Below are 57,671 nucleotides of genomic sequence, written 5' to 3' on the forward strand. Positions count from 1 at the left end.
AAAGCCTCCCTGGTGAAATTAGCGCTGTGGAACCACCCGATCCCATCCCGAACTCGGAAGTGAAACGCAGCTGCGCCGATGGTAGTGTGGCTCAAGCCATGCGAGAGTAGGTCATCGCCAGGGTTTATACCCAAAACCCCGCTGCTTGCGCAGCGGGGTTTTTCTTTGTGCGCAGAACATGCGGGTAGTGCCGGCCGCCGGCCGGCACCGCCATAGCTGCACACCGGCCGGTAGATGCACGCCATGCGTGGATATTCTCCGCGGGCAGCCCCAGCGCCAACCAAGGTTGGCGACTACCGAGGGCATGCGGGCGCACAGTAGATCCACGCCGTGTGTGGATGCGGCGCCAGCCAGGGTTGGCCGCTCCTCACGGCAGGTCCGGAAGCGGACTTTCCTGACCCATCACGCAAAAGCAGGCAAAAAAAACGGCGCCCTGCGGGCGCCGTCTTGACCGGGATGGAACTGCAGGCCCGGATCAGGCGGCCCGCGAGACCTCGTGCGGTTCCTGCTGGCGGAACACCGATACCGCCTCGGTAAGCGTACCCGCCTGCAATTGCAGCTCGCGTGCGGCCGCGGTGGCTTCCTCCACAAGCGCGGCATTCTGCTGCGTCGCCTGGTCCATCTGCACCACGGTCTGGTTGATCTGCTCGATGCCGACCGACTGCTCCTGCGAGGCCGCCGAGATCTCGTGCATCAGGTGGCTGACATTCTCAACGCCCCCGACAATGCCCTGCATCCGCTGGCCCGCATCGGCCACCAGCTGGGCGCCTTCGCCCACCTGGCGACCTGCCTCATCGATCAGCTTCTTGATTTCTTGAGCCGCAGCGGCGGAGCGCTGCGCCAGCACGCGCACCTCGCTGGCCACCACCGCGAAGCCACGGCCCTGCTCGCCGGCACGGGCGGCCTCCACTGCCGCGTTGAGCGCGAGGATATTGGTCTGGAAGGCGATGCCATCGATCACGCCAGTGATGTCGCCGATCCGCTTCGAGGCTCCCTCGATCGCCTGCATGGTGTCGACGACCCGCTGCATGGCGACGTTGCCGTCGCTGGCGGCGCTCTGGGTGGTGATCGCCAGCTGGCTCGCCTCGCGCGCATGGGCAGCGTTCTGGCGCACGGTGGCAGTCAGCTCTTCCATCGAAGCGGCGGTTTCCTGCAGGTGCGCTGCCTGGCGCTCGCTGCGCTCGGACAGCGCGCCATTGCCCGCAGCGATTTCGCTGGCAGCGGTGCTGATCGAGGACGCGCACTGCTGGATACGGCCCACCATGCGCGCCAGCTGGCCGGCGGTGGCGTTGGCATCGCGCTGGATCGCGGCAAAGGCGCCGTGATACTCGCCATGCATGCGTCGATCGAGATCGCCGCTGGCCAGCGCCGAGAGCATCTGCCGCACCTCGTCAACCGTACTGCCCAACGTATCCAGCAGCTGGTTGATGCCACCGGTGAGGCCATCGAGGAAGCTGGCACCTTCGGTTGCCTGCAGGCGCTGGTCGAGGTCGCCGGCGGCGGCGGCCGCGACGATGCCGGCGACGGCGTTCTCCAAGGCGAGCTCATGGGTACGGTCATGCCACTCCACGGCAAAGCCCAGGCGCACGCCCTGTGCGTCGAAGACCGGAGTAACCACCTGTGCGAAGTGCACCGGGCCGATCTGTACCTTGCCGTTGTGGCTGACCTGCAGGCCATTGAGGATGGCGCGGATCCGGTCCGGGTTGGCGTGGAAGCGATGAATGCTGCTACCGACCAGGCGCTCGGCATCGAAATCGGGGAAGGCCTGGCGCAACGTTGCCTGCTGGTTGCGCAGCAGGGCCACCACCGAGCGGTTCACGTAGCGGATCACGTGATCGTTGTCGGCAATCATCATCGCGGTGCGCGAGGCATCGAGGGCCTGGCGGATCTGCGCGTTCTCGGCGTGTGCCTCCGCTTCGCGTCCACGCTGGGCCTGCACATGGCGTGCGGTGTCGGCCAGCGCATGGGCCAGCGAACCCGGTGCGTAGGCGGTGGTGTCAGCATGTGCACCAAGATCGGCGCCGGTGGCGATGTCGCGCGCCAGCGCGGCCAGCCGGCGGGGACCGTGGCCGAGTGCTTCGGTCTGCTGGCGGAGCCGCAGTGCGACCTGGCCAAGGAACAGGGTCAGGCCGGCCAGCATCGCGGCCTGCAGCAGCGCCGGCCCCACCGCAGCACCGGCCGGCAGCGGGGCCAGCAGTGCAAGCGTGCCGATGCTACCGGCCAGCCACACCGGCAGACGATCGCGATGGTCCAGCAGCACGCCCAGCAGCAGGGCGATCGGCAACGCCGGCGACAGGCCGGTGATCGCGGACAACAGGGCCAGCTGCAGCGCCACCAGGATTGCCAGGGCGTTGCGGGCGATGCCGCGGCCTGCCAGCGGACCGGCCAGCCACAAGGCGGGCAGCACAGCGCCCGCGGCCAACGCGGCGGCCACACCGTGCGGACCGCGCAGGGCCAGCACCAGCCCGGTCACGGCCAGTGCCGCGCTGCCGGTCAGCAGGCGGCGGTCAGCACCGCGGGCGAGCTGTTGCAGGTGCGACAGGCGGGCGGTATCGGGGGGACGGGCGGATGCAATGGACATCGGAGGCTCCTGGGTCAGCAGACGACAACGAGCACGCCGCAACGCACGCAGCAGGGCGTGACGAGGGCGGGTGCCGGGAATTCGAGGGATGCGGCGCGATCAGCGACGCGGAGACGGGACACCGCGGCCACATCCTGTGGGTGACGGTGCAGCAGAGCGGGCATGCGGACTTCCTTGCAGAACCAGACACATGCCGCAGGACCGACCGGGCCCGCGTGCAGCGGGCGCAGGGGCCCACAACTGATGTATCGGCCGCAAACGCGCGGAGTGAAGCGCGCGGACGCCTGCGCTCAGCCGGCGTTGTCGTTGCTGAAGAAGTGCAGGATCACGCCTGCGATCTGTTCCGGATCTTCCATGTGCAGGTGATGGTTGCCGGGAAACACTGCCAGCCGGCCATCCCGCAGGTGCTGCAGGCGATCGCTGCGCATCGGCTCGGGATAATACGACTGCGCCGGCGTGGCATAGATCACCTGTGTCGGGCAGGCGATGGCCTGCAGCAGGTTGTCGATCTGGCCCTCGCTGAGGCGGATCGCGGTGGGCAGCATCAGGCGCGGATCGCTGCACCAGCGATACCCGCCTTCGACCGGTTCCACGCCGCGCTCGACCAGCAGTCGTGCGCACGGTTCGCTGAGCTGGTTGGTCATCATCCGTGCGCGGATCGGCGCGGCCAGGTCGGGGAACACGCGCAGCTGCTTGCGCGCCAACGCACGGGTTGCGTTCACGTGCTCGCGCAGGCGATGGGCGGTCTCTTCTTCGGGGCCGCGCAGGCCGCCGAGAGCTTCGATCGCCACCAGGCGCTCGACGCGGTCGCTGACCGAGGCGGTGAGGCTGGCGATGCCGGCGCCCATCGAATGGCCGAGCAGGCTGAAGCGGTCCCAGCCCAGGGCGTCGGCCACATCAAGCACGTGGCAGATCGCGGCCGCCGTGGTGTAGCTGGCACCGGCCGGCAGGTGCGCGCTGTGGCCATGGCCGGGCAGGTCGATCGCCACCAGCTGCAGCGACGCCAGGTGCGGCGCCAGCGGCACGAAGCTGGCGGCATTGTCGAGCCAGCCATGCAGGGCCAGCACGCGCGGGCCGTCGCCGCTGTTGCGCAGGCCGGCGACGCGGGTGCCGCCCACCTCGAGTTCAAAGGGTTGCAGACTCATGCCAGCGAGGCCACGGCCAGTCGTGCCAGGGCGCGCGCGTGTTCCGGTTCGGCATTGAGGCAGGGGATGTAGCGCATCGTCGCGCCACGTTCGGCCAGCGTTTCGGTGAAGCCCATCGCGACTTCTTCCAGCGTTTCCAGGCAATCGGTGGCGAAGCCGGGGCAGACCACGTCGATCTGCTTCACACCGGATTCGGCCAACGCCCACAGGCTCGGCTCAGCGTAAGGCTGCAGCCAGCGCTCGCGGCCGAAGCGCGACTGGTAACCCATCTGCCAGTCGTCCTTGCCCAGGCCCAGCGCGTTGGCGATGGCCTGCGCGCTGGCCTCGCAGCGCTGCGGATACGGATCACCCGCGTCGGCCAGGCGCTGCGGGATGCCGTGGAAGGAGAACATCAGTTTCTGGCTGCGGCCGTGCTGTTCCCAGTAGCGGCGGATCGAGCCGGCAACGGCCTCGACCCAGCCCGGGTCGACCGAGTAGTCGCGTACCAGACTGACGGTCACGCCCGGGTTGCGCCGCTGCCAGGCGTCGACGCGGTCCTCGACCGAGGCGGTGGTGGTGGTGGAGTACTGCGGGTACAGCGGCAGCACCACGATGCGGCGTGCGCCTTCGGCGGCGAGGCGGTCGAGCTCGTGGGCCAGGGCCGGTTCGCCATAGCGCATTGCGTGGCGCACTTTCAGGGTTGGCAGCAGGGCCTGCATCGCCTGCGCCAGCTGCCGGGTATGGACCATCAGCGGTGAGCCATCCGGCAGCCAGACCTGGGCGTACTTGGCCGCCGAACGACTGCTGCGCAGCGGCAGGATCAGTCCGCGCAGCAGCGGCTGCCACAGCAGTGGCGGGATCGCGACCACGCGGCGGTCGGACAGGAATTCGGCCAGGTAACGGCGTACGGCGGGGGCCGTCGGCGTATCGGGCGTGCCTAGGTTGACCGCCAGCACGGCGGTATCGGGTGCGTCGAGCATGGGGTGCATTGTCGCCGATCCGGTGCCGCGCCGGGATGCAGGGTTCGGATTGCTGGCATAGCGCGCATCTATGTGAGCAGGGAACGCTCATTGGGGATTCATGACAACACTACTAATTTCAGTCACTTGCTATATCTTCCTATGGACTGACTTCTGGAGCCTGCCATGCGTCGCCCGATCCAAGCCCTGCTGATCGCCGCCAGCCTGCTGTCCAGCCAGGCCATGGCCGGACCGCAGGAAGACCAGCGCGCCCGCAATGCCGTGCGGGTGCTGGCGGAGATCCAGGAAATCCCTGAACAGGGAATTCCGGACAAGTTGCTCGACGAAGGCCGCGCGGTCATCGTCATTCCCGACACGATCAAGGCCGGCCTGGTCATTGGCGGTCGTCGCGGCCACGGGCTGATGTCGGTGCGCATGCCCAATGGCGCCTGGTCCAGCCCGGTATTCGTCAAGCTGACCGGTGGCAGCATCGGCTTCCAGGCCGGCGTCCAGTCTTCCGACGTAGTGCTGGTGTTCCGCAACGACCGCAGCCTGGACAACCTGGTCAATGGCAAGTTCACGCTTGGCGCCGATGCCGGCGTTGCCGCCGGTCCGGTCGGCCGCAATGCCGCCGCCGCCACCGACGGCCAGCTGAAGGCCGAGATCTGGTCGTGGTCGCGCGCGCGCGGCCTGTTCGCCGGTGTTGCGCTGGATGGCGCGGTGCTGCAGATCGACGATGCCGCCAACCTTGACGCCTACGGCAGCAACACCACGCCGCGCATGATCTTCGAAGGTCGCGCCGTCGGTTCGCCGTCGATGGACGTGGTCGCCTTCCGTGATCGTCTGGAAGAGGCCACCTACGCCGCCCGCAACAACCGCAACGGCAACGGTGGCAATGCGCCGCGCCCGGCGCCGGCCCCGGCTGCCGCCCCTGTGCCTGCGCCTGTTCAGGCAGCACCGGCGGCCCCGGCCGAAGCCACCACCGCGCCGCTGCAGAACGTTCCGCAGAACCCGCCGCCGCAGCAGCAGGGCTTCCAGCCGGTCAACGACGGCGAAATCCGCACGGAAACGCTGGGCGGAAACTGACTTTCGTCACGCGCGCCGGCTAACAGCCGGTGCGCTATGCTCGACAGCCTGATCACTAACGTAACGAGCGTCTTTATGGGCAGTTTCAGCATCTGGCATTGGTTGGTCGTGCTGGCCATCGTCCTGCTGGTGTTCGGCACCAAGCGCCTGACCAGTGGCGCCAAGGACCTCGGTTCGGCGGTCAAGGAATTCAAGAAGGGCATGCGCGACGACGACAAGCCGAACGCGCAGCTGGGCGACGAGTCGCGCAGCCAGGACGCCTCGCGCACCGCGCAGGACGAGCACGACCGCACCCCTCGCTGATCCGGAGCGGTCGCGGTGTTTGATATCGGCTTCAGCGAACTGCTGGTGATCGCCGTGGTCGCCCTGGTGGTGCTCGGTCCCGAGCGCCTGCCCAAGGCGGCCCGCTTTGCCGGCCTGTGGGTGCGTCGCGCCCGCAATCAATGGGATTCGGTGAAACAGGAACTGGAGCGCGAACTGCAGGCCGAGGAGATCAAGCGGCAGATGCAGGACGTTCGCCAGGGCATGCAGGACACCGAGAACCAGCTGCGTGCCAGCGGCGAAGCGATCCGTCGCGAAGCGCAGGAGGCGCAGCAGCAGGGCGATACGCTGGCGCAGGAGGTACGCGCACCGGCGCCTGCGGATCTGCCGCCGCATATGAGCGGCCTGACCCGTGCCGATGCACCGGTACAGGAGGGCGTCGCTCCCGAGCCGACGCCGGCGACACCCCCTGAAGCCGGTGCGCCGCCGCCGCCGCGCACGGAGCGCCAGCCATGAGTGAACAGGATTTCGGCGAGAGCTCGCTGGTCGAACATCTGGTGGAACTGCGCGGCCGCCTGGTGCGCGCATTGCTGGGCCTGGGCGTGGTGCTGCTGGCGCTGCTGCCGTTCACCCAGAAGCTGTACAACGCGTTGGCCGAGCCGCTGGTCTCGCAGCTGCCGAACGGGCAGACGATGATTGCCACCAATCCGGCCGGCGCCTTCTTCGCGCCGTTGAAGCTGACCTTCTTCGTTGCCCTGTTCGTGGCGGTGCCGTGGCTGCTGTACCAGCTGTGGGCCTTCGTCGCGCCCGGCCTGTATGCGCGCGAGAAGCGCCTGGCGGTGCCGCTGCTGGTGTCCTCGGTGCTGCTGTTCTACACCGGCTGTGCCTTTGCCTACTTCCTGGTGCTGCCGGCGGTGTTCCACTTCCTCACCACCTTCAGCCCGGACGTGATTGCGATCACCCCGGATGCAAATGCCTACCTGGATTTCGTGCTGGCGATCTTCTTCGCCTTCGGCGGCAGCTTCGAACTGCCGGTGGCGATGGTGATCCTGGTGCTGCTGGGCTGGGTGACGCCGCAGCAGTTCAAGGAAGGCCGCGGCTACGCGATCGTCGGCATCTTCGTGCTGGCGGCGGTGCTGACCCCGCCGGACGTGGTTTCGCAGCTGATGCTGGCGATCCCGATGTGCCTGCTCTATGAGCTGGGCATCCACGCCGCACGCTGGCTGGTGCCGTCGTCGGCAGTCAAGAAGCCCGCCGCCTGAAAGAAAAAAGGGGACGGAGGGGATTAAGTCGTTTATGCCCAGTGTGTGCAGCTAACGACTTAATCCCCTCCGTCCCCTTTTTTCATCAGGCGTGGAAGATGTCGCTCGAGGTCGGCGTGGTCGGGATCGGCGGTGCGGCGCGGCTGCCACGGTGCACGAACATCTGCTTCCACGCGGCGTAGACCGCGCCGACATACAGCGGCATCAGCACCGTGGTCAGCACCAGCTGGGCGATGAAGGCGGCGGCCAGCGGGCCGCCGATCAGCATCGCGATCTGGATCACGATCACGAACAGGATGTAGATGCAGAACGCGGCGATCAGGCCGAGCACGGCGAACACGATCATCGCGCCGATGTTCTCGATGCAGCCCTGCAGGCTCAGGCGCAGCGCGTGCATGCCGCTCTGCTTGTCGAACACCACCAGCGCCGGCTGGGTGAACATTGCCAGCGACAGTGCGACCGCGCTCAGGAACACCAGCAGCATCCACAGTGCGATGCGCTTGGCCGGCAGGTTGGCCACCAGCGCCGCGGCATCGTCCGGCTTGATCTGCTGGCCACTGCGGCTGATCTCTTCCATCTTGGTCATGACCTCGCTGAAGGCGGTGAAGCCTTCGCGGCCGATCATCAGGAAGAGCAGCGCGCCCAGCAGCAGCACCGCCAGCACCTGGATCGCCAGCGGCACCAGCAGGTGGCTGACGCGGTGGTCGCGGATCGGCTGCAGCAGGTGCGAGGCCAGGCCCGGGCGACCTTCGTCGATCTCACCCACGGCGTACAGCATGCCGCCGAACATGATCGGCGAGATGGCCAGGGTCATCAGCTGCACGGCCATGCCGGCAGCGCCGGGAATCAGCGTCGACAACAGGGTGACCACCCAGCTCACCAGCAGCCAGGTCAGACCGATCCGGGCCAGCTGCAGCGGCGCACGCCGATACAGCGAGAACGTATCCAGCAACCACTGGGCGCCCGCCGAGGCCGGCAGCTTGCGAATCTCTTTCATGGACATCCGGGAAGGACAGGAGGGGGCCGGGCGCTTGCCCGTGCCGCCGATTATCCCTGTTTTGCCGCCGGCTGGGCTGAAGACAGCCGCGCCTGGCGAACGAAGCGGCGCAGCAGCTGGCGCGCCAGCGGTGCGGCGCTGACCGCGCGCTCGATGCTGCGGGCACAGCCGCCATGGCGGCCGATGCAGTCGGCACGGGCACGCACGTAGCCGCGCATGTGGTGGGTGGCGAACTCGGGGTGGAACTGCACGCCCCAGGCCTGGCGCCCCCAGCGGAAGGCATGGCAGCCATCCAGCGGCGAGCGTGCCAGTACTTCGGCACCGTCAGGCGCGCGCAACACGGTCTGCAGGTGGGTGGCGTGGGCGGCGAAGTGCTGCGGCAGGCCCTGGAACAGCGGGTCCTGCGCGGCCTGCGGCTGCAGCTCCAGTTCGATCGTGCCCGACTCGCGCCCGGCCGGGTTGTAGGCCACCTCGCCACCCAGCGCGTGCGCCAGCAGCTGGTGCCCGTAGCAGATACCGAACACGGGCAAGTCGTCGTGGGCGGCCTGGCGCAGCCATGCGGCACTGCGCTCACTCCATTCGGCGTGGTCGGTGACGAAGGCGGCCGAGCCGGTCACCAGCACGCCGGCGAAGGCATGCGGGTCGGGCAGGGCATCCCCGTGTTCGACATCGACCACCACCGTCTCGTGCTCTTCCAGCCCGGCGGCCACCCGGATCCAGTGCGGGAAGCGCCCGTAGCGGCGCAGCGACGGCACCGGGCGGCCGGTTTCAAGGATCAGGAACGGGGCTGGGTTCATCCGGGGGCGGCAGGACTGACAGGACTTCCTCGATTGTAGTCAGCCCCTGCGCCACCTTTTCAAGCCCGGCCTGGCGCAGGGTTCGCAGCCCTTCAGCCCGCGCGGCACGGGTGAAACCGGCCAGATCCATGTCGGCGCGGATCTGCCCACGCAGCCGCGAGCCCAATGGCAGCAACTCATACAGGCCGATGCGGCCGAGGAATCCGGTGCGCCGGCACTCCAGGCAACCAACCGGCCGACAGGGCGTGGCGGCATCTGGATATGCAGCTTGGCTATCAGCCAGCACCGCCCAGTCGGCAGCACCAAGGGTGTGCGGCTGCTTGCAGTGCGGGCACAGGGTGCGCACCAGGCGCTGGGCGAGGATGCCGTTGAGGGTGCTGGCCAGCAGGTAGTGCGGCACGCCCAGGTCGAGCAGGCGGGTGACCGCCGACGGCGCGTCGTTGGTATGTAGCGTGGACAGCACCAGATGGCCGGTCAGCGAGGCCTGCACCGCCATCTGCGCGGTTTCCAGATCGCGGATCTCGCCGATCATGATGATGTCCGGGTCCTGCCGCAGCAGGGTGCGCACGCCGCTGGCGAAGTCCAGGTCGATGTTGGCCTGCACCTGCATCTGGTTGAACTCGGGCGCGATCATCTCGATCGGGTCCTCCACGGTGCACACGTTCACGTCCGGCGTGGCCAGCCGCTTCAGCGTGGAATACAGGGTGGTGGTCTTGCCTGAGCCGGTCGGGCCGGTGACCAGCACGATGCCGTGCGGGCGTTCGACCAGTGCATTCCAGCCGGCGGCCTCCTGCGGACTGAAACCCAGCTGGTCGATGCTCTTGAAGGCGGCATCCGGGTCGAAGATGCGCATCACGCACTTCTCGCCGAAGGCGGTGGGCATGGTCGACAGGCGCATCTCGACCTCGCGGCCGCCCGGCGAGCGGGTCTTGATGCGGCCGTCCTGCGGGCGCCGGCGTTCGGCCAGGTCCATGCGGCCGAGCACCTTGATGCGGCTGACCACGGCGGTCATCACCGCCGGTGGCACCTCGAAGACCTTGTGCAGCACGCCATCGATGCGGAAGCGCATGCGCCCCATCTCGCGGCGCGGTTCCAGGTGGATGTCCGAGGCGCGCTGTTCGTAGGCATATTGCAGCAGCCAGTCGACGATGTGCACGATGTGCTGGTCGTCGGCATTGACGTCGCCGGTACGGCCCAGCTCGACCAGCTGCTCGAAGCTGGGCAGGGTGGTGCTGGCTTCGCCGCGGACATCGCCGCGCGCGCCACGCACCGAGCGGGTCACCCCGTAGAACTCCATGGTGTAGCGGTGCAGGTCGAGCGGATTGACCACCGCCAGCTCGATGCTGCGGCGGGTCAGGTGCTGCAGGTCGCGGCGCCACTCCTGCACCAGCGGCTCGCTGGTGGCCACCAGCACCCGTTCGGCATCCACCGCCAGCGGCAGGAAGCGGTGGCGGCGGGCGTAGGCATGGGAGACCAGCGCGGTAACCGCAGCGACGTCGACCCGGGTCGGATCGATGCGCAGGTAGCGGCTGCCGGTGCGCCGGGCCAGCCATTCGGTCAGGCGTTCCAGGGTCAGTTCGCCACCGTCGCGGGCGGCCAGCTTGAGGTTGGACAGCAACACCAGCGGGTGCACTTCACTGGCGTTGCGCGCGCCCTGTGCGGAAAACCGCATGCGCTCGACGTCGTGCTCGGCCACCAGGCCATCGGCCAGCAGCGCTGCGCAGACCTGTTCGAAATGCAGGCGGCCCCACGGCAGCGGGATGTCGCCTGGCTCGCCGGGCGTGCCCACCGGCAGCCGATGTTCCATCTGCCTGCTCCTCCCGGGTACGGAATGCCCCGCAGGTCGGCCGTTATACTAACGCACCCCCTTGCCGGCCAAGACTCGTACGCATGTCCGCGACCCCGACCGTTCCGATCACCTTCCAGGGCCTGATCCAGACCCTGAACCAGTTCTGGGCCCAGCAGGGCTGCGTGCTCATCCAGCCGCTCGACCTGGAGGTGGGCGCCGGTACCTTCCACCCGGCCACCTTCCTGCGTGCGATCGGTCCGGAACGCTGGAACGCGGCCTACGTGCAGCCGTCGCGCCGCCCGACCGACGGCCGCTACGGCGAGAACCCGAACCGCCTGCAGCGCTACTACCAGTACCAGGTGGCGATGAAGCCGGCGCCGGACAACATCCAGCAGCTGTACCTGGATTCGCTGAAGGCGCTGGGCATCGACCCGCTGGTGCACGACCTGCGTTTCGTCGAGGACAACTGGGAATCGCCGACGCTGGGCGCCTGGGGCCTGGGCTGGGAAGTCTGGCTCAACGGCATGGAAGTGACCCAGTTCACCTACTTCCAGCAGGCCGGTGGCCTGGAGTGCCGCCCGGTGCTGGGCGAGATCACCTACGGTCTCGAACGCCTGTGCATGTACCTGCAGAACTGCGACAACGTCTACGACCTGGTCTGGACCTACGGCCCGGACGGGCAACCGGTGACCTATGGCGACGTCTACCACCAGAACGAAGTCGAGCAGAGCACCTACAACTTCGAATACGCCGACGTGGACGAAATGTTCCACCGCTTCGATGCCTGCGAGCGTGAAGCGCAGAAGCTGGTCGAGGTGGGCCTGCCGCTGCCGGCCTACGAGCAGGTGATGAAGGCCAGCCACACCTTCAACCTGCTCGATGCACGCCGCGCGATCAGCGTGACCGAGCGCCAGCGCTACATCCTGCGCGTGCGCGCGCTGGCCCAGGCGGTGGCCAAGGCGTACTACGAGCAGCGCGAGAAGCTGGGCTTCCCGGGCGCGAAGAAGGCCTGACGGGCCGTCCGCACCCACCCGCTTTTCATCAACTACCCGGGGCGCCGGACGCGTCGCGCGCTGCGCCCCCACCACAGGATCGAACCGATGAGCCAACTGTCCCCCCTGCTGATCGAACTGGGCACCGAGGAGCTGCCGGTCAAGGCGCTGCCGGGCCTGGCCCAGGCGTTCTTCGACGGTGTTGTCGAAGGCCTGCGCACGCGCGGCATCGCGCTGGAACTGGGTGATGCACGCCCGCTGTCGACCCCGCGCCGCCTGGCCGTGCTGCTGCCGGGTGTGGGCCTGGAACAGCCGGAACAGCACAGCGAAGTGCTGGGCCCGTACCTGAACATCGCACTGGACGCCGAAGGGCAGCCGACCAAGGCGTTGCAGGGCTTCGCCGCCAAGGCCGGGATCGACTGGACCGCGCTGGAGAAGACCACCGACAACAAGGGTGAGCGCTTCGTGCACCGCGCGGTGACCCCGGGCGCGAGCACTGCCAGCCTGCTGCCGGAGATTCTGCGCGAGGCAATCGTGGCAATGCCGATTCCCAAGCCGATGCGCTGGGGCGACCACGCCTGGGGCTTCGCGCGCCCGGCGCACTGGCTGGTGCTGTTGCACGGCGCCAACGTGGTCGAGGCCGAACTGTTCGGCCTGCAGGCCGGCCGCGTCAGCCGTGGCCACCGCTTCCACCACGACCAGACCGTGTCGCTGGCGCAGCCGCAGGACTACGTTGAAGCCCTGCGCGCTGCGTTCGTGCTGGTCGACCCGCGCGAGCGCCGTGCGCGCATCGTCGCCGAGGTCGAGGCCGCCGCGGCCAGGGCCGGTGGCAGCGCCCGCATCACCGACGACAACCTGGAGCAGGTGGTGAACCTGGTCGAGTGGCCGTCGGCGGTGCTGTGCAGCTTCGAACGCGCGTTCCTGGCAGTGCCGCAGGAAGCGCTGATCGAAACGATGGAGATCAACCAGAAGTTCTTCCCGGTGCTGGATGCCGCAGGCACGCTGACCGAGAAGTTCATCGGCATCGCCAACATCGAATCGAAGGACGTGGCCGAAGTGGCCAAGGGCTACGAGCGGGTGATCCGCCCGCGCTTTGCCGACGCCAAGTTCTTCTTCGACGAGGACCTGAAGCAGGGCCTGGCGTCGATGGGCGACGGCCTGAAGACGGTGACCTACCAGGCCAAGCTGGGCAGCGTGGCCGACAAGGTGGCGCGCGTGGCCGCCCTGGCCGAAGTGATCGCACCCCAGGTGGGTGCCGATGCCGTGCAGGCCAGGCGGGCTGCCGAATTGGCCAAGAACGACCTGCAGTCGCGCATGGTCAACGAGTTCCCGGAGCTGCAGGGCATCGCCGGCCGCCACTACGCCGTGGCCGGTGGCGAATCGACCGAGGTGGCGCTGGCCATCGACGAGGCCTACCAGCCGCGCTTCGGCGGTGATGACATCGCGCTGTCGCCGCTGGGCAAGGTGCTGGCCATCGCCGAACGCGTCGACACGCTGGCCGGTGGTTTCGCCGCGGGCCTGAAGCCGACCGGCAACAAGGACCCGTTCGCGCTGCGCCGCAATGCGCTGGGCCTGGCCCGCACGATCATCGAAAGCGGCTTCGAGCTGGACCTGCGCGCGCTGCTGGCCAGCGCCAACGCCGGCCTGGCCGCGCGCAACGTGCAGGCCGATGTCGGCGAGCTGTACGACTTCATTCTCGACCGCCTGAAGGGCTATTACGGCGACAAGGGCGTGCCGGCCACGCACTTCAACGCGGTGGCCGAACTGAAGCCGGCCTCGCTGTACGACTTCGACCGCCGCCTGGATGCGATCGGCACCTTCGCCGCACTGCCGGAAGCCGAAGCACTGGCTGCGGCCAACAAGCGCATCCGCAACATCCTGCGCAAGGCCGAGGGCGACATTCCGGCGCAGATCGACCCGGCGCTGCTGCAGGAAGACGCCGAGCGCGCGCTGGCCGAAGCGGTCACCGCCGCCATCGACGACACCGGCGCCAGCCTGCACCAGAAGGACTACGTGGCCGTGCTGGCACGCCTGGCGCGCCTGCGCCCGCAGGTCGACGCGTTCTTCGACGGGGTGATGGTCAATGCGGACGATCTGGCGCTGCGAGGCAACCGCCTGGCGCTGCTGACGATGCTGGGCGAGCGCCTGGGCAAGGTCGCGGCGATCGAGCATCTGTCGAGCTGATGCCCGTATCGGTAGTGCCGGCCGCTGGCCGGCATTACCCCGCGCACCGCATCGCCGGTGGATGTCCATCGGGGTCATTGCCGGCATCGCGCACGATGCCGGCATCCTCGCCTGCATTCACGATGATCGCCACAAAGGTGCGTATTTTGACCGCCACTTAACAACCGATCCCGAATGACGTGATGCATTTCGCATCGTCACCTTCGGTCGGTATGCTGTCCCGCATGCAGCCAAAGAAATACGCCCTGCCGCTGATGGTCCTGTCGTTGGCCGCCACTTCCGTGGTCCACGCGCGCGGCACCATCGACAAGGTGGACATCAAGGGATTGGACAAGGGCGACGACGCCGCAATCATCGAGAACATCCAGGAATCGCTGTCGCTGTACGACACGATCGGCAAGGAACAGGGCGAATCGCGCCTGGAATACCTGCTGTCACAGGCCGAGCGGCAGACCCGCCAGGCACTGGAACCGTTCGGGTACTACAACCCGGTGATCAAGGTCGAGGCACCGCGCGAGGACGAACACGTGCGTGTGCTGATCCATGTCGACAAGGGCACTCCGGTGACCGTGCGCCGCGAGCACATCGACATCACCGGCCCGGCGATGTACGACCAGTACCTGCAGGATGACCTGGCCGCGTTCAAGCCGCGCAAGGGCCAGCGCTTCGAGCACACCCAGTACGAAGCCAGCAAGATCACCATCACCCGGCGCCTGGCCGAGCGCGGCTACTTCGACGCCGACTACACCCAGCGCCAGGTGCAGATCACCCGCGCCGACAACGCCGCCGACATCGACCTGACCTGGGACAGCGGCCGCCGCTACAACATGGGCCCGGTGCGCTTCCAGCAGGACTACTTCGTCGACAAGCTGTTCGATCCACTGGTCTACTGGGACCAGGGCAGCTACTACCACGAGGGCAAGCTGGACCGGCTGCGCGAGTCGCTGACCAAGCTGGACTACTTCAGCGTGATCGACATCCAGCCGCGCCCGGACCAGGCCGACGAGAACGGCGAAGTGCCGGTGGACGTGAAGCTGACGCGCGCCAAGCGCACCATCTATACCGCCGGCCTGAGCTACGGCAGCGAGAGCGGCCCGGGTGTACGCGGTGGCATCGAGCGGCGCTTCCTGAACAACCGCGGCCACAAGATGAACACGCAGCTGGACTATGCGCAGAAGCGCAAGAGTCTGGTGACCAGTTACCGCATCCCCGCCTTCAACTGGCTTGACGGCTGGTACACCTTCGCCGCCAGTGCGTATGACGAGCAGACCGATTACATCGACCTGCGCAACTTCAAGCTGATCGCCAGCCGCAGCGGCGAGATCAACGAACACTGGACCGCGATCGCCTCGATCAACGCACTGCGCGAGCGTTGGCGCTATGCCTCCGGCACTGAATTCACCGATGCCGTCTACAACACCTCGACGCTGGTGTACCCGCAGATGGTTGCCGACTACGTCAACGTCGACGACGAGATGTTCCCGCGCAAGGGCATCAGCGGTACTGCGACAATGCGCGCCGGCGTTGAAGGTGCCGGCTCGGACACCAGCTTCGTGCAGGCCAACGCCGTGCTGCGCTGGTACATCCCGGTGGGTGAAAGCAACCGCCTGATCCTGCGCGGTGAGGGGGGTACCACCTGGACCAGCGATCTGGTGGCGATGCCGCCGAGCCTGCGCTACTTCGCGGGCGGTGACCGCAGCATCCGCGGTTACGCCTACCGCGAAGTCGGCCCGCGCACACCCAAACCCGACAAATACGCGCTGGGCGCCAAGAACCTGGTGATCGGCTCGGCCGAGTACGAGCACTACTTCAATGGCGGCCCGTGGGGCGCGGCGGTGTTCGTCGATACCGGCAGCGCCTTCGACAACACCATTGACCTGCACACCGGCGTCGGCTTCGGCGTGCGCTGGAAATCGCCGGTGGGCCCGGTGCGCGTGGATATCGCGCATGGCCTGAACAACCCGGATTCGCAGTTCCAGCTTTACCTCAACATCGGAGCGGACCTGTGAGCACGCCCGCACCCACCCCGAACACGCCGCCGCCGCGCGTGCGCTTCTACCGACGCCGCCGCTTCTGGGCCTGGTCCGGCGTCGGCGTGATCGGCGTGGTGCTGCTGGCCCTGCTGGCGGTGTACTGGCTGCTGCAGACCGTGGCCGGCCGCGATGTGCTGCTGGCCCAGGTGGTGGCGCGGCTGCCGGTGGGCGCCAGCTTCACCTGGGACAAGGTGGAAGGCCCGGTAGCCGGTCCGCTGACCCTGTACAACGTCGACTTCCGCTACGACGACATCCACTTCCACGCCGAGCGTGCGCACCTGGAGCCGGACCTGCGCCCGCTGCTGGGCCGCAAGCTGCTGCTGGACAAGCTGGAGCTGACCAACGCGACGTTGAACCTGGCCAAGAGTGACGAGCCGTTCAAGCTGCCGTCGTGGCCCGATTCGCTGCCGCAGATCGAAATGCCGCTGGCGATCCAGGCCGATGCCATCGCCATCGACGGCTTCCGCATCAGCCAGGCCAACGAACCGGTGATCGACATCAGCCGGGTGCGCGGCGGCATCGAGATCGCCAATGGCGAGTTCCAGGCGCACAAACTGGTGGTGGACAGCGACATGGGCAATTTCACCGCCCAGGGCCGTTACATTCCGGCCGAGGACTACGACACCGATGTGACGGTGACGGCGGTGCTGCCAGCACCGCGTGGGCGCACCGCCGCTACGGTGGGCCTGGTCGCACGTGGCGACCTGTCGCACATGGAAGTGGCCGTAGCCGGGCGCGCGCCGAAGCCGCTGCACGCGATGCTGGTGTTCGATGGCCGCACCGACCCGAGCTGGAGCGCCCGCATCCGCAGCGACGAGCTGGATCTGGCGCTGTTGTCGCCAGCATTGGCGAGCTCGGCGATTGCGCCGTTGTCGCTGGACTTCACCGCCGCCGGCAAGGGCGGCAATGCCAACCTGCGCGGCAGGGTGAAGCAGGGCGACCAGGAGCTGGAACTGGCACCGTCGGTGGTGTCGCTGCAGGACCAGGTGCTGAAGGTCTCACCGCTGCTGGTGAAGGGCCTCGGTGGCGAAGCGCGGCTGGAAGGCACCGCCGACTTCAGCCAGGACGATCAGCAGAAACTCAATTTCTCGGTGGTCGCACGCGATCTGACCTACGTGCCGGCACCCGACCCGAACACGGCTGGCAGCGCACCGGTGCCGGTCACCCTGAAGGAAGCACGCTTCGGCCTGGCCGGTACCCTGAAGGCCTGGGCGGCTATCGGCCGTGCCGAGATCGAACGCGAGGCGCAGAAGGCGCAGCTGCAGTTCGACGTACGCGGCAATGACCAGGCCGCGTCGATCCACCAGCTGCAGGCGCAGACGCCGGGTGGGCAGCTGCAGGTGGAAGGCCAGGTGGCCTGGGCGCCGCAGCTGGACTGGGACGCCAAGGCCACGCTGAAGGACTTCGACCCCGGCTATTTCGTGCCGGGCTGGAACGGCCGCCTGTCCGGCAACCTGGCCTCCAAGGGCCGTCAGCTGCCGCCGCCGGCCAATGCCGCACCGGGCACGGCCGGCACGCTGGAAGCCACCGTCGACCTGCCGTCGCTGAAGGGCATCCTGCGCCAGCGCAACCTTGATGCACAGGGCAAGTTCGCGCTGCAGGGCGCGCAGGGCCAGGGTGACCTGAAGCTGTCGCTGGGCAGCAGCCGGGTGACCGCGTCGGGCAAGGTCGGCGACCGCCTCGACATCGATGCACGTTTCGAACCGCTGCAGCTGAGTGACCTGCTGCCGGGCGCCGACGGCGGCCTGCGCGGCCAGGTGCAGGTGAAGGGGCCGCGCGATGCGCCGGACATCACCGCCGACCTGGTCGGCAACAATCTCAACTGGGAGGGCTACGGCGCCGAGAGCGTGAGCATCAAGGGCCACCTGCCGTGGCGCGGCGACAGCGGCACGCTGGCGGTGCAGGGCCAGCAGGTCAACGCCGGCATGCTGCTGGAGCGCTTGAACGTGGATGCGCAGGGCAGTGTGTCCAACCTGCGCCTGGCTGCGCAGACCCGCAATGAGATGGGCGCGATCGAGCTGCAGGGCAGCGTGCGCCAGCAGGGGGCGCAGTGGCGTGGCGAGCTGGCCTCGCTGCGCATCGCACCGGTGAAGGGTGATGCGTGGTCGCTGCGTGCACCGGCGGCGTTCGCGATCAACGGCAGCACCTACACCCTGTCCGAAGCCTGCCTGGCCGCCGCCAGCAGCGGCGCGCTGTGCGCACAGGCCAACTGGCCGCGAGAAGGCCTGGTGGTGCGCAGTGACGCGCTGCCGCTGGCGCTGGTGCAGCCGTGGCTGCCGCCGCAGTCCGGCCGCCGCATCTACCTGCGCGGCGACGTCAGCCTGGACGCGCAGATCCGCCCGCGCGGCGCGGCCTGGGAAGGCCATGTGGAAGTGCGCTCGAAGGAAGGCGGCGTGCGCCTGGGCGAGAACCGCAACACCGTGGGCGATACCACCCGCGGCGAGCTGGTGCGCTATGACCAGTTCTCGCTGAAGCTCGACATGACCCCAGCCAGCATCAAGGGCTACCTGGGCATGGGCTTCCAGGGCAATGGCTTCGTCGACGCGAAGATGCAGACCGGCTGGGAAGCCAGTGCACCGCTGAACGGTGAGCTCTACCTCAACATGTCGCGGCTGTACTGGCTGGAGCTGTTCTCGCCGGACATCGTGCGCCCGACCGGCCTGATCGAAGGCCACGTCAGCCTGCGCGGTACGCGCGGGCAGCCGTCGCTGGGCGGCGACGCGCAGCTGAGCAACTTCAAGGGCGAATTCCCCGCGCTTGGCCTGACCTTCGACCAGGGCAAGGGCAGCTTCGTGGCCCAGCCCGACGGCTCGGCCAAGATCACCGCGCAGGCCAACTCGGGCCAGGGCACGCTGTATGTCGACGGCGGCCTGTCGTGGTTCGGTGATGCACAGCCGCTGCAGCTGAAGATCCACGGCGAGAACGTGCTGCTGTCCAACACCAGCGAGCTGCGCATCGTCGCCAACCCCAACCTCGACTTCACGTTGGCCAAGGCGGCGATGGAGCTGCGTGGCACCGTGCACGTGCCCGAGGCCGACATCGACCTGGAGCGCCTGGACCGTGGCACCTCGGTGTCCGAAGACGTGGTGGTGCTGGACCCGGCCGATCCGGAAGAGTCGCGCACCTCGCCGCTGGACATGGACCTGACGGTCAGCCTCGGCGACAAGGTGAAGATGACCGGGTTCGGCCTGAAGGGCGCGCTGACCGGCAAGATGCAGGTCTGGGCCAAGCCCGGCCGTGAAATGACCGCCAATGGCGGCCTGGAAGTGAGCGGCCGCTACAAGGCGTATGGGCAGGACCTGACCATCACCCGCGGCAACCTCACCTGGAACTACAACGCGGTGTCCGACCCGCGCATCAACATCCGCGCCGAGCGCCGGATCGGTGATGTCACCGCCGGCATCGACGTGACCGGGCGTGCGCAGCAGCCGCGCGCGGACGTGTGGTCCGATCCGGCAATGTCGCAGTCCGAGGCACTGGCCTATCTGGTGCTGGGACGCAGCCTGACCGGTGCCAGCAGCGACCAGGCGCAGCAGGTCAACGCGGCCTCGGCGGCGCTCTCGGCGGGCAGCGGCCTGCTGGCTTCGCAGCTGGGCGCCAAGCTGGGCCTGGACGACGCCGGCGTGAGCCAGTCGCGCGCGCTGGGCGGCTCGGTGATCGGTGTCGGCAAGTACATCTCGCCCAAGCTGTACGTCGGCTACGGCGTGTCGCTGGTCGGTGCCGGTTCGGTGATCACGCTGAAGTACCTGCTGCGCCGCGGGTTCGACGTGGAAGTGGAGTCGAGCACCGTGGAAAACCGCGGGTCGATCAACTGGCGGCGGGAGAAGTAACCCGCTGCCCCTCAACCACCCTCTGTGTCGGGATCGGTCTGGCTGACAACGGCGAAGCAGGGGGCTGGCCTGCGCGGACGAGGCCCGTGCGTGAGCATGCCGTGCCCATCAAGCGCCGACGGTGGCTCGACGGGCGCTGGCGCGGACGCCGTCCGCGATGGGGTGCCTCCAACGAAAGGCGTCAGCATGAGGACGCCAGACACGATGACCACCGAGGCATGGATTGCCACGTGTTTCATGCTGGACGTGCTGATCGCGATAGGGCGAGCGGCATCACCGAGCAATGCCAGCGCCGCCAGAACGGCCAGCACGACGAGAGCGCCCAGCAGGCAGCGGACAATGGCCACCTGCATCTTCATGAGATTGAAGTGCCCGGGTTGGGATACCGCCATCCAGAAGGCGACCTGATCCGTGTCCAGTGGCGCCAGCGTGTCACGGACACCATGCACTCCCAGACGCTGCATCGTTTGCCGCATGATGCCAGCACGCCCGGGCACGCTGGCCGACAGCAGCGATTGCAGCCAGTGCCACGGTCGGGTCAAGCGTTCCATGCGGGCATGGGCCTCGGTTACGGACACCCGGTCATGCGGTTGGTCCAGGGCTGCGGTGAGGGCCGTGTGGTTGCGCGGCTGCAGCTGCCAGCGGCGATGCAGCAGGTTGCGCCGTGCGCGGACCCGGTAGGGATCGATATCAGCCCGGATCTCATCCCAGCAGAAGTATCGACCCAGCAGATCGAAGTTGGACTCGCACAGCGGCTGGCCCTGGTGCAGCAGCTGCTGCAGTACCACGTCACCGATACGCGGCCTGTCGGCCAATGACCACAGCTCCGGGCGATGGGCCAGCCAGTGCTCGAAGCTGGCCGGGTCGGCGTCGCCGGCGGTGTTGATCAGCAGGCGCGCAAACCGGGGCAGGTTCAATGATGGCTCCACCACATCGTCCGGCATGTCGATGTCGGGCGTGCATGGATGATGCAGCACCGGCATGTGGTCCATCGGCGAATGGCTGTCGTACGGCGCCGGTGGGCCGGGTGGGCTGTTGTCTGCAGGTGGCGTCGACAGCGCTTCTGCACTGCTTTCCTCCTGCCATTGCGTGCGGCTGCGTGCCCACAGCAGGGCCTGCTGGTAAGCCTCGTGCAGCGCCTGGAATGCCACCGGGTCTTCGTCCGGGCGTGCCGCGCGCAGTCTCTGCGCGTAGGCGCGCTTGATCGCCTTTTCGTCGGCGCTGGCGTCGAGCCCGAGAGCGTCCAGTGCCCGGTTCACACGGTGTTTCCAGAAGCAGGTGGAGGCAGGTCGATCGACAGGCGACGGCACCTGTCACGCAGGAACCAGGTGGTCCATAGCAGCAGGACCAGGGCGCAGCCCACTTCGGGGACGAACATGCCGATGCCCGGTCCAATCAGGTTGCGCGGCCGGAATCCCCGGCCATCCTCGCGCCGGATCCAGCGTGCCGTCGCCAGAGCAAGGCCAGGGAACAGCAGCAACGTACCTTCCAGCCGCAGATCCAGGCCATGGACCAGGATCAGGCTGGCGAGGGCGATCAGCGGCGCTGGCAACGCCAGCAGCCATCCCCAGCGCGAAGGGGGCAGATCCAGCGTCAGCTGGCGCAGCGCCCAACGGACATGGACCCACAGAGCGCCGGCCAGGGCGAGCAGGACCCCGAGCAGCACGCCGCCTATGCCGAGCGCGGCGGCGGTGCGCAGGTCACGCTGGGCAAGACTCATGAGAGTCGAGCCACCGGCAATCGCGAGCGTCAGGGCAGCCAACAGGCCGCCCCGCAGCGCATTGACCTGGCAACGCCAGCGGTTGGGACGGGAAACGTCGGCAAGGCTGCGCCAGAACTGCACCTGCTGCCGATCCCAGGCGGCGGGCAATGGCTCCTGGCCGCCGCGTTCCAGCGCATCCAGCAGCGCGTTGACCTCAATGATGTGCTCGGGCAGCTGCGCCTGCCAGAGGGATCGTCGCGCGTGCCATGGCTGCGACAGGTAGCGCAGGCAACGCGCAAGGGTGACCCTCCCCAGCCGCAGGCTGCCCTCCTCCTCCAGCAGCGCCGACAGCTCCGCCGCATTGCCGGATTCGGCAGCCCAGCGCCGATGACCGCGCGACTGGATCGATGCCAGCCTGTCCGGATCCACGCCATCGTGTACATCATCCCAGCCAAAGCAGCGTGCCAGCAGACCCATGTTGGCTGCGCTGACGCTGTTGTGACTGCGTGCCAGTTCATCCAGCAGCGCGTCGCCCACCAATGGCTTGTAGCGCAGCGACCACAGCACCGGCGTGGCCTCCAGCCAGGGGCCGAAGTCTTCAGGGGAAGACAGATGGGCCATGCGCAGGATCGTGTGCGCATGGCCCGATACGTGGACCGCTCCCTCCAGTTCCGCCACTGGTGCCGTGCGCAGCAGCACAGGCGTGCCGCGAGGTGGCCATGGAGGCGAGTACGAACGCGTTTCGGGCGGCGCCCATGCCACGTCTGCGTCGGGCGGCCAGGGTGCGATGTCGGTTGCATGCTCCGCCGGTTCGTCTTCGTCCGCGATATCGGCCAGCGCTTCCTGGCGGACCCAGTCCAATGCCGCCTGATAGGCCTCATGCAGGTGCTGGAAGGCGACCGGATCCTCGTCGGGTCGCGTCACCCGCAGGCGCTTTGCATAGGCGCGCTTGACCGCGCGCTCGTCAGCCGTTTGGTCCAGCTCCAGGACGTGCAGTGCCCAGCTCATGCATCGCGCTCGAGGGCGTCGAGTGCCTCGTCCAGCTGACGGCGATGACGCTCGACGGCAACGGCATCCTGGCTCTCCAGCACATGGCGGAAGCTGCTCAGCCACGACTGCAACTGTTCACGGTGATGGATGCGTTCCTCGTACAGGCGCTCGGTGCGGGCGATCACCGCGAGGTTGGGCTGGGCGTCGCGCGGGTGGATCTTCAGCGCTTCCAGCGCGCGCAGGCGCTGCTGGATCTCTTCGGGTGACAGCAGCCCGGGATTCTGTTCCAGGATGAGCTCGTGGCGCCTGCCGGTGGCATCCTCGGTGACTTCGACCTGCAGCAGCCCGTTCACGTCGTAGGTGAAGCGGGCGGTGACGCTGCGTTCCTGCATCGGGACAGAATGGGTCAGCGGCACGGTCAGCTCACCGAGCTTGATGTTGCGATCCACCGTCGGGCTCTCGCCCTGGAACACGTCGATGCGGATGGCACTTTGCCGCTCGTGCAGCGGGTAGAAGCGATCCTCGCGGCTGACCGGCACCACGCTGTTGCGCTGGATGATCGGGTGGAAATAGCCGCTGCGCTCGCCACCGGCAGCATCCTGGCGGGACACCTGCGTGCCAAGCGTGTAGGGGCAGACATCGGTCAGCACGACTTCGCGCAGCGATTCGTCGCGCGCCTTCAATCCCGCTGCAACGGCGGCACCCAAGGCAATCGCCTGGTCCGGATGGACATGGCGCAGCGGCAGCCGGCCGAACATGCGGGTCGCAAGCCTGCTGACCATCGGCATGCGTACCGCACCGCCGACCAGGATGATGTCGTCCAGCGCCTCGGGCTTGAGCCGGGCGTCGCGGATCGCGCGCTCGATGGGCGCGCGCATGCGCAGCAGCAGTGGCTCGCAGAGCTGGGCGTAGCGGGCTTCATCCAGCTGCCACTGGCGTTCGCTGCCGGCCAGGGGCAACTGCAGGCTGGCAGTGCCGCTCTGGCTGAGTTCGCGCTTGAACAGTTCCAGCCGACGCAGCAGCTGCGCCTGCTCGGCAGCGGACAGGTCGCTGGCGGACGTGCCCTGGTCGGCGTGGAAGGCCTGCACGAGTACCTGCAGGAAATCCTCGCCGCCCAGGAAATTGTCGCCGGCGCTGGCATGCACTTCGACCACGCCATCGAACAGTTCCAGGATGGAGACGTCGAAGGTGCCGCCGCCCAGGTCCAGCACCAGCACGCGGCCTTCGCCGTCACGCTCCTGCAGACCATAGGCCAGCGCAGCGGCCGTGGGTTCATTGATCAGGCGCTCGACGCGGATGCCGGCCAGTTCGCCGGCGGCCCGGGTGGCCTTGCGCTGGGCGTCGGAGAAGTAGGCCGGCACGCTGATCACCGCTTCCTCCACCTTGTGGCCCAGGGCGGCTTCGGCGTCGGCCAGCAGCGAGCGCAGCACCATGGCCGAGAGCTCCTCGGGACGGAAACTGCGCTCACCCAGCCGGGTCTCACGGTCGCTGCCCATCCAGCGCTTGAAATGGGCCACGGTCTGCTGCGGATGGCTGACCAGGCGGTCACGGGCCGGCTGGCCGACCAGTACGGCACCATCGACGAGGCTGACCACCGAAGGGGTCAACAGCTCGCCATGGGCATTGGGGAACAGCTGCGGCCCTGCTGCCGTGTGCCTGCCGATGAGGGAATGGGTGGTGCCAAGATCGATGCCGACGATCATCTGCGAACGTCCGATGTGCAGAAAACGGCAATTCTAGGAGCGCGGCGCAGGCCTGACTATCGGGCGTTGCCCGACAGCGCCCCACGGGCTATGGTCCCGGGCTGTTCTGTCGTACCGGATTGCCTCATGTCACCACGCAAAGCCCTCCCCACCGCCCTGGCCCTGGGCCTGACCCTCGCCACCGGCGCCCACGCCGATGAAGGCATGTGGATGCCGACGCAGCTGCCGGACCTGGCCCAACCGCTGCAGGCCGCTGGCTTCAAGGGCAATCCGGCCGACCTGGCCAACGTCACCGCGCCGCCGCTGAGCGCCGTGGTGCGCGCCGGTGGTGGCACCGGTTCGTTCGTGTCCGCCGACGGCCTGCTGCTGACCAACCACCACGTGGCGATGGGCGTGATCCAGTACAACAGCTCGCCCGAGCACGACCTGATCGCTGGTGGCTTCATCGCCAGGGACCGTGCCGACGAGCGCCCGGCCAACCCGGACTTCCGCGTGCTGGTCACCGTCGGCTTCGACAAGGTGACCGACCAGGTGCTGGCGCAGGCCCGTGGCAAGACCGGCTGTGCCTACTTCGATGCCGTGGATGCAGCCAGCAAGCAGATCGTGGCCGAGTGCGAGAAGGACGGCAGCGTGCGCTGCTCGGTGGCCAACATGTACTACGGCACCGATTTCTACCGCATTGCCCAGCTGGAACTGAGCGACGTGCGCCTGGTGTATGCGCCGCCGCGTGCGATCGGCAACTACGGCGATGAGATCGACAACTTCATGTGGCCCCGCCACACCGGCGACTTCACCCTGCTGCGCGCCTACGTGGGCAAGGACGGCAAGCCGGCCGCCTACAGCAAGGACAACGTACCCTACCAGGCGCCGGCACACCTGCAGATGTCGGTGGAAGGCCCGAAGGAAGGCGATTACGCGATGCTGGCCGGTTACCCGGGCATCACCTACCGCCACCGCACCGCGGCCGAATTCGCCGGCCAGATCGATACCGTGCTGCCGCGCCGCGTATCGGTGTTCCAGCAGATGATCGACACCATCGAGGCCGCCAGCGCCAAGGACGCGCAGGCGCGTACCCGCTACGCCTCGCAGCTGCAGTCGCTGAAGAACAACCGCAAGCGCGCCGCCGGCGAACTGGAAGGCCTGCTGCGCAGCGATGCGAAGGCCCAGCGTGCCGCCGACGAGACGGCCATGCTGGCTGCCACCGACCGCAGGTACCAGGGTGACATCAAGGCGCTGCTGGCCAACCTGTCGCAGGGTGCGGCGGTGGGCGAGCGTGACCTGCTGCTGGAGCAGATGGCCGCGCAGAGCCAGCTGCTGCGCTCGGCGCTGCTGCTGGAGCGCCTGCGCATCGAATCGGCCAAGCCGGACGCGCAGCGCGAGAGCGGCTACCAGCAGCGCGACCAGGCGATGATCGAAGGGGTGCTCAAGCAGGTCCAGCGCCGTTACGCGCCGGAGGTCGAGAAGGCCCTGCTGACCACCCTGCTGACCCGCTACCAGCAGCTGCCGGACGCGCAGCGCGTGGCCGAGTTCGACGCGGCCTTTGGTCGTACCCCACAGCAGCTGGCCAAGGCGCTGGACACCCTGTATGCCGGTACCCAGCTGGGTGAGGAAGCGCAGCGCCTGTCGCGCTTTGCCGCCGCACGCGAAGGCAAGGCACTGGCCGCCGATCCGCTGATCAGCGTGGCCGGTCCGCTGGTGGCCGCGCAGCTGCGCATCGAGAACGAGAGCAAGACCCGCGAAGGCGAGCAGCTGCGCCTGCGCCCGGCGTACATGCAGGCGCTGTTCGCCTGGCGTGCCAAGCAGGGCCGCGCGGTGTATCCGGATGCCAACCGCACCCTGCGCATCAGCTACGGCAAGGTCGAGGCGCTGCACCCGCGCGATGGCGTGACCTACTCGCCGGTGACCACCGTGGCCGGCATCGTCGAGAAGAACACCAACGCCTACCCGTTCGATGCACCCAAGCCGTTGCTGGCAGCGATCGCCAAGGGTGACTTCGGCAGCACCGCCGATCCGACACTGAAGACCCAGACGGTCAACTTCCTGACCAACCTGGACACCACGGGCGGCAACTCCGGCTCGCCGGTGCTCAACGCCAGGGGCGAACTGATCGGCCTGAACTTCGACAGCAACTGGGAGTCGGTCAGCGCCAGCTGGTGGTTCGACCCGCGCTACAAGCGCGCCGTGCACGTGGACATGCGCTACCTGCGCTGGCTGCTGGCCAAGGTCTACCCGGCGCCCGAGCTGCTGAAGGAAATGGGCGTGCCGGCCCAATAACGCCGGTACCTGGCAGGCGCCCACCGCTTCCTGGTGGGTGCCCATTGATTCCCGGTAGGTGCCCACTGTTAGTGGGCACGGATGTCCCCGTCACGACCAACGGTCGTGACCCACCAGACGGATCAACGATCGTGACCTACTGCCATGCCCCACCCTTGCGGTCCTTCCTCGTGACCTACCCGCACGACCAGCGGTCGTGATCTACTGACCCCTGTCCTGACGGAAACGCACGCGTGGTCTCCAGCTGGATCCTGCTGCTGGTCTCGGTTGCCTATGCCGCGCTGCTGTTCGGCGTGGCGTGGTGGGGCGACCGTCGGCCGATGTACCCCGACCGGCCGTGGCTGCGGCCGGTGGTCTACAGCCTGGCACTGGCCGTGTACTGCTCGTCGTGGACCTTCTACGGCGCGGTCGGCACCGCCGTGCGCAACGGCGTGGGCTACCTGCCCATCTACATCGGCCCACTGCTGCTGCTGCTGTTCGGCTGGCGCATCATCGAGCGCCTGGCGCTGATCGCGCGCAGCCAGAACGTGGTCTCCATCGCCGATTTCATCTCCTCGCGCTTCGGCCGTTCCCGGCGGCTGGCGGCGCTGGTGGCGATCATCGCGCTGATCGGCATCATTCCGTACCTGGCGCTGCAGTACAAAGCGGTGGCGATGAGCCTGCAGGTGCTGACCGGCAACACCGGCCCGACCGGCTTCTTCACCGATCCCGCGCTGTACGTGGCGCTGCTGATGGCGCTGTTCGCCACCCTGTTCGGTACCCGCCAGGTCGATGCCACCGAACACCACCACGGCATGATGCTGGCCATCGCCTTCGAATCGGTGATCAAGCTGCTGGCAATGCTGGCCGTGGGCGTGTTCGCCTACCTGTGGCTGAGCAACCGCACCGACGCGGTGGTCGAGTCGGTGCATACGCTGTTCACCGGCCTGCCGCCGGTGGGCTTCATCTCGCAGACGCTGCTCAGTTTCCTGGCCATCATCTGCCTGCCGCGCCAGTTCCACGTGGCCGTGGTCGAGTGCGGCGATGTGCGCGACGTGCGCCGCGCGCGCTGGATGTTCGGCGGCTACCTGGTGCTGATCTCGGGCATGGTGCTGCCGATCGCCACCGCCGGCGTGACCCTGTTCGGCACCGGCGGCAGCGTCGCCGACGACTCGATGGTGCTGGCCCTGCCGCTGGCCGAAGGCCGCAATGCGCTGGCGCTGATCGCCTACGTGGGCGGCTTTTCGGCGGCCACCGGCATGGTCATCGTGTCGTCCATCGCACTGGCCACCATGGTCAGCAACGACCTGGTGATGCCGGTGCTGCTGCGTCGGAGCGGTGACCACCAGGAGGCCGCCGACGTCGCCTCGCGCGTGCTGTGGATCCGCCGCCTGGCGATCCTGCTGCTGGCGTTGATGGCCTACAGCTACTACCGCACCAGCAGCAACGACAGCACCCTGGCCTCGTACGGCCTGATGGCGTTCGCAGCGGTGGCGCAGTTCGCGCCCGGCCTGATCGGCGGCCTGTACTGGCGCGGTGCCAGCCGGCGTGGCGTCGAGGTGGGCATGCTGCTCGGCTTCGCCACCTGGCTGTACACCCTGCTGTTGCCGGCGATGACCATGGCCGGCTGGGTCGATGCCGCCTGGGTGCAGCACGGCCCGTTCGGCATCGAGTGGCTGCGCCCGCAGCAGCTGTTCGGCATGACCGGCTGGGATCCGCTGACCCATGGCACGTTCTGGTCGCTGCTGGTCAATGCGGCGACGATGATGCTGGTGTCCGCACGCTGGCGGCCCGGTGTGGACGAGCGGCTGCGCGCCGCGCCGTTCCTCGACCCGTATGCCGAGCGCCCGTCGGTGGCCGGTGGCTGGCCCGGTCATGTGCACGTGGGCGACCTGCTGGCACTCGCCTCGCGCGTGGTCGGCGAGCGCCATGCGCGGCGTTCGTTCTTCGAGCAGGCACAGTCGCTGGGCCGCGAGCTGCAATCCTCGGCGCCGGCCGACCGGCCGTGGGTGCAGTTCACCGAACGCCTGCTGGCCGCGTCGATTGGTGCGGCCTCGGCGCGCCTGCTGCTGACCAGCCTGCTGCGTGGCTCGGGCATGGACCTGGGCGAAGTGGTGGCGGTGCTGGACGAAGCCGGGCAGGAACTGCGCTTCAACCGCGAGATCCTGTCGACCACGCTGGAGAACATCAGCGCCGGGGTCAGCGTGGTCGATCCGGACATGCGCCTGACCGCATGGAATCGTCGTTACCAGGACATGTTCGGCTACCCCGACGGCATGCTCTACGTGGGCCGCCCGGTGGCCGACCTGATCCGCTACAACGCCGAGCGCGGCGAGCTGGGCGAGGGCGATATCGAAGTGCAGATCAACCGCCGCATCGGCTACATGCGCGCCGGCTCACCGCACGTGTTCGAGCGCACCCGCAGCGACGGCAAGGTGATCGAGATGCGCGGCCAGGCGCTGCCCGGCGGCGGTTACGTGACCAGCTACAACGACATCACCGACTACAAGCACGCGGAGAAGGCACTGCTGGAAGCCAACGAGACGCTGGAACAGCGCGTGGCCGAGCGCTCGCACGAGGCCGAGGTCGCGCAGCAGTCGAAGACCCGCTTCCTGGCGGCGATCAGCCATGACGTGCTGCAGCCGCTGAATGCCGCGCGGCTGTTTGCTTCGGCGCTGCGCGACAGCGACCATGTGAGCGACGAGCAGAAGCATCTGGCCGAACGCGTGGATGCGTCGCTGCGCGCCGCCGAAGAACTGCTCGATGGCCTGCTGGACGTGTCGCGGCTGGATGCCGGTGGCCTGCACCCGGTGATCGGCGAGTTCGACGTGAGCGCGCTGATGCGCGAACTGGCCGCGCAGTACACGCCGGTCGCCGCCGGCCGTGGCCTGCGCCTGGACCTGTTCACGCGTCCGGCCTGGGTGCGCAGTGATCGCCGCCTGCTGCGCCGCGTGCTGCAGAACTTCCTGGCCAATGCGCTGCGCTACACCCGTCAGGGCCGCATCGTGCTGGCGGTGCGCCAGCGTGGCAACGAAGTGGAGCTGCAGGTATGGGATACCGGCCCGGGCATTCCCGAGCACCACATGCGGCAGATCTTCGACGAGTTCCACCGCTACCAGCAGCCGTTCGATTGGGGCGAACAGGGGTTGGGCCTGGGCCTGTCGATCTGCCAGCGCATCTCGCGCCTGCTTGACCATCGCCTCAATGCGCGCAGCCGGGTTGGCAAGGGCTCGATGTTCTCGATCATCCTGCCGCGGGTGGCGCCGCTGCCGGGCTATACCGAACTGGCCGCGCCGGTACAGGCCGCAGCCGCGCCGCTGCGCAGCGATTCGCTGGCCGGCCTGCGCGTGCTGTGCGTGGACAACGACGAAGAGATCCTCGACGGCATGCGCGCGCTGCTCGGTCGCTGGCAGGTGCAGGTGATTACGGCATCGACGGTGGATCAGGCGCTGGAGAAAGTGGCCGAGCGGCCGCAGGTGATGCTGGTGGACTACCACCTGCACGACCGCATGGACGGCCTGGATGCGCTGGTGGCGCTGCGTGAAGCCGCCGGTTACCCGCTGCCGGGTGCGTTGTTGACCGCCGATGGCCGCGACGAACTGAAGCGGATGGCACGCGAACGCGGCTACCGCGTGCTGACCAAGCCGATCAAGCCGGCCTCGCTGCGCGCCTTCCTGGGCGCGCTGCGCGATGCGCAGTAGTGCCGGCCGCTGGCCGGCAACCACGTAATCGCGGAAGCGTTACCCCACGCCGTGCAGGTGCTCGTACAGGATCATCGCGCCGATGATCACCAGGATCACGCCACCGATGATCTCGGCACGCTTGCCGACCATGCTGCCCAGCACACGGCCGAGCATGATGCCGACGGTGACCATGGAGAGCGTGCACAGGCCAATGACCGCGGCCATCACGCCGATATGGACGTCCATGAAGGCCAGGCCGATACCCACCGCCATCGCGTCGATGCTGGTGGCGAAACCGGTCAGCGCCAGCTTCCAGAAGCCGTGGTGATGCGAGGGGTCCTCGTCGTCCTCGGTACTATCCGGGCGCAGGCCGTTGTAGATCATGTGGATGCCCAGCGCACCGAGCAGGCCGAACGCGATCCAGTGGTCGAAAGCTTCCACGTACTGCAGGGCGGCGCGACCGAGCAGCCAGCCGATGATGGGCGTGATCGCCTCGATGACGCCGAAGATGATGCCGGCACGCAGTGCATCGCGGAACACCGGCTTGCGCATGGCCGCACCCTTGCCGATCGCCGCAGCGAAGGCATCGGTGGACATGGCAAAGCCGATCAGGAGGATCGAAATGGGGGACATGGACAGTTGCTGAGGTCGGGCAAGGACGGACGCACGGCTCGCGCTCGCGCCCAACCTGACGTTGCGCGCGCGGGCCGCTGGTCTCGCCAACCATCATGGTTGTCCACGCCACGGCGCACTGGCCGAGTATGTTGACGTGGACGATTCCTGCGAAGGAATCCGGCTACTCCCCAAGGGGACGCGAAGCTTAGCACCGCGATTCGCGCGTGGCGCGTTTCCAGCGAAACGCGCAGGCAGGGCTGGTTTGTATAGCGATGGCTATATCGCGAGCGCAGCGGTGCCTGGTAGTGCCGGCCGCTGGCCGGCATGCGCAACGGCGAGAGCGTGCCAAGCAAGCTTGGCACCTACCAGAGCGGTTTAAGGCGTTTCAGCTGACTGCCGGCCAGCGGCCGGCACTACCTCAATCTTCTTCCGGCGGCAGCACGATGGCGTCGTCGTCGATGGCCAGCTTGCCGGCCATCAGCACGGCCTGGGTGCGGTTGGTCACGCCCAGCTTGCGCAGGATGGCGGTGACGTGGGCCTTGATCGTCGCTTCGGAGACGTTGAGGTCGTAGGCGATCTGCTTGTTCAAGCGCCCGGCGCCCAGCATCTGCAGCACGCGGAACTGCTGCGGGGTCAGCTCACGCAGGCGCTGGCCGACTTCGCGTTCTTCGCTGCCGGTCGGCGGCACGTTGTGCGCTTCCGGCGGCGCCCAGGTCTCGCCATCGAGGATGGTGCCCAGTGCGTGGCCGATGGTGTCCGAATCCGCAGACTTCGGAATGAAGCCCAGCGCGCCGTGGTCGAGCGCGCGGCGCATCACCGTGGCTTCTTCGCGCGCGGACACCACCACCACCGGCAGGTGCGGGTGCAGCGAGCGCATGTGCACCAGCGCGTTGAAACCCTGCGCACCGGGCATGTTGAGGTCCATCAGGACCAGGTCGGCGTCGTTGTGCTGGTCGGCCAGTGCATACAGCGCTTCCACGCTGTCGGCCTCGAACAGCTGCACGCCGGGGATGACCCGCTGCACGGCCCCACGCAGGGCTTCGCGGAACAGCGGGTGGTCATCGGCAATCAGGAGGGTGGTCATGGTCGGGGGGAACCGTGGGGGAAAGCAGATGGGGTCAGAGCCCTTTCCTTGCGGAAAGGGATCCGACCCCGGTCGTACGTCAGCGCACCTTGCGCTCGTCCACCAGCGAGGCCACCACCGATGGGTCGGCCAGGGTCGAGGTATCGCCGAGCTGGTCCGGCGCGTTCTCGGCGATCTTGCGCAGGATGCGGCGCATGATCTTGCCCGAGCGGGTCTTCGGCAGGCCCGGCGCCCACTGCAGGTGGTCCGGCGTGGCGATCGGGCCGATCTCCTTGCGCACCCAGGCGACCAGTTCCTTCTGCAGCTCGTCGCTCGGCGCCTCTTCGGCCACCAGCGTCACGTAGGCGTAGATGCCCTGGCCCTTCACGTCGTGCGGGAAGCCGACCACGGCCGCTTCGGCCACCTTGGGGTGCGAGACCAGCGCGCTTTCCACTTCAGCGGTGCCGATGCGGTGGCCGGACACGTTGATCACGTCGTCGACGCGACCAGTGATCCAGTAGTAGCCGTCCTCGTCGCGGCGGCAACCGTCGCCGGTGAAGTAGCTGCCCGGGTAGGTGCGGAAATAGGTGTCGATGAAGCGCTGGTGGTCGCCGTACACCGTGCGCATCTGGCCCGGCCAAGAATCACGGATGATCAGGTTGCCTTCGGTCGGGCCGTCCTGGATCTCGCCATCGGCATTGACCAGCGCCGGCTGCACGCCGAAGAAGGGCAGGGTGGCCGACCCCGGCTTGAGGTCCATCGCGCCGGCCAGCGGCGAGATCAGGATGCCGCCGGTCTCGGTCTGCCACCAGGTATCGACGATCGGGCAGCGGCTGTCGCCGACCACTTCGTAGTACCAGCGCCAGGCTTCCGGATTGATCGGCTCGCCGACGCTGCCGAGCAGGCGCAGCGACGCGCGCGAGGTCTTCTTCACCGGCTCCTCGCCTTCGCGCATCAGCGCACGGATCGCGGTCGGGGCGGTGTAGAAGATGGTCACCTTGTGCTTGTCGATGACGTTCCAGAAACGCGAGGTGTCCGGGTAGTTCGGCACGCCTTCGAACATCAGCGAGGTCGCGCCGTTGGCCAGCGGCCCGTACACGATGTAGCTGTGGCCGGTGACCCAGCCGACATCGGCGGTGCACCAGTAGATATCGTCTTCGCGCAGGTCGAACACCGCTTCATGGGTGTAGGCCGCGTACAGCAGGTAACCGCCGGTGGTGTGCAGCACGCCCTTGGGCTTGCCGGTGGAACCGGAGGTGTAGAGGATGAACAGCGGGTCTTCCGCGTTCATGCGTTCCGGTTCGCAGGTGGACGGCTGGCTGTCCACCACATCGTGGAACCAGCGGTCGCGCGGGGCCTGCATGTCCACCGCGCCGCCGGTGTGGCGCACCACCAGCACGGTTTCAACCGTATTCGTGCCCGGCAGCTTCAGCGCGGCATCAACGTTGGCCTTCAGCGGAATCCTGCGGCCACCGCGCAGGCCCTCGTCGGCGGTGATGATCAGCTTGCTCTGGCAGTCGCTGACGCGGTCGGCGATCGAATTCGGCGCGAAGCCACCGAACACCACCGAGTGGATCGCACCGATGCGCGCACAGGCCAGCATGGCCACCGCGGCGTCGACGATCATCGGCAGGTAGATGGTGACCCGGTCGCCCTTCTTGACGCCGAGGTTGCGCAGCGCGTTGCCGAGGCGGCAGGTGCGCTCGTACAGCTCGCGATAGGTCACGTGCTGGGCCGGTGCATCCGGGCCGTCCGGCTCGAACAGCAGGGCGGTCTTGTCGCCGCGCGTTTCCAGCTGGCGATCCAGGCAGTTCACGCTGGCATTGAGCTCGCCATCTTCGAACCACTTGATGTGGAAGTCGGACAGGTCATAGCTGACGTTCTTGATCTTCGTCGGCTTGCGCATCCATTGCAGGCGCTCGGCGGCCTTGCCCCAGAAACCATCCGGGTCGGTCACCGAGGCCTGGTACTGCTGTTCGTACGACGTCTTGTCGATGCGTGCCTTGGCGGCGAACTGCGGATCGACGGGGTAGATATCAGCCATGGCACCCTCACTTGCACGTTGACTTTGTATGTGCGGTCGCAGCATCGCAACGACCGATCCCCCTCAGTTTGCCCCATTCACCCCCGGCCGCGTCACCACCCTGGTTAGACCATGGTCGAAAGTGAGCGCCCAGCAGGGCCGGGTTCGACCAATGGCCAATAGCCGCTGTGCGCGAACGCCCCGCAGTCTCGGCTCGACCGTGCCCCACGCGCGGCATCACCTTGCCACTTGGGAGAGAGGGCAACATGAGCCACCGTACGTTGAAAGCCGTGCGCACACCTTTGGCGGCCTGCCTGTTGGTCGCCCTGGTCGCACCGGGCATGGCGTTCGCAGAGACCGCCAAAGAGAAGGCACTGGAAGCACGCGTTGCCGAACTGGAACGCCAGGTCCAGCTGCTGCTGTCTTCGCAGCAACAACAACAGACCCAGATCAGCCAGACCCAGCAGGCGGTGACCGAAGTGCGCACGGTGCAGGCCGGGCAGAAGCCGGTCGCCTCGGTGCCGGCGGGCAAGCAGCCGATCCAGGTCACCACCATCACCCCGGGCGCCGCGCCGGGTACCACGGTCAAGATCGGCGGCTTCATCAAGGCCGACTTCCTGGCCACCCAGACCAGCGATGGCCAGCTGGCCGACGACGCCACCGGCCGTTCGCTGTACCTGCCGGGCCAGACCCCGGTGGAAGGCGCCGGCGGCAGCGGCAAGCGTTCGGGCACCGACTTCAACGCCCACGCCAAGTTCTCGCGCTTCAACCTGGGCATCGACAACGTGAGCGAATCGGGCAACAAGGCCGGTGCGTTCTTCGAGATGGACTTCTTCGGCAACTCGCTGGGCAACCAGACCGCCACCAATACCTATGGCGTGACCCTGCGCCACGCCTACATGTACTGGAACAACTGGCTGGCCGGCCAGACCTGGTCCAACTTCATGGACGCGGCCGCGCTGCCGGAGGCGGTCGACTTCGTCGGCCCCACCGACGGCGTGATCTTCGTGCGCCAGGCCCAGGTGCGCTACACCCAGGGCGGCTTCAGCGTCGCACTGGAAAACCCGGAAACCACCACCCTCACCGGTACCCGCAACCCGGTCACCGGGGCCTGGACCAACGCCAGCGCCAACTCCGACCGTGGCAGCCTGCCCGACCTGACCATGCGTTATGGCTGGAAGGGCGACTGGGGAACCTTCGGTGTCGGCGGCATCGTCCGCCAGTTGAAGGTCGACAACCAGGCCACCGGCGCGAAGGCCGACAAGGTGGCCGGCGGCCTGACCCTGGGCGGCAAGTGGGTGATGGGTGACAGCGACTCGCTGCACTACCAGCTGACCGGTGGCGAAGGCATCGCCCGCTACATCGGCCTGGGCATCACCGCCGACAGTGCCTATGACGTGGCCCGCGACGAGCTCAACCCGACCGGCGTGCTGGCCGGCTACGTGGGCTGGCGGCATGCGTTCTCGCCGAAGCTGCGCACCAACCTGATCTACGCGCGCAGCGACTACGACAACGACAGCATCCTCGGCCCGCTGGTGACCAAGAGCGTGCAGAGCATCCGCGGCAACATCTTCTATTCGCCGCTGCCCAAGGTCGATATCGGCGCCGAGCTGATGTATGGCCGTCGCGAAGTGGAAAACGGCAACAAGGGTGACATCACCCGGTTGCAGTTCACCACGAAGTACAGCTTCTAAGAGCGTGCCGGCCAGCGGCCGGCACCTACCGAGATGGGGTGCCGGCCAAGGTCGGCATCTACCGAGATGGGGTGCCGACCAAGGTTGGTACCTACCGAATTGAATGCCGGCCAACGGTCGGCACCCACCCACAACGATTGCTTCGGAGGGGAAGCGTCTTATGTCCAGCACTGCACCAGGCCCGCACCATGCGGCGGGCACCCTGACCAAGGGCCACAAGAAAGTCATCTTCGCCTCGAGCCTCGGCACGGTCTTCGAGTGGTATGACTTCTTCCTGTACGGCTCGCTCGCGGCCATCATCGCCAAGCAGTTCTTCAGTGGCGTCAATGAAACCACGGGCATGATCTTCGCCCTGCTGGCGTTCGCTGCCGGCTTCTTCGTGCGTCCGTTCGGCGCGGCCTTCTTCGGCAGCCTCGGCGACCGCATCGGCCGCAAGTACACCTTCCTGGTCACCATCCTGATCATGGGCATCTCGACCTTCCTGGTCGGCGTGCTGCCCAACTACGCCTCGATCGGTTTCGCCGCACCGGTGATCCTGATCATCCTGCGCCTGGCCCAGGGCCTGGCGATGGGCGGCGAGTACGGCGGTGCCGCCACCTACGTGGCCGAGCACGCGCCGGACGACAAGCGCGGCCTGTACACCAGCTTCATCCAGTGCACCGCCACGCTCGGCCTGTTCCTGTCGCTGCTGATCATCCTGGCCTGCCGCATGACGCTGGGCAACGAGGCCTTCGAAGCCTGGGGCTGGCGCATCCCGTTCCTGGTCTCGATCCTGCTGCTGGGCATTTCGGTATGGATCCGCCTGCAGCTGAGCGAATCGCCGCTGTTCCAGCAGATGAAGGCTGAAGGCAAGGGCTCCAAGACCCCGTTCCGCGACAGCCTGAAGGGTGGCAACCTGAAGCTGATGCTGCTGGTCCTGCTCGGTGCGGCGGCTGGCCAGGCGGTGGTCTGGTACGGCGGCCAGTTCTACGCGCTGTTCTTCCTCAGCAGCATGCTGAAGGTCGATGCCACCACCTCCTACCTGCTGATCGCCGCTGCGCTGGCACTGGGCACGCCGTTCTTCATCTTCTTCGGCTGGCTGTCCGACCGCATCGGTCGCAAGAAGATCATCCTGGCCGGCTGCCTGCTGGCGGCCATCACCTACATCCCGATCTTCAAGGGCCTGACCCACTTCGCCAATCCGGCCATCGAAGAAGCCCGCAGCAGCTCGCCGGCCCTGGTCGTGGCCGATCCGGCTACCTGCTCGTTCCAGTTCGATCCGGTCGGCCTGCGCAAGTTCACCAGCTCCTGCGACGTGGCCACCGCCGCGCTGACCAAGGCCGGTGTGCCGTACGACGTGCAGCCCGCCGCCGCCGGTTCGCTGGCGATGGTGAACGTGGGCAGCGCCAGCGTCACCTCGTATGAGGCCGCCGGCCTGACCAAGGAAGAAGGCAAGGCCAAGGCCGATGCGTTCGGTGCGGAACTGAAGACCGCCCTGACCACCGCCGGCTACCCGGCCAAGGCCGATGGCGCCCGCATCAACATCGCCGGCACCATCTTCATGCTGTGGCTGCTGGTGCTGTACGTGACCATGGTCTATGGCCCGATCGCCGCCTACCTGGTCGAACTGTTCCCGACCCGCATCCGCTACACCTCGATGTCGCTGCCGTACCACATCGGCAACGGCTGGTTCGGTGGCTTCCTGCCGGCGATCTCGTTCGCGCTGGTGGCCGGTACCGGCAACCTGTACTACGGCCTGTGGTACCCGATTGCGATCGCACTGATGTCGGTGGTGATCGGCGGCCTGTTCCTGCGCGAAACCAAGAACGTGGATATCACCAAGTAACCGGTGGGTTCCATGCAGTGAAGGAAAGGCCGCGGTGCAGACCGCGGCCTTTCTGCTTGTGGGCCGTGCCCACTCGGCCCGCATCCGGTAGTGCCGGCCGCTGGCCGGCAACCTCCTGAATCGCCGCGGACATGAAGCCCTTGCCGGCCAGCGGCCGGCACTACCATTGCGTTGCGCAGCACCCCGTATAGTCGGCCCATGACCACCACCACGCCGGCAGACCTTCCCGCCCTCCTGCACACCCTGCGCAGCGCCTGGCAGGCCCAGCGCCCGACGCTCGACCAGCGCGAAGCCGACCTGCGCCGCCTGCGCGAGGCATTGAAGCCGCGCCTGGACGAAATGGCCCAGGCCATCGCCGAGGACTTCGGGCATCGCGCCCACGTTGAATCGAAACTGGCCGATGGCATGAGTGTGCTGTCGGCCATCGACCACCTGCGGCGCCACCTGCGGCGCTGGTCGAAGCCGCAGCGCGTATCGGCCGGCTGGAAGCTGTGGCCGGCGCGCGCGCAGCTGCGGCCGACACCGCTCGGCGTGGTCGGGGTGATCTCACCGTGGAACTACCCGGTCACGCTGGCATTGGTGCCTTTGGCCACCGCCATCGCTGCGGGCAACCACGTGCTGCTGAAGCCGTCTGAGCACACGCCGCGCACCAGCGCGTTCCTGGCCGATCTGCTGGCCAGCGTGTTCCCGCCCGATCGGGTGGCGGTGGTGCAGGGCGGGGCGGATGTGGCCGCAGCGGTGTCGTCGCTGCCGCTGGACCATCTGCTGTTCACCGGCTCGACGGCGGTTGGCCGCAAGGTGATGGCCGCCGCCGCTGAGCATCTGGTACCGGTCACACTGGAGCTGGGCGGCAAGTCGCCGGCGATTGTCTGTCGCGATTTCCCGCTGGACAAAGCCGCTGCGCGGCTGGCCACCGGCAAGTGGTTCAACGCGGGCCAGACCTGCATCGCGCCGGATTACGTGCTGATCGATACCGTTCGCCAGCGCGAATTCGTACAGGCGCTGCAGCAGCAGGTGCGCGAGCGCTATGGCGACTTCAGCGATGCCGACGACTACACCCGCATCATCAATGAAGGTCAGTACCGGCGCCTGCAGGGCTATCTGGCACAGGCGCGGCAACGCGGGGTGCCGGTGATTCCGTTGGCGCAGGTGGATGACGCGCGCGCCGACCGCGAGCGCCTGCTGGTGCCGACCGTGGTGCTGGACCCGCCGGACGACCTGGACCTGATGCGCGAGGAGATCTTCGGCCCGATCCTTCCGGTGCGGGCCTACCCGGATCTGGACGCCGCGCTGGGCGACGTGCTGTCCCGCGACCGGCCGCTGGCGCTGTATCCCTTCAGCCACGACACGGCGACGGTGGAGCGCATCCTTGGCCAGGTGGTGTCCGGCGGGGTGACGGTGAATGACACGCTGCTGCACTTCGCCGCCGATGGCCTGCCGTTTGGCGGTGTAGGGGCCAGCGGCATGGGCGCGTACCACGGCCGCGCCGGGTTCGATGCGATGAGCAAGCGGCTGCCGGTGCTGTGGCAGTCGCGCTGGGCGGCCAGCGACCGGCTGCGGCCGCCGTATTCGAAGATTGCGGGGTTGTTGAAGCTGCTGCTTCGGTAGTGCCGGCCGCTGGCCGGCAACTGCAGGGTCTTGCCGACGGTTCATGGGGTTGCCGGCCAGCGGCCGGCACTACCGGTGGGTGCCAACCCACGCGGCCCATTCTGGTAGCTGCCAACCTTGGTTGGCACAGGGTGATTGCCTGCGCCAACCAAGGTTGGCGTCTACCAAAGCTGGCCCGGGTAGAATGCCCGCATGAAAATCGCCTCGTGGAACGTCAATTCGCTCAATGTCCGCCTGCCGCACCTGGAGCAGTGGCTCAGGGAGTTCGGCCCGGACATCGTCGGCATCCAGGAAACCAAGCTGGAGGACCACAAGTTCCCCGATTCGGCGCTGATCGCCGCAGGCTATCGCAGCGTGTTCGCCGGCCAGAAGACCTACAACGGCGTGGCGCTGCTGTCGCGTGAGCCGGCGCAGGACGTGCAGATCGGCATTCCCGGTTTCGAGGACGAGCAGAAGCGCGTCATCGCCGGCACCTTCGGCGACCTGCGGGTGATCAACCTGTACGTGGTCAACGGCCAGGACATCGGTACCGACAAGTACGACTACAAGCTGCGCTGGCTGGAAGCGGTGCATGCCTGGATCGCCGGAGAACTGCAGCGCCACCCGAAGCTGATCGTGATGGGCGACTTCAACATCGCCCCGGACGCGCGCGACGTGCACGACCCGGCGGTGTGGAACGACAACCACATCCTGACCTCCACCGCCGAGCGCGGCGCACTCAACAAGCTGCTGCAGCTGGGCCTGCACGATGGCTTCCGCCTGCACAATGACGAGGCGGGCACCTTCAGCTGGTGGGATTACCGTGCCGCCGGCTTCCGCCGCAACCTGGGCCTGCGCATCGACCTGACCCTGGTCTCAGACGCGCTGAAGGGCAGTGCGGTGGCCTCGGGCATCGACCGCGAGCCGCGCACCTGGGAACGCCCGAGTGACCATGCGCCGGCCTGGGTGCAGATCGGTTGAACGAACGGGGCCCGACGATTGCCGGGCCCGTTCTGGAACATCTGCCGGCCAGTGGCCGGCACTACCCTCAGATCACCGTATGCTCTTGCGGGTGAACAGGTTGACGATCGCCAGCAGGATCACCGCGCCGATCAGCGAGAACAGGAAGGTGCGGAGGGTGATCGCTTCGTTGATGCCGCCGCCGAACAGCCAGCCGGAAATCAGCGCGCCGACGATGCCGACCACGATGTTGAGGATGATGCCCTGCTGGGCATCGCGCTTCATGATGATGCTGGCCAGCCAGCCTACGATGCCGCCGACGATCAGCCAGATGATGATGCCCATGATCGAACCTCCGGTGGGGAACTGTGACCAGTTGACGCGCAGGGCTGTGAACCCGTCGTGGAATTGCGTGATGGGCGTGTGCGGATGAGCCTGCCAGCCACCCTCGATGGCCCGTGGCGCTTCGGTCCGGTGACGGTCTGGCGGCGCCCGCATGTGCCGGGCCAGCGTGGTGAACCGCAGGCGCGGCAGGTGCTGGCGCAGGCATTGGGCGCCGACCCGCAGACGCTGCCGCTGGTCCGTGATGACAAGGGCCGGCCGGAACTGAGCGGCCCGTTGGCCCACTACGGCACCGGCTGGAGCCACAGCGGCGAGGTGCTGCTGGTGGCGCTGGGCGAAGGCGTGCGGCTGGGCGTGGACCTGGAGCTGCTGCGGCCGCGACCGCGCCTGCTGGAAATCGTGCGGCGCTTCTTCCACCCGCAGGAGGTGGCCTGGCTGGAACGCCTGGATGAGGCCGGGCGCGAGCACTGGTTCTTCCGCGTATGGTGCGTCAAGGAGGCCATCCTCAAGGCGCATGGGCAGGGCATCTCGTTCGGCCTGCACCGCCTGCAGCTGGCGCCCGGGCCCGATGGCGCCCTGCACCTGCGCTGGTGCGACCCGGAACTGGGCGAGGCCGCGCGCTGGCACCTGCACGAGTGGCAGGCCAGCGGCCAGTTCCGCGCCGCATTGGCCTGGTATCCACACTGAAGCGGGGAATCGGCGCGCAAAACCGGCGATAATGCCGGCATGAGCGAACACCCACTTCCCGCCAGCGTGTCTGCCACGCTGGAACAGGGCCTGGCCAGCATGGGCCTGGACGCCGCGCTGGCGCCGCCGTTGCTGCGCTACCTGGCCCTGCTGCACCGCTGGAACGGCACCTACAACCTCACCGCCATCCGCGACCCGCAGGAGATGGTCACCCGCCACCTGCTCGACTCGCTGGCGATGCAGCCGTTCGTGGCCGACGGCAGCCTGGCCGACCTTGGCACCGGCCCCGGGCTGCCCGGCATCCCGCTGGCGATCGCCTGCCCGGGCCTGCAGGTCACCCTGGTCGAGAGCAACGGCAAGAAGGCGCGCTTCATGCGCGAAGCCGTGCGCCAGCTCGGCCTGGGCAACGCCCGCGTGGCCGAGTCGCGCGCCGAGGCGCTGGACGAGGCCGGCCGCTACGACCAGTTGACCGCGCGCGCGATGGACACCCTGGCCGGCATCGTCCGCGTCGGTGGCCACCTGCTGCGCCCCGGCGGCGTGTTGCTGGCCATGAAGGGCGTCCACCCGCATGAGGAGATCGCGGACCTGCCGGCGGGCTGGCAGGTGCGTGAGGTGACCCCGTTGAGCGTGCCCGGCCTGGCCGGCGAACGCCACCTGGTCACTGTTACAGGCCCCTGATTCCCGCCGCCAGCCCCTTGTGGAACAACGGGTTGGCGATCCACGATTTCCGCAAGGGGCCGGTTGTACGCATAATGACCGGTCCCAGCACACGTCGACGAGGCACACCCGCATGGCCCGCATCATCGCCATCGCCAACCAGAAGGGTGGCGTCGGCAAGACCACGACCGCCGTCAACCTGGCCGCTTCCCTGGCCAACGCACCCAAGCGCGTGCTGTTGGTCGACCTGGATTCGCAGGGCAACGCGACCATGGGCAGTGGCGTGGACAAACGCGAGCTGGCCGCCTCCACCTGTGACCTGCTGCTCGGCGAGAACAGCGCTGCCGATGTACGCGTGCAGACTGCCGAGGGTTACGACCTGCTGCCCGGCAATATCGACCTGACCGCCGCCGAGATCCAGCTGATGGGCCAGAGCGAGCGCGAGCAGCGCCTGAAGCGCGCGCTGGCGCCGATCCGCGACGAGTACGACTACATCCTGATCGACTGCCCGCCGGCGCTGTCGCTGCTGACGCTCAACGCGCTGGCCGCTGCCGACTCGGTGATCGTGCCGATGCAGTGCGAGTACTACGCGCTGGAAGGCCTGAGCGCGCTGGTGGAAACCATCGAAGCGCTGCGCACCAGCCTGAACCCGGCGCTGGAGATCGAAGGCGTGCTGCGCACCATGTTCGACGTGCGCAACAACCTGGCCAACGCAGTGTCGGCCGAGCTCACCGAGCACTTCGGCGACCGCGTGTTCCGCACCATCGTGCCGCGCAACGTGCGCCTGGCCGAGGCACCCAGCCATGGCCAGAGCATCGTCGGCTACGACCGCGCCTCGCGCGGTGGCGTGGCCTACCTGGGCCTGGCCGGCGAGATCATCCGCCGCAACAACGAACGCAACAAGGCCGGCAAGGCCGTGGAGATCGTCTGATGACCAGCAGCAAGCCGGCAGCCAAGAAGCGAGGCCTCGGCCGTGGCCTGGATGCGCTGTTGGGCCCGAAAGGCGCGGTCAGCCAGGTGCAGGCCACCACCGCGGTGATCGAGCCGCTGCCGGGTGAAGTGCTGCGCAAGTTGCCGGTCGGCCAGCTGCAGCCGGGCAAGTACCAGCCGCGCCGCGAGATGGACGAGGGCAAGCTGTCCGAGCTGGCCGACTCGATCAAGTCGCAGGGCGTGATCCAGCCGATCCTGGTGCGCCAGCTGCCGGCAGGCAACTACGAAATCGTCGCCGGTGAACGCCGTTGGCGCGCATCGCAGCTGGCCGGCCTGGACGAAGTGCCGGTGGTGGTGCGCGAGCTGGAAGACCGCACCGTCATCGCGATGGCGCTGATCGAGAACATCCAGCGCGAAGACCTCAATCCGCTGGAAGAAGCCGAGGCGCTGCAGCGCCTGATCAGCGAGTTCACCCTGACCCATGCCGAGGCCGCCGAGGCCGTCGGCCGCTCGCGCGCGGCGGTGTCCAACCTGCTGCGCCTGCTGGAGCTGCCGGTGGCGATCCGCCTGCTGCTGGAAACCCGCCGCCTGGAAATGGGCCACGCCCGCGCGCTGCTGACCCTGGCTCCCGAGCTGGCCGGCAAGCTGGCCCAGGAAGCAGCCGATGAAGGCTGGTCGGTGCGCGAGGTCGAGCGCCGTGCGCAGGCCTTCGCCGCCGGCAAGGTGCCGAGCAACCGCCCGGCGGCCACGCCGAAGGTGCAGCAGGCCGACATCGCCTCGCTGGAAACCGAACTGTCCGAAGCATTGGGCGCCAAGGTGGCGATCAATCATGGCCGTGGCGGCAAGGGCAAGCTGATCATCCACTACACCGACCTGGATACCCTGGACGGCGTGCTGGAAAAGCTGCGCACGCGCCAGGGCTGAGCCCGGCGCAGTGACAGGGGGCGCGGCCCGTTCCTGCCGTGTCCCGCCAATGACAGGGAACGTACCGCCGCGCGCGCCGTGGGAATGCACTGCCTTCCGGTCCGTGGCCTCATCCAGGGAGCAGGATATGAGCAACGAATACGAGGACGTCAGCCCGGACGGCACCCAGATACTGGTACATCGCCGCGAAAAGGACTTCGTGCTCGCCACCGGCGAAGAACGCCACATCGAGGCGATCAGCGCCCACCTCGAACGCCATCTGGGCCCGGTGTCCGGTGTCTTCCACGAGATCATCTCCGACCTGGTGCACATCGACGTGCACGTGGTGCCGGCCAATGACCACTGCCCTTACCTGCGCCTGGTCACCTCCGGCATGAGCGACCTGCCGATGACCGTGCCCGCCGAGGTGGACGCGGACGTGCCGCGCTACATGGAACTGATGGTGACCCTGCCGGCGGACTGGCCCATCTCCCAGGACGCCTTCGAGGACGAGCGCAATTACTGGCCGGTGCGCCTGCTGAAGGGCATGGCGCGGTTGCCGCACGAGTACGACACCTGGCTGGGCTTCGGCCACACCATTCCCAACGGCCATCCCAGCGAGCCCTATGCGCCGGGCGTGGGCTTCGACGGCGCCATCGTGCTGCCGCCGGTAACCACCCCGGAGGACTTTGCCACGCTGGAACTGGACGACGGCAAGACCATCAGCTTCATGAGCCTGGTCCCGCTGTACCCCGAAGAGATGGACCTGAAGCTGAGGAAGGGCGCCGAGGCGCTGCTCGACCGCTTCGACGCGAAGAAGATCCAGGATGTAATCGAACCCGGCCGCACCAACGTGGCGAAGAAGCGTTTCGGTTTGTTCTGAGACCGGTAACATCAGGGGCCTGAACTTCGTTTCCAGGCCCCTGCCATGACCATCCTGCTCACCGGCGCTGCCGGCTTCATCGGTGCCTACACCGCCCGCGCACTGCTGGAGGCCGGCCAGGCCGTGGTCGGCCTGGACAACTTCAACAATTACTACGACCCGCAGATCAAGCGCGACCGCGTGGCCGCGCTGTGCCCGTCGCTGGACCTGCGCGCGCTGGACCTGACCGACCGCGAGGGCCTGGCTGCGCTGTTCGATGAAGTGCAGCCGACGGCGGTGATCCATCTGGCCGCCCAGGCCGGCGTGCGCTATTCGCTGGAAAACCCGCACGCCTACGTCGACAGCAACCTGGTCGGCTTCGTCAACATGCTCGAACTGTGCCGCCACCGCGGCGTGCAGCACCTGGTGTATGCCTCCAGCAGCTCGGTCTACGGCGATTCGGCCACGCCGCCGTTCTCCGAGGACCAGCGCGTGGACCAGCCGCGTTCGCTGTACGCGGCGACCAAGGCGGCCAATGAGCTGATGGCTTACACCTACGCGCAGCTGTACGGCCTGCATGCCACCGGCCTGCGCTTCTTCACCGTGTATGGCCCGTGGGGCCGGCCGGACATGGCACCGCTGCTGTTCTCCCGCGCGGTGCTGGCCGGGCGGCCGATCGACGTGTTCAACGAAGGCCGCATGCAGCGCGATTTCACACATGTCTCCGACATTGTGTCCGGTATCCTCGGCGCCCTCGCGCATCCGGCCGACGGCCCGGTGCCGCACCGGGTGTTCAACCTCGGCAACCATACGCCGGTCGAGCTGGAGCGCTTCATCAGCGTGATCGAGCAGGCCGCCGGCCGCCCCGCGCAGAAGGTGTACAAGCCCATGCAGCCCGGCGACATGGTGCGCACGATGGCCGATACCCGGCGCGCACATGACGCTTTCGGCTTCGATGCGGTGACCCCGATCGAAGAAGGCCTGCCGCCTGTGGTGCAGTGGTGCCGCGAGTATTTTGGCGATCGCGCCTGAGGATGGATCCTCACGCCGCGGGGTTCATCTTCGGATAACCTCGGCAGCGGAGAATGCGCGGTCTTTGTCCCCCCTTTGGCCGAGTGCCTTATGAGCCAACCCGAGCTTTCCGTTGTCGTCCCGGTATTCAACGAGCGCGACAATGTCGCCCCGCTGGTCGCCGAAATCACCGCCGCGCTGCGTGGCCGGCTGCCGTTCGAAATCGTCTACATCGACGATCACTCGCGCGATGACACCCTGGCGGTGCTGCAGGGACTGAAGGCGACCACCCCGGAACTGCGCGTGCTGCACCATGTGAACCAGAGCGGGCAGAGCACCGCGGTGCGCACCGGCGTCAAGCACGCGCGCGCGCCGTGGATCGCGACCCTGGATGGCGATGGCCAGAACGATCCGGCCGATATCCCCAAGCTGCTCGCCGCACGCGACGCCGCCGAGGCGCAGGTGAAGCTGTTCGCCGGCTGGCGCGTCAACCGCCAGGACAGCGGCAGCAAGCGCTGGGCCAGCAAATGGGCCAACGCCATCCGTGCACGCATGCTGCGCGACGATACGCCCGATACCGGCTGCGGCATCAAGCTGTTCGAACGCAGCGCGTTCCTCGACCTGCCGTACTTCGACCACATGCACCGCTACCTGCCGGCGCTGATGCAGCGCGCCGGCTGGAAGACCACCAGCGTGCCGGTCAACCACCGCCACCGTACCGCTGGCGTGTCCAAGTACAACAACCTCGGCCGCGCGCTGGTCGGCATCCGCGACCTGCGTGGCGTGGCCTGGCTGATCACCCGCAGCAAGCGCACCGCGGTGGAGGAGCGCTGATGGATCTGGAGCTGCATTGGCTCGACCAGCCGCTGACCTGGCTGTACTGGACCGGCCTGCACGTGACCGGCTGGAAGCTGATCGGCTATACCGGCGCGCTGATGTTCGGCGGCCGCTGGCTGGTCCAGTTCGTCGCGTCCAAGCGCGCCGGCAAGCCGGTGATCCCGCGCCTGTTCTGGTACATGAGCGTGCTCGGCAGCCTGATGACGCTGAGCTACTTCCTGTTCTCGGCCAAGCAGGACTCGGTGGGCGTGCTGCAGAACCTGTTCCCGGCGTTCACCGCGCTGTACAGCCTGCACCTGGACATCAAGCACCGCGGCTGGAAGCGAGACAAGGCCAGCCACTGAGGCCCCGGGGTCGGATCCCTTTTCATGGGAAAGGGCTCTGACCCCGTCCGGATCACCCCGTCCGGATCCGCGGCGCATCCACGCATGACGTGGGTCTACTGCGTACCTGGCTACCGGGGCCCCGGTCTGCTGCGCAGGCAGGACCTTCGTCCCATGCCACGGGCGATGGGCGGTGCCATGATCGGGGTCTGCCTTCCCGGGAACCTGTGCTCGTGAAAACCCGTCTTGCCGTTGCCCTGCTGATCGCCCTGTCCGCCCCCGCCGTGGCCCTGGCCGCGCCGCCCGCCCCCGCCGCACCGTCCGGCGTGGCTACTGAATCGCCCGCCGACGCCGCCTTCCGCGCGCTGTACGAGAAGGAATGGAAGTGGCGCCAGCAGGGCGGTGGCGAGGCCAGCGAGGACGAGGACGCCCCGGCCAACGCCACCCGCATGCCCGACGTCGGCCCGGCCGCGCAGCAGGCGCGCCTGAAGGTGTGGGATGAGACCCTGGCCGCGCTGAAGAAGATCGACCCGAAGACCCTGTCGGCCGACAACCAGGTCAACTACGCGATCTACCACGACCAGGTGTTCAACCTGGCCGAAGAGACGCGCCTGCGCGGCTACGAGATGCCGTTCAACGCCGATTCCTCGTTCTGGTCCAACCTGTCCTTCATGGCCCGGCGCGAGATGAAGACCGTGCAGGACTACCAGAACTACATCGCACGCCTGAATGATGTACCGCGCTACTTCGGCCAGCAGACCGAGAACATGCGCGCCGGCCTGAAGCGTGGTTTCAGCGTGCCGCGCGCGGTGCTCGATGGCCGCGAAGTGTCCATCGCCACCGTCGCCGAGCTGAAGGACCCGACCGAATCGCCGCTGTACGCGCCGTTCAAGAAGCTGCCCACCACCATCCCGACCGCCGAGCAGGCCAGGCTGCAGGCGCAGGCGCGCGCGGCGATCAGCGGCAAGGTGGTGCCGGCGTTCCAGCAGCTGCGCACCTTCTTCGTCAACGAGTACGTGCCACAGGCGCGCACCACCCTGGCCGCCGAAGCGATGCCCGATGGCAAGGCGTACTACCGGCAGCAGATCCACGAATACACCACGCTGGACCTGTCGCCGGACGAGATCCACCGCATCGGCCTGGGCGAGGTCGAGCGCATCCAGAAGGAAATGAACGACATCATCAAGCAGGTGAAGTTCAAGGGCAGCTTCGCCGAGTTCCTGGCCTTCCTGCGTACCGATCCGCAGTTCTATGCAAAGACGCCGGAAGAGCTGCTGTCGCGTGCCGCGTGGATCTCCAAGCGGGCGGACGGCCAGCTGGGCAAGTACATGACGTTGCCGCGCGCGCGCTTCACCATCGTGCCGGTGCCGCCGGACATCGCACCGTTCTGGACGGCCGGCCGCGGTGGCATGGGCACCTACTGGCTCAACACCTACAACCTGCCGTCGCGCCCGCTGTACAACCTGCCGGCGCTGACCCTGCATGAATCCGATCCGGGCCACTCGCTGCAGGGCGCGATCGCCGCCGAGCAGAAGAACCTGCCGGAGTTCCGCCGCAACGCCTACATCTCCGCCTATGGCGAAGGCTGGGCGCTTTACTGCGAGAAACTGGGCGTGGAGATGGGCATCTACGAAACCCCGTACGAGGATTTCGGCCGCCTGACCTACGAGATGTGGCGTGCCGCGCGCCTGGTGATCGACACCGGCGTGCACAGCAAGGGCTGGACCCGCGAGCAGGCGTTGGCCTACCTGCGTGACCACACCGCGCTGAGCGAGCATGAAGTGACCACCGAGGTGGACCGCTACATCTCCTGGCCTGGCCAGGCGCTGAGCTACAAGCTGGGCGAGATCGCCATCGTGCGCCTGCGTGCGCAGGCCGAGAAGGAGCTGGGCGACAAGTTCGACATCAAGGGCTTCCACGACACCCTGCTCAAGCAGGGCTCGGTGCCGCTGCCGGTGTTGGAACAGCAGATCCAGGCCTACATCGCCGAGCGCAAGAAGGCCTGACCGTGCAAGGGTAGTGCCGGCCGCTGGCCGGCAACCCGACCCGGTCACGGGGTCGGATCCCTTTCCTGTGGAAAGGGCTCCGACCCCCTCTCGCCTCACCCCACCGGCCGCGGCTTGGCCACCCGTGCTGCGAAGGTCGGCAGCACCAGCAGGGTCAGCACGGTGGCGGTGATCAGGCCACCGATCACCACCGTGGCCAGCGGCTTCTGCACCTCCGCACCGGAACCGCTGGCAATCGCCATCGGGATGAAGCCGACGATCGCCACCAGCGCCGTGGTCAGCACCGCGCGGATGCGGCTCGAGGCACCGTTGATCGCCGCCTGCAGCGGCAGGTCGCCGGCATCCAGGCGTTCGCGGATCGCCTGCATCAGCACCAGGCCGTTCAACGTGGCCACGCCGGAGACGGCGATGAAGCCAACTGCCGCCGATACCGAGAACGGCATGCCTCGCAGCAGCAGCGCGAGGATGCCACCGACCAGCGCCAACGGCACGCAGCTGAACACCAGAATGGCTTCCTTGCCGCTGCGCAGGGCCATGAACAGCAGGCTGCCGATCAGCAGGAACACCACCGGCACCACGGTTGCCAACCGCTTCTCCGCGCGCTGCAGGTTCTCGAACTGACCGCCCCAGGTCAGGTAGGCGCCCGGCGGCAGCGCCACGTCGGCCACCGCAGCCTGCGCCTCGCCGACGAAGCCGCCCAGATCGCGACCGCGCACGTTGGCCTGCACTACCACGCGGCGGCTGCCGTTGTTGCGGCTGATCTGGTTCGGCCCTTCGCTCACGGTAATGCGCGCCACCGACGACAACGGAATCACGAGCCCCGATGGCGTGGCGATCGGCAGCGAGGCCAGCTGGTCCGGATCGTTGCGCGAGGCATCGTCCAGGCGCACCACCACGTTGAAGCGGCGGTCGCCTTCGAAGATCTTGCCGGCCGTGGTACCGCCGATGCCGGTGGACAGCGCATCACTCACATCTGCAGCGCTCAACCCGTACTGTGCCGCCGCCACGTGGTCGATCGCCACGTTGAGCGTGGGCAGGCCGGAGATCTGTTCCACCCGCACGTCGGCCGCGCCATCCACCGCACGCAGCTTCAACGCCACCTGGTCGGCCACCTTCTGCAGCTGGCTGAAGTCATCACCGAAGATCATTACGGCCAGGTCGGTACGCACGCCGGAAATCAGTTCGTTGAAGCGCAGCTCGATCGGCTGGCTGAACTCGAAGCTGTTGCCCAGCTGCTGCCCGGCCAGTTTCTCGAAGCGCGCCACCAGTGCGTCCTTGGCCAGCGTCGGATCGGGCCAGTCCTTGCGTGGCTTCAACACGATCACGCTGTCGGAAATGTTGGTCGGCATCGGGTCGATCGCCGCCTCGGCGGTACCGGTGCGCGAGAACACGGTTTCCACTTCCGGCTGCTTGGCAATCGCCTTTTCCAGCGCCAGCTGCATTGCCAGTGACTGCTCCAGCGAGGTCGATGGCACGCGCAGGGCCTGCATCGCCACGTTGCCTTCATCCAGGGTCGGCATGAACTCGCGGCCCAGCAGCGAGAACGCGCCGATGCCCACCACCACCATCATCACCGCACCGGCCAGCACCGTGCGCGGGTGCGCCACGGCCTTGCGCACCACCGGTTCGATGCGCGCACGCAGCACGCGGATCAGCCTGGTTTCGTGCTCGCCGTCGTCCGCGTGCGCATCGCCGTCCTTCACCTTGGGCTCGCGCACCAGCAGCGCGGCCATCGCCGGCACGAAGGTGAAGGAAAACAGGAAGGCACCGACCAGGGCCAGCATGAACGTGGCCGCCATCGGGTGGAACGTCTTGCCCTCCACGCCCTCCAGCGTGAGGATCGGCGCGAACACCAGCAGGATGATCAGCTGGCCGAAGGCCGCAGGGCGCGCCATCTTAATGGCCGAATCGGCGGCTACGCGCAGGCGTTCCATCGCGGTCAGCGCACGGCCCAGTTCGGCGCGGCGCTGGCCCAGCATCAGCAGTGTCGACTCGACCACGATCACCGCACCGTCCACCAGGATGCCGAAGTCCAGCGCACCCAGGCTCATCAGGTTGCCACTGATGCCGAAGCGGTTCATGCCGATCACTGCGAACAGGAACGACAGCGGAATCACCAGCGCGGTGATCGTTGCTGCACGCAGGTTGCCCAGCAGCAGGAACAGCACCACCACCACCAGCAGCGCGCCCTCGGTGAGGTTCCTGGCGACGGTCTTGATGGTGGAATTGACCAGCACGCTGCGGTCCAGCACCGGTGCCGCCACGATGTCGGCCGGCAGTGACTTGTTTACCTGTTCCAGGCGCGCGGCCGCTGCCTGGGCCACGGTGCGGCTGTTGCCACCGGCAATCATCAGCGCGGTGCCCAGCACGGCTTCATGGCCGTTGCGGCTGGCCGCACCCAGCCGCGGCGCGCGGCTCAGTTCCACCGTGGCCACATCGGCTACGCGTACCACCACGCCATTGCGGGTCGCCACCGGGGCCTGTGCCAGGTCGTCGGTGGTCAGCGCCAGGCCGTCGGCACGTACCACCAGGCCCTCGCCGGCACGCTGTACGAAGCCGGCACCGGCCTGCACGTTGGAACGCTGCAGGGCAGTGACCAGGTCGGCCAGGCCGAGGCCATGCGCGGCCAGTCTGGCGCTGTCCGGATGCACGCCGTATTCCTTGACGTAGCCGCCAACCGTATCGACGCCGGCCAGCCCCGGGCTGGAACGCATCTGCGGCGCGATGATCCAGTCCTGCACGGTGCGCAGGTAGGTCGCACGTTCTTCGGGCGTACGCAGCAGGTTGCCTTCCGGTGTGCGGTAGACCTCGCCGGCCTGCCAGCCCGCTTCATCGGGTTTGGCCAGTTTGGCCGGATCGAACGCGGTGAAGTCCACCGTCCACATCAGCACCTCGCCAAGGCCGGTGGTGACCGGCGACAGCATCGGTGATGCACCATCGGGCAGGTCTTCCGATGCCTCGCGCATGCGTTCGGCCACCTGCTGGCGGGCGAAGTAGATGTCGGTGGCATCGGTGAAGATCGCGGTGACCTGCGAGAAACCATTGCGCGACAGCGAACGCGTGGTGGTCAGGCCGGGGATGCCGGCCAGCGCGGTTTCCAGCGGATAGGTCACCTGCCGCTCGATCTGCTCCGGTGTCAGCGCCGGTGCCACCGTGTTGATCTGTACCTGACGGTTGGTGATGTCCGGCACCGCGTCGATCGGCAGCTTGCCCAGCTGGAACAGGCCCACCGCGGCGATCAACGCGGCCATGAACACCACCAGCCAGCGGTGGCGCACCGCTGTTTCAATGATCAGCTTGAACATGGTCGCCTCCTCAGTGGCCGTGCTCGGCTTCGCCCTTGGCCAGCTCGGCCTTGAGCAGGAAGGCATTGGCACCGACGATGCGCTCGCTGCCGGTCAGCCCAGCGAGGATCTCGATGCGGTCACCGGCACGGCGCCCGGCCAGGACCGGCTGCGCCTTGAAGCCACCTTCGACGGCGACAAACACCGCGCTGCTGCCATCAACGTTCTGCACTGCATCGGCCGGGACGCTGAGCGAGCCGTCCTGGCCTTCGGTGACCACCACGGCCGAGACCGGCGAACCGGCCGGCGGCAGCGACGCATCCACCGGGGTGGCGCGGATCACCGCGACGCCGCCCTGCTGGCGCACATCGGCGGCCGAACCGGTGACGGTGGCGGTGAAGCTGCCACCCGGCACGCTCACTTCCAGCGTCATGCCGGGCGTGACCTGTGCGGCCAGCGCCGGCGGTGCGGTGAACACCAGCTCGTTCATTGTCGGGTCGGCGACATCGGCGACTGCACTGCCGGCGGCGACTACACCGCCCGGAGTGACCTGCACGTTGCCGACGATGCCGGCCACCGGGCTGGTGATGCGCACGCGGCCACTGGCATCGGGCGCACCGTTGGCAGCGGCCTGGGCCTGCGCGGCAGCGGCCTGGGCCTGTGCCGCCAGCGACCGTGCGCGCGAGGCTTCCATCTCCTGGCGGGCGACCACGCCCTGGTCGACCAGCGCCTTGTCGCGACCATAGGCCAGGCGCGCGGCCTCGGCTTCGGCCGAGGCGGCCAGCGCATTGGCGCGGAACACCGCCGCTTCGCCGCTGACCACGATGGCCAGTGCCTGGTTCTGCTTCACCGCGGTGCCCGGTGCGACCAGCACGCGTTCGACGCGGCCGGTCACGGTCGACGCCACCGAGGCGCGTGCACCGACCGACGGTTCGACCCGGCCGGACAGGCGCGTGGAGCTACCGCCACCACGACCGACCGCGACCACTTCGATACCGGACGCCTTGATCTGCTCAGGAGTCAGCTGCACGACACCCTCATCGCCATCGGCGGGCGCCTTTGCGGATTCGGCCTTGGCCTCCTTGCTGTCGGCGGCATGGCCGTGGCCATCGTCGGTGCCGGCCTTGGCCGCAGCCGGGTCTTCATTGGCAGGTGTCTGCGCGTTGCCAGCGCAGCCGGCCAGCAGCGCGGCCAGCAGCACGCCGCCGATCAGCGGGAAAGTACGGGAGAGCGTCATGGGACCTCCACAAAAGGTGCGCGCCCTTCAAGGCGGGCAAGATCGATTTCCGCGGCGACGCGCGACAGGCGCGCATCCACGGCGGTGCCGCGGGCGGCGATGAGGGCGCTGCGCGTGCTGCGCAGTTCCAGCTGCGAGATGCGCCCGGCGTCGAAGCCGATGCGGGCCAGGCGATACGCCTCTTCGGCGGCGACCACGCTTTCATCGGCGGCGCGGGTACGGCTGCCGGCGGCCTTCAAACCGGCCACCGCGGAGAGGCGTGCCGCCTCGCTGTCGCGGCGCTGCTGGTCCAGGCGTGCCTCGGCCGCGCGCTGGTCGGCATTGGCGGCGCGTATGCCCCCGCGGTTGCGGTCGAACAGCGGGATGCTGAGGCTGACCCCGAGGTTGTAGGCGCGCTCGCCCCCCTCGCGGAAGCGGGTCTGCGCGGCAGTGACGCTCAGGTCGGGCAGGGCGCGCTTGCGCTCCACGTCGACCAGCTTGCCCGCCGCATCCGCTTCGGCTTCGGCGATGCGCACCGCCAGCGCGGTATCGGTGGCACCGCGTGGCAACGGCGGCGCGCGGTCGAGCAGGCTGTCGGCGATCGACTGCACCGGCGCATCCAGCAGCGCGGCACCGGCCAGGCGGGCCAGCGCGGCATCGCGGAAGGCCTGCGCCTCATCCAGCGCGGCGCTGGCGTTGGCGACTTCGCTCTGCGCCTGCACGGCGCGCAGCTGCGGCTCGCGGCCCTGCTTGACCATCGCGTTGACCGCGTTGGCGTCAGCGCGGGTGAGGCTCAGTGCTTCTTCGGCCAGGGTGTAGCGGCGCAGTGCACTTTCCGCCTGTGCATAGACCACCGCCAGCTGGCTGGCCACGTCGCTGCGGCTTTGGGCACCACGCAGGTTGGCGGCCTGTGCCTCGGCACGGGCGGCACGGACACGCGCGCCACGCTGGCCCCAGACCTCCAGCGGCTGGGACAGGGTGAGCACGGTATCGGCCTTGCCCATGCCGCCATAGGAGCCGGTGCCCCAGGCGTTTTCGGCGGAGTAAGAGAGGGAAGGGTTGGGCAACGCACGGGCCTGGTCGGCGCGCGCGTCGGCGGCCTCGGCCAGCGCCGCACCGACGCGGGTGCCGGGCAGCTGGTCCAGGCGTTCAAGCAGGGTGTCGTAGGAAGGGGCGGCTTGCGCCATCACCGATGCCGCCGGGGCCAGGCCCAGCAACACGGCGACGACCCGCCCGGCCGCACGCAGCGGCCGACGTGTCAGGGTCGACATGAAGAATTTCCGGAGGTGAGGGGAACCGAAGCCCGCGAATGCGGGACGCGCTCAACTCACGCCCGGGGAGGACGCGTCAGTTCATCCTGGGCGACCGCATAGGTCGCCGCGTCGCCGGCATTCATCCAGCGCGCCGGAAGCGGCGCACCGAAGGCGGCGAAGGTACTGGCCGGCAGGCTCAGATTGGAGTGGTGGCAGTGGTTGTGGCCACAGGCACCGACGTGCTTGCCGTCGGCATCGCCATCGGCATCCGGTGCGGACTCCACATGCACCGTGCTGGCATGCGGTTCCACCGTGCAGGCCAGCGCGTCGGCCACCGGCACGACCACGAATGCCGCCATCAGCAGCATCAGCAGGGTCGAACGGAGGTGGCGGGTGATCCAGCGCATGGACGGCAGGCTAGCAAGCGGTTTTCGCCGGATACAATATCAATGGACGCTTCGGGAATTCGTCGGAATCTCCCGTTCAGCTGGGCCGGGCGCGGGGTCGGATCCCTTTCCTCCGGAAAGGGCTCTGACCCCATCACATCGTTCGGGTGCGCCGCGCACATGTGCTCTGGTAGGTGTCGACCTTGGTCGACACGCTTTTCGACCCCACCGCGTTGCCGGCCAGCGGCCGGCACTACCCGTATCACGGCAGCTTCGCGATCACCTTGATCTCGAACTGGAACCCATACAGCCAGGTCACGCCGATACCGGTCAGGGTCGGGTGCGGCGCCTCGCCCCAATACTCCGGCACGATTGCCCAAGCCTTCTCAAAGTTCTTCTCTGGATCGACCAGGAACACGGTCACGTCGATCACGTCATCGAACGTGCAGCCGGCAGCAGCCAACACCGCATTGAGATTCTCGAAAGCGCGGCGCACCTGCGTTTCGAAGTCTGGCTCGGGCGAGCCGTCCTCACGGCTGCCGACCTGGCCGGATACGAACAGGAAGCCGTTGGAATGGATCGCAGGCGAGTAGCGGTTGCGCTCGTACAGGGCCTGGCGGCCGGCGGGGAAAACGACATCACGCTGTGACATGGGGAAGATCCCGTGGGAGAGAACGCCATCCTCCCCGTCAGCGCTGTCTGGATAAACCGCGATGATCGGCCTAGATTGATTGTCAATTCCAAACAATCATGGCCCGCCATGGACCGTTTCGAGGCGATGCGGGCCTTTGCCCGGGTGGTGGAAACCGGCAGCTTCACCCGCGCCGCGCAGACCCTGCAGATCAGCCGCACCACGGCCACCCAGCTGGTGCAGCAGCTGGAGGCGCACCTGCGGCTGCGCCTGCTCAACCGCACCACGCGCCGGGTCAGTGTGACCGCTGACGGCGCGGCCTACTACCCGCGCATCGCCCGCCTGCTGGCCGAGCTGGAAGAGGTGGAAGGCGGGCTGGGTGACGCGGCCAGCCAGCCGCGCGGACGCCTGCGCGTGGATGTGCCCGGGCCGTACGCGCGGCTGCGGCTGGTGCCGGCGTTGCCGGATTTCCAGGCGCGCTACCCGGAGATCCAGCTGGACATCGGCGTGAGTGACCGCGAGGTCGATGTCATCGCCGACAACGTCGACTGCGTGATCCGGGGTGGCACCCCGGCCGACCCGGCACTGGTGGCGCGGCCGCTGGCGGCGCTGCCGATCGGCTTCCACGCCAGCCCCGGCTATGTGCAGCGTTTCGGGTTGCCGACCGATCCGCGCGCGCTGGAAGGACCCGACCACCACATGGTCGGCTTCCTCAGCCCGCGCAGTGGCCGCGCACGCGTGTTCGTTGCACAGCGCGGCGATGAACGCGTTGAGGTGCAGGGCCGCTATACGGTCGGCTTCGATGATGGAAACGCCTATCTGGCCGCTGCGTTGGCGGGGTTGGGCGTGGTGGCGCTGCCCAGCTACATGGCCGAGCCGCACGTGGCGCGCGGCGAGCTGTTGCCGGTGTTGCCGGACTGGCAACTGCCGCCGATGCCGATGCATGTGATGTTCCCGCCGAACCGGCACATGAGCCAGCGGCTGCGGGTGTTCATCGATTGGGTGGTGGAGGCGTTGGGTTGATCGCGCGCGCGCATCTGTAGAGCCGAGCCCACGCTCGGCTGCTTCTGGCATCACCAAGCCCGCGCTACGCGCGCCAGCCGAGCGTGGGCCCGGCTCTACCGGCATGCGAAAATCACTACAGCACGTAACAGAACACATCGCCACGCATGAGTCGCATCGTCGCACTGGATACCGAAACCACCGGCATCTCCCACCGCCTGGGGCACCGGGTGATCGAAATCGGTGCCGTCGAACTGATCGATGGCCAGCTCACCGGCCGCCAGTTCCACACCTACCTGCAGCCGCAGCGCAGGGTCGACTGGGGTGCACAGCGCGTGCACGGCATCAGTGATGCGATGCTGGTGGGCAAGCCACTGTTTTCCAGCAAGGCCGCCGAACTGCTGGACTTCCTGCGCGGCAGCGAGATGGTCGCGCACAACGCCACCTTCGATGTGGGCTTCCTGGACAACGAGCTGCGTCTGTCCGGTATTCCCGGCACGCTGGCCCAGCATTGCCGCATCACCTGCAGCCTGAAGCTGGCGCGCGGGCGCTGGCCCGGCCAGGGCAACAAGCTCGATGATGTGCTGCAGCGCCTGCGCATTCCCAGCCAGCGCGGCCTGCACGGCGCGCTCAAGGATGCCCATCTGCTGGCGCAGGTGATCCCGCACCTGCGCTGAGGCCTGGCCGCTGTTACACCGGCCGTAACCAGCGCTCGATCATCGCCACGCCACAGGCCACCCCGTCCTCATGGCCCATCGCCACGCCCAGGGCCGCCGCGCGTGCGCGTGTTGCGTCGGTTTCAACGAAGGTGATGGCTGCCGCCAGCGTTGCTGCATCCAGTCGCTTCGGTGACAACGGTGCCGGTGCCACGCCCAACCGATACAGGCGATCGGCCCAGAAGAACTGATCCGCGGCGAACGGCATCACCAGCGAGGGAATGCCGGCGCGGCAGGCCGAATGCGTGGTGCCGCTGCCACCATGGTGGATGGCGAGTGCGCAATGCGGGAACAGTGCTTCGTGTGGCGTCGGGCCGAGCACGAACACATCTGCTGGCAGCGCACCCGTCGGCAATCCGGCCCACCCAGGAAACAGCAGCACCCGGCGCGGTGCCAGCGCCTGCAGCAGGGCCGGCAGCACGCGCTCGCGATCGAATCCGGTCATGCTGCCAAAGCCCAGATAGACCGGCGGCGGCCCGGCATCGAGGAAGGCCTGCAGATCGGCTGGCGGCGTCCAGGGCGCATCAGGAAGCCGCCATTGGCCACAGGCGATGTGGTCGACCGGCCAGTCCGCCGGTGGCGGCAGCAGCTGCGGCGAGATGCCATAGAGCATCGGCAGGCCGGACCACAGC

Annotated in this window: 44 protein-coding genes, 1 rRNA gene and 1 riboswitch (1 of these 46 running past the window's edge); of the genes, 26 read left to right on the forward strand and 19 right to left on the reverse strand. The window is 67.8% G+C overall.

Features of this window, described 5'->3' with window-relative positions:
• Positions 1-8 precede the first annotated feature (8 nt).
• Positions 9-123 (forward strand): 5S ribosomal RNA (rrf, locus tag VG556_RS10565).
• Between the two features lie 352 nt (positions 124-475).
• On the opposite strand, the gene VG556_RS10570 is transcribed toward rrf, so the two are convergent.
• The 3 genes from VG556_RS10570 to hemH all read right to left on the reverse strand — a co-directional run bounded on the left by VG556_RS10570 (position 476) and on the right by hemH (position 4,685).
• Positions 476-2,581: a methyl-accepting chemotaxis protein gene (locus VG556_RS10570; protein WP_049404566.1), complete on the reverse strand. Its 2,106-nt coding sequence runs from the start codon at positions 2,579-2,581 to the stop codon at positions 476-478.
• 290 nt (positions 2,582-2,871) lie between these two features.
• Positions 2,872-3,726: an alpha/beta fold hydrolase gene (locus VG556_RS10575; protein WP_032957858.1), complete on the reverse strand. Its 855-nt coding sequence runs from the start codon at positions 3,724-3,726 to the stop codon at positions 2,872-2,874.
• Positions 3,723-4,685 (reverse strand): ferrochelatase, encoded by a 963-nt coding sequence (gene hemH, locus VG556_RS10580; protein ID WP_046433311.1) that lies wholly within the window; start codon positions 4,683-4,685, stop codon positions 3,723-3,725. Before hemH ends, VG556_RS10575 begins: the two co-directional genes overlap by 4 nt.
• Positions 4,686-4,850: 165 nt before the next feature.
• Here hemH and VG556_RS10585 point away from each other — a divergent pair, with 165 nt between their 5' ends.
• The 4 genes from VG556_RS10585 (at position 4,851) to tatC (ending at position 7,273) form a co-directional block, all read left to right on the forward strand.
• A complete protein-coding gene (locus VG556_RS10585) occupies positions 4,851-5,750 on the forward strand; it encodes a lipid-binding SYLF domain-containing protein (RefSeq protein WP_046433307.1) in 900 nt (299 codons plus the stop codon).
• 75 nt (positions 5,751-5,825) lie between these two features.
• Entirely contained in the window at positions 5,826-6,053 is a 228-nt protein-coding gene (tatA, locus tag VG556_RS10590; RefSeq protein WP_014648907.1) for a Sec-independent protein translocase subunit TatA, read from the forward strand.
• Between the two features lie 15 nt (positions 6,054-6,068).
• Positions 6,069-6,527, forward strand: a complete 459-nt coding sequence (gene tatB / locus VG556_RS10595) for a Sec-independent protein translocase protein TatB (RefSeq protein WP_032957854.1) — start codon at positions 6,069-6,071, stop codon at positions 6,525-6,527.
• On the forward strand, positions 6,524-7,273 hold the full coding sequence (gene tatC / locus VG556_RS10600; RefSeq protein ID WP_005420449.1) for a twin-arginine translocase subunit TatC: 750 nt from the start codon (positions 6,524-6,526) through the stop codon (positions 7,271-7,273). Before tatB ends, tatC begins: the two co-directional genes overlap by 4 nt.
• An 85-nt stretch (positions 7,274-7,358) precedes the next feature.
• On the opposite strand, the gene VG556_RS10605 is transcribed toward tatC, so the two are convergent.
• The 3 genes from VG556_RS10605 to VG556_RS10615 are packed head-to-tail and all read right to left on the reverse strand — an operon-like array spanning position 7,359 to position 10,874.
• Positions 7,359-8,270, reverse strand: coding sequence for a BPSS1780 family membrane protein (locus VG556_RS10605; protein ID WP_014648905.1), 912 nt, complete (start codon positions 8,268-8,270; stop codon positions 7,359-7,361).
• 50 nt (positions 8,271-8,320) lie between these two features.
• Positions 8,321-9,067 carry a glutamine amidotransferase gene (locus VG556_RS10610; protein ID WP_014648904.1) on the reverse strand — a complete coding sequence of 249 codons (747 nt, stop codon included), beginning with the start codon at positions 9,065-9,067 and terminating at the stop codon, positions 8,321-8,323.
• A complete protein-coding gene (locus VG556_RS10615) occupies positions 9,039-10,874 on the reverse strand; it encodes a GspE/PulE family protein (RefSeq protein WP_014648903.1) in 1,836 nt (611 codons plus the stop codon). Before VG556_RS10615 ends, VG556_RS10610 begins: the two co-directional genes overlap by 29 nt.
• A gap of 83 nt (positions 10,875-10,957) precedes the next feature.
• Here VG556_RS10615 and glyQ point away from each other — a divergent pair, with 83 nt between their 5' ends.
• The 4 genes from glyQ (at position 10,958) to VG556_RS10635 (ending at position 19,895) form a co-directional block, all read left to right on the forward strand.
• On the forward strand, positions 10,958-11,869 hold the full coding sequence (gene glyQ / locus VG556_RS10620; protein WP_014648902.1) for a glycine--tRNA ligase subunit alpha: 912 nt from the start codon (positions 10,958-10,960) through the stop codon (positions 11,867-11,869).
• An 87-nt stretch (positions 11,870-11,956) separates the two neighbouring features.
• Positions 11,957-14,032 carry a glycine--tRNA ligase subunit beta gene (gene glyS, locus VG556_RS10625; RefSeq protein ID WP_100450814.1) on the forward strand — a complete coding sequence of 692 codons (2,076 nt, stop codon included), beginning with the start codon at positions 11,957-11,959 and terminating at the stop codon, positions 14,030-14,032.
• Between the two features lie 212 nt (positions 14,033-14,244).
• Positions 14,245-16,041: an autotransporter assembly complex protein TamA gene (locus VG556_RS10630; protein ID WP_041863976.1), complete on the forward strand. Its 1,797-nt coding sequence runs from the start codon at positions 14,245-14,247 to the stop codon at positions 16,039-16,041.
• Positions 16,038-19,895 (forward strand): translocation/assembly module TamB domain-containing protein, encoded by a 3,858-nt coding sequence (locus VG556_RS10635; RefSeq protein ID WP_100450813.1) that lies wholly within the window; start codon positions 16,038-16,040, stop codon positions 19,893-19,895. The genes VG556_RS10630 and VG556_RS10635 overlap by 4 nt, the downstream gene beginning before the upstream one ends.
• Positions 19,896-19,906: 11 nt before the next feature.
• On the opposite strand, the gene VG556_RS10640 is transcribed toward VG556_RS10635, so the two are convergent.
• From VG556_RS10640 to VG556_RS10650, 3 genes are all read right to left on the reverse strand, one after another.
• Entirely contained in the window at positions 19,907-21,046 is a 1,140-nt protein-coding gene (locus VG556_RS10640) for a heat-shock protein (RefSeq protein WP_242884011.1), read from the reverse strand.
• 104 nt (positions 21,047-21,150) lie between these two features.
• Complete coding sequence (locus VG556_RS10645) at positions 21,151-22,605, reverse strand: heat-shock protein (RefSeq protein ID WP_234413115.1); 1,455 nt, start codon at positions 22,603-22,605, stop codon at positions 21,151-21,153.
• Positions 22,602-24,290, reverse strand: coding sequence for a molecular chaperone HscC (locus tag VG556_RS10650; protein WP_046433293.1), 1,689 nt, complete (start codon positions 24,288-24,290; stop codon positions 22,602-22,604). The genes VG556_RS10645 and VG556_RS10650 overlap by 4 nt, the downstream gene beginning before the upstream one ends.
• A gap of 126 nt (positions 24,291-24,416) precedes the next feature.
• Here VG556_RS10650 and VG556_RS10655 point away from each other — a divergent pair, with 126 nt between their 5' ends.
• Together VG556_RS10655 and VG556_RS10660 are read left to right on the forward strand one after the other, a co-directional pair.
• Positions 24,417-26,564, forward strand: a complete 2,148-nt coding sequence (locus VG556_RS10655) for a S46 family peptidase (protein WP_100450811.1) — start codon at positions 24,417-24,419, stop codon at positions 26,562-26,564.
• Between the two features lie 233 nt (positions 26,565-26,797).
• Positions 26,798-30,244 (forward strand): hybrid sensor histidine kinase/response regulator, encoded by a 3,447-nt coding sequence (locus VG556_RS10660; protein WP_049407653.1) that lies wholly within the window; start codon positions 26,798-26,800, stop codon positions 30,242-30,244.
• Positions 30,245-30,283: 39 nt separating this feature from the next.
• Here VG556_RS10660 and VG556_RS10665 read toward each other — a convergent pair whose 3' ends face one another.
• The 3 genes from VG556_RS10665 to acs form a co-directional block, all read right to left on the reverse strand.
• Positions 30,284-30,859 (reverse strand): manganese efflux pump MntP family protein, encoded by a 576-nt coding sequence (locus tag VG556_RS10665; RefSeq protein ID WP_049407655.1) that lies wholly within the window; start codon positions 30,857-30,859, stop codon positions 30,284-30,286.
• An 88-nt stretch (positions 30,860-30,947) separates the two neighbouring features.
• Positions 30,948-31,037: riboswitch (yybP-ykoY riboswitch) on the reverse strand.
• Positions 31,038-31,259: 222 nt separating this feature from the next.
• Entirely contained in the window at positions 31,260-31,925 is a 666-nt protein-coding gene (locus VG556_RS10670) for a response regulator transcription factor (protein ID WP_006477308.1), read from the reverse strand.
• 79 nt (positions 31,926-32,004) lie between these two features.
• Complete coding sequence (acs, locus tag VG556_RS10675) at positions 32,005-33,948, reverse strand: acetate--CoA ligase (RefSeq protein ID WP_049407658.1); 1,944 nt, start codon at positions 33,946-33,948, stop codon at positions 32,005-32,007.
• A gap of 245 nt (positions 33,949-34,193) precedes the next feature.
• Between acs and VG556_RS10680 the strand changes: the two genes are divergently transcribed.
• The 4 genes from VG556_RS10680 to xth all read left to right on the forward strand — a co-directional run bounded on the left by VG556_RS10680 (position 34,194) and on the right by xth (position 40,014).
• The gene (locus tag VG556_RS10680; RefSeq protein ID WP_100450810.1) at positions 34,194-35,621 is read left to right on the forward strand and encodes a DcaP family trimeric outer membrane transporter; all 1,428 of its coding nucleotides are present in this window, start codon (positions 34,194-34,196) and stop codon (positions 35,619-35,621) included.
• A 160-nt stretch (positions 35,622-35,781) separates the two neighbouring features.
• Positions 35,782-37,446, forward strand: a complete 1,665-nt coding sequence (locus VG556_RS10685) for an MFS transporter (protein WP_014648890.1) — start codon at positions 35,782-35,784, stop codon at positions 37,444-37,446.
• A gap of 198 nt (positions 37,447-37,644) precedes the next feature.
• On the forward strand, positions 37,645-39,054 hold the full coding sequence (locus VG556_RS10690) for a coniferyl aldehyde dehydrogenase (protein WP_049407662.1): 1,410 nt from the start codon (positions 37,645-37,647) through the stop codon (positions 39,052-39,054).
• Positions 39,055-39,246: 192 nt separating this feature from the next.
• Positions 39,247-40,014 carry an exodeoxyribonuclease III gene (gene xth / locus VG556_RS10695; RefSeq protein WP_049407663.1) on the forward strand — a complete coding sequence of 256 codons (768 nt, stop codon included), beginning with the start codon at positions 39,247-39,249 and terminating at the stop codon, positions 40,012-40,014.
• Between the two features lie 72 nt (positions 40,015-40,086).
• Here xth and VG556_RS10700 read toward each other — a convergent pair whose 3' ends face one another.
• Complete coding sequence (locus VG556_RS10700) at positions 40,087-40,338, reverse strand: GlsB/YeaQ/YmgE family stress response membrane protein (protein ID WP_014648887.1); 252 nt, start codon at positions 40,336-40,338, stop codon at positions 40,087-40,089.
• Between the two features lie 84 nt (positions 40,339-40,422).
• On the opposite strand from VG556_RS10700, the gene VG556_RS10705 reads away from it, so the two are divergent.
• The 9 genes from VG556_RS10705 to VG556_RS10745 all read left to right on the forward strand — a co-directional run bounded on the left by VG556_RS10705 (position 40,423) and on the right by VG556_RS10745 (position 48,551).
• Positions 40,423-41,022, forward strand: coding sequence for a 4'-phosphopantetheinyl transferase family protein (locus VG556_RS10705; protein ID WP_046433275.1), 600 nt, complete (start codon positions 40,423-40,425; stop codon positions 41,020-41,022).
• Positions 41,023-41,061: 39 nt separating this feature from the next.
• Positions 41,062-41,700 carry a 16S rRNA (guanine(527)-N(7))-methyltransferase RsmG gene (rsmG, locus tag VG556_RS10710; RefSeq protein ID WP_032957829.1) on the forward strand — a complete coding sequence of 213 codons (639 nt, stop codon included), beginning with the start codon at positions 41,062-41,064 and terminating at the stop codon, positions 41,698-41,700.
• 112 nt (positions 41,701-41,812) lie between these two features.
• The gene (locus VG556_RS10715) at positions 41,813-42,610 is read left to right on the forward strand and encodes a ParA family protein (RefSeq protein ID WP_014648884.1); all 798 of its coding nucleotides are present in this window, start codon (positions 41,813-41,815) and stop codon (positions 42,608-42,610) included.
• Positions 42,610-43,533 (forward strand): ParB/RepB/Spo0J family partition protein, encoded by a 924-nt coding sequence (locus VG556_RS10720; protein WP_014648883.1) that lies wholly within the window; start codon positions 42,610-42,612, stop codon positions 43,531-43,533. The genes VG556_RS10715 and VG556_RS10720 overlap by 1 nt, the downstream gene beginning before the upstream one ends.
• A 127-nt stretch (positions 43,534-43,660) precedes the next feature.
• Complete coding sequence (locus VG556_RS10725; RefSeq protein ID WP_049407664.1) at positions 43,661-44,395, forward strand: suppressor of fused domain protein; 735 nt, start codon at positions 43,661-43,663, stop codon at positions 44,393-44,395.
• A 45-nt stretch (positions 44,396-44,440) separates the two neighbouring features.
• Positions 44,441-45,406 (forward strand): NAD-dependent epimerase/dehydratase family protein, encoded by a 966-nt coding sequence (locus tag VG556_RS10730; protein ID WP_100450809.1) that lies wholly within the window; start codon positions 44,441-44,443, stop codon positions 45,404-45,406.
• Between the two features lie 90 nt (positions 45,407-45,496).
• The gene (locus tag VG556_RS10735; RefSeq protein WP_005420380.1) at positions 45,497-46,219 is read left to right on the forward strand and encodes a glycosyltransferase family 2 protein; all 723 of its coding nucleotides are present in this window, start codon (positions 45,497-45,499) and stop codon (positions 46,217-46,219) included.
• Positions 46,219-46,566, forward strand: coding sequence for a lipid-A-disaccharide synthase N-terminal domain-containing protein (locus tag VG556_RS10740; protein ID WP_014648879.1), 348 nt, complete (start codon positions 46,219-46,221; stop codon positions 46,564-46,566). The genes VG556_RS10735 and VG556_RS10740 overlap by 1 nt, the downstream gene beginning before the upstream one ends.
• 212 nt (positions 46,567-46,778) lie before the next feature.
• Entirely contained in the window at positions 46,779-48,551 is a 1,773-nt protein-coding gene (locus VG556_RS10745) for a DUF885 domain-containing protein (protein WP_100450808.1), read from the forward strand.
• A 95-nt stretch (positions 48,552-48,646) separates the two neighbouring features.
• Here VG556_RS10745 and VG556_RS10750 read toward each other — a convergent pair whose 3' ends face one another.
• The 5 genes from VG556_RS10750 to VG556_RS10770 all read right to left on the reverse strand — a co-directional run bounded on the left by VG556_RS10750 (position 48,647) and on the right by VG556_RS10770 (position 55,342).
• Complete coding sequence (locus VG556_RS10750; protein WP_049442091.1) at positions 48,647-51,856, reverse strand: efflux RND transporter permease subunit; 3,210 nt, start codon at positions 51,854-51,856, stop codon at positions 48,647-48,649.
• Between the two features lie 10 nt (positions 51,857-51,866).
• Entirely contained in the window at positions 51,867-53,072 is a 1,206-nt protein-coding gene (locus tag VG556_RS10755; protein WP_032960667.1) for an efflux RND transporter periplasmic adaptor subunit, read from the reverse strand.
• The gene (locus tag VG556_RS10760) at positions 53,069-54,322 is read right to left on the reverse strand and encodes a TolC family protein (RefSeq protein ID WP_100450807.1); all 1,254 of its coding nucleotides are present in this window, start codon (positions 54,320-54,322) and stop codon (positions 53,069-53,071) included. Before VG556_RS10760 ends, VG556_RS10755 begins: the two co-directional genes overlap by 4 nt.
• Before the next feature lie 56 nt (positions 54,323-54,378).
• Complete coding sequence (locus VG556_RS10765; RefSeq protein ID WP_014648874.1) at positions 54,379-54,711, reverse strand: hypothetical protein; 333 nt, start codon at positions 54,709-54,711, stop codon at positions 54,379-54,381.
• Positions 54,712-54,952: 241 nt separating this feature from the next.
• A complete protein-coding gene (locus VG556_RS10770; protein ID WP_100450806.1) occupies positions 54,953-55,342 on the reverse strand; it encodes a RidA family protein in 390 nt (129 codons plus the stop codon).
• 108 nt (positions 55,343-55,450) lie between these two features.
• Here VG556_RS10770 and VG556_RS10775 point away from each other — a divergent pair, with 108 nt between their 5' ends.
• Complete coding sequence (locus VG556_RS10775; protein ID WP_100450805.1) at positions 55,451-56,344, forward strand: LysR family transcriptional regulator; 894 nt, start codon at positions 55,451-55,453, stop codon at positions 56,342-56,344.
• 146 nt (positions 56,345-56,490) lie between these two features.
• Entirely contained in the window at positions 56,491-57,000 is a 510-nt protein-coding gene (gene dnaQ, locus VG556_RS10780) for a DNA polymerase III subunit epsilon (RefSeq protein WP_014648871.1), read from the forward strand.
• A 13-nt stretch (positions 57,001-57,013) separates the two neighbouring features.
• Here the strand turns inward: dnaQ and VG556_RS10785 are convergent, their stop codons facing one another.
• On the reverse strand, positions 57,014-57,671 hold the 3' portion of the coding sequence (locus VG556_RS10785; protein WP_049442086.1) for a glycosyltransferase. 557 nt of this gene lie beyond the right edge of the window; the window shows 658 of its 1,215 coding nt (coding positions 558-1,215); the start codon falls outside the window, past its right edge — the gene reads right to left on this strand; it ends in the stop codon at positions 57,014-57,016.

The organism is Stenotrophomonas sp. CASM106 (assembly GCF_049384825.1).
In the GTDB taxonomy this organism is placed as follows: domain Bacteria; phylum Pseudomonadota; class Gammaproteobacteria; order Xanthomonadales; family Xanthomonadaceae; genus Stenotrophomonas; species Stenotrophomonas muris.

Coding starts and splice junctions, on each gene's coding strand:
- VG556_RS10715 (WP_014648884.1), top strand. CDS start 41,813: ATGGCCCGCATCATCGCCATCGCCAACCAGAAGGGTGGCGTCGGCAAG.
- VG556_RS10650 (WP_046433293.1), bottom strand. CDS start 24,290: ATGATCGTCGGCATCGATCTTGGCACCACCCATTCCCTCATCGGCAGG.
- VG556_RS10775 (WP_100450805.1), top strand. CDS start 55,451: ATGGACCGTTTCGAGGCGATGCGGGCCTTTGCCCGGGTGGTGGAAACC.
- xth (WP_049407663.1), top strand. CDS start 39,247: ATGAAAATCGCCTCGTGGAACGTCAATTCGCTCAATGTCCGCCTGCCG.
- VG556_RS10725 (WP_049407664.1), top strand. CDS start 43,661: ATGAGCAACGAATACGAGGACGTCAGCCCGGACGGCACCCAGATACTG.
- rsmG (WP_032957829.1), top strand. CDS start 41,062: ATGAGCGAACACCCACTTCCCGCCAGCGTGTCTGCCACGCTGGAACAG.
- VG556_RS10575 (WP_032957858.1), bottom strand. CDS start 3,726: ATGAGTCTGCAACCCTTTGAACTCGAGGTGGGCGGCACCCGCGTCGCC.
- VG556_RS10765 (WP_014648874.1), bottom strand. CDS start 54,711: ATGCGCTGGATCACCCGCCACCTCCGTTCGACCCTGCTGATGCTGCTG.
- tatC (WP_005420449.1), top strand. CDS start 6,524: ATGAGTGAACAGGATTTCGGCGAGAGCTCGCTGGTCGAACATCTGGTG.
- VG556_RS10670 (WP_006477308.1), bottom strand. CDS start 31,925: ATGACCACCCTCCTGATTGCCGATGACCACCCGCTGTTCCGCGAAGCC.
- glyQ (WP_014648902.1), top strand. CDS start 10,958: ATGTCCGCGACCCCGACCGTTCCGATCACCTTCCAGGGCCTGATCCAG.
- hemH (WP_046433311.1), bottom strand. CDS start 4,685: ATGCTCGACGCACCCGATACCGCCGTGCTGGCGGTCAACCTAGGCACG.
- VG556_RS10585 (WP_046433307.1), top strand. CDS start 4,851: ATGCGTCGCCCGATCCAAGCCCTGCTGATCGCCGCCAGCCTGCTGTCC.
- VG556_RS10605 (WP_014648905.1), bottom strand. CDS start 8,270: ATGAAAGAGATTCGCAAGCTGCCGGCCTCGGCGGGCGCCCAGTGGTTG.
- VG556_RS10740 (WP_014648879.1), top strand. CDS start 46,219: ATGGATCTGGAGCTGCATTGGCTCGACCAGCCGCTGACCTGGCTGTAC.
- VG556_RS10755 (WP_032960667.1), bottom strand. CDS start 53,072: ATGACGCTCTCCCGTACTTTCCCGCTGATCGGCGGCGTGCTGCTGGCC.
- VG556_RS10610 (WP_014648904.1), bottom strand. CDS start 9,067: ATGAACCCAGCCCCGTTCCTGATCCTTGAAACCGGCCGCCCGGTGCCG.
- glyS (WP_100450814.1), top strand. CDS start 11,957: ATGAGCCAACTGTCCCCCCTGCTGATCGAACTGGGCACCGAGGAGCTG.
- tatA (WP_014648907.1), top strand. CDS start 5,826: ATGGGCAGTTTCAGCATCTGGCATTGGTTGGTCGTGCTGGCCATCGTC.
- VG556_RS10700 (WP_014648887.1), bottom strand. CDS start 40,338: ATGGGCATCATCATCTGGCTGATCGTCGGCGGCATCGTAGGCTGGCTG.
- dnaQ (WP_014648871.1), top strand. CDS start 56,491: ATGAGTCGCATCGTCGCACTGGATACCGAAACCACCGGCATCTCCCAC.
- VG556_RS10720 (WP_014648883.1), top strand. CDS start 42,610: ATGACCAGCAGCAAGCCGGCAGCCAAGAAGCGAGGCCTCGGCCGTGGC.
- VG556_RS10760 (WP_100450807.1), bottom strand. CDS start 54,322: ATGTCGACCCTGACACGTCGGCCGCTGCGTGCGGCCGGGCGGGTCGTC.
- VG556_RS10630 (WP_041863976.1), top strand. CDS start 14,245: ATGCTGTCCCGCATGCAGCCAAAGAAATACGCCCTGCCGCTGATGGTC.
- VG556_RS10730 (WP_100450809.1), top strand. CDS start 44,441: ATGACCATCCTGCTCACCGGCGCTGCCGGCTTCATCGGTGCCTACACC.
- VG556_RS10705 (WP_046433275.1), top strand. CDS start 40,423: ATGAGCCTGCCAGCCACCCTCGATGGCCCGTGGCGCTTCGGTCCGGTG.
- acs (WP_049407658.1), bottom strand. CDS start 33,948: ATGGCTGATATCTACCCCGTCGATCCGCAGTTCGCCGCCAAGGCACGC.
- VG556_RS10570 (WP_049404566.1), bottom strand. CDS start 2,581: ATGTCCATTGCATCCGCCCGTCCCCCCGATACCGCCCGCCTGTCGCAC.
- VG556_RS10750 (WP_049442091.1), bottom strand. CDS start 51,856: ATGTTCAAGCTGATCATTGAAACAGCGGTGCGCCACCGCTGGCTGGTG.
- VG556_RS10655 (WP_100450811.1), top strand. CDS start 24,417: ATGTCACCACGCAAAGCCCTCCCCACCGCCCTGGCCCTGGGCCTGACC.
- VG556_RS10735 (WP_005420380.1), top strand. CDS start 45,497: ATGAGCCAACCCGAGCTTTCCGTTGTCGTCCCGGTATTCAACGAGCGC.
- VG556_RS10680 (WP_100450810.1), top strand. CDS start 34,194: ATGAGCCACCGTACGTTGAAAGCCGTGCGCACACCTTTGGCGGCCTGC.
- VG556_RS10615 (WP_014648903.1), bottom strand. CDS start 10,874: ATGGAACATCGGCTGCCGGTGGGCACGCCCGGCGAGCCAGGCGACATC.
- VG556_RS10770 (WP_100450806.1), bottom strand. CDS start 55,342: ATGTCACAGCGTGATGTCGTTTTCCCCGCCGGCCGCCAGGCCCTGTAC.
- VG556_RS10665 (WP_049407655.1), bottom strand. CDS start 30,859: ATGTCCCCCATTTCGATCCTCCTGATCGGCTTTGCCATGTCCACCGAT.
- VG556_RS10690 (WP_049407662.1), top strand. CDS start 37,645: ATGACCACCACCACGCCGGCAGACCTTCCCGCCCTCCTGCACACCCTG.
- VG556_RS10645 (WP_234413115.1), bottom strand. CDS start 22,605: ATGAGCTGGGCACTGCACGTCCTGGAGCTGGACCAAACGGCTGACGAG.
- VG556_RS10685 (WP_014648890.1), top strand. CDS start 35,782: ATGTCCAGCACTGCACCAGGCCCGCACCATGCGGCGGGCACCCTGACC.